Annotated in this window: 45 protein-coding genes and 1 riboswitch (1 of these 46 running past the window's edge); of the genes, 24 read left to right on the forward strand and 21 right to left on the reverse strand. The window is 63.8% G+C overall.

Annotated elements, in window-relative coordinates:
• The 4 genes from KA354_13455 to KA354_13470 form a co-directional block, all read right to left on the reverse strand.
• On the reverse strand, positions 1-995 hold a 995-nt coding region (locus KA354_13455), incomplete at its 3' end, for a tyrosine recombinase XerC (GenBank protein MBP7935647.1).
• A gap of 82 nt (positions 996-1,077) precedes the next feature.
• Positions 1,078-1,284, reverse strand: coding sequence for a hypothetical protein (locus KA354_13460; GenBank protein MBP7935648.1), 207 nt, complete (start codon positions 1,282-1,284; stop codon positions 1,078-1,080).
• Entirely contained in the window at positions 1,281-2,042 is a 762-nt protein-coding gene (locus tag KA354_13465; GenBank protein MBP7935649.1) for a hypothetical protein, read from the reverse strand. The genes KA354_13460 and KA354_13465 overlap by 4 nt, the downstream gene beginning before the upstream one ends.
• 191 nt (positions 2,043-2,233) lie before the next feature.
• A complete protein-coding gene (locus KA354_13470; protein MBP7935650.1) occupies positions 2,234-3,421 on the reverse strand; it encodes a PD40 domain-containing protein in 1,188 nt (395 codons plus the stop codon).
• A gap of 314 nt (positions 3,422-3,735) precedes the next feature.
• On the opposite strand from KA354_13470, the gene KA354_13475 reads away from it, so the two are divergent.
• From KA354_13475 to KA354_13490, 4 genes are all read left to right on the forward strand, one after another.
• A complete protein-coding gene (locus KA354_13475) occupies positions 3,736-5,640 on the forward strand; it encodes a DNA strand exchange inhibitor protein (GenBank protein MBP7935651.1) in 1,905 nt (634 codons plus the stop codon).
• A 38-nt stretch (positions 5,641-5,678) separates the two neighbouring features.
• A complete protein-coding gene (locus tag KA354_13480) occupies positions 5,679-7,346 on the forward strand; it encodes a chloride channel protein (GenBank protein MBP7935652.1) in 1,668 nt (555 codons plus the stop codon).
• Positions 7,347-7,715: 369 nt separating this feature from the next.
• The gene (locus KA354_13485) at positions 7,716-8,090 is read left to right on the forward strand and encodes a hypothetical protein (GenBank protein MBP7935653.1); all 375 of its coding nucleotides are present in this window, start codon (positions 7,716-7,718) and stop codon (positions 8,088-8,090) included.
• Between the two features lie 373 nt (positions 8,091-8,463).
• Complete coding sequence (locus KA354_13490; GenBank protein ID MBP7935654.1) at positions 8,464-9,774, forward strand: LysM peptidoglycan-binding domain-containing protein; 1,311 nt, start codon at positions 8,464-8,466, stop codon at positions 9,772-9,774.
• A 285-nt stretch (positions 9,775-10,059) separates the two neighbouring features.
• On the opposite strand, the gene KA354_13495 is transcribed toward KA354_13490, so the two are convergent.
• Positions 10,060-11,073 carry a TGS domain-containing protein gene (locus KA354_13495; GenBank protein ID MBP7935655.1) on the reverse strand — a complete coding sequence of 338 codons (1,014 nt, stop codon included), beginning with the start codon at positions 11,071-11,073 and terminating at the stop codon, positions 10,060-10,062.
• Positions 11,074-11,265: 192 nt separating this feature from the next.
• Between KA354_13495 and KA354_13500 the strand changes: the two genes are divergently transcribed.
• The 4 genes from KA354_13500 (at position 11,266) to KA354_13515 (ending at position 16,242) form a co-directional block, all read left to right on the forward strand.
• Positions 11,266-11,889, forward strand: a complete 624-nt coding sequence (locus tag KA354_13500) for a sigma-70 family RNA polymerase sigma factor (GenBank protein ID MBP7935656.1) — start codon at positions 11,266-11,268, stop codon at positions 11,887-11,889.
• The gene (locus KA354_13505; GenBank protein MBP7935657.1) at positions 11,886-12,515 is read left to right on the forward strand and encodes a hypothetical protein; all 630 of its coding nucleotides are present in this window, start codon (positions 11,886-11,888) and stop codon (positions 12,513-12,515) included. The genes KA354_13500 and KA354_13505 overlap by 4 nt, the downstream gene beginning before the upstream one ends.
• Complete coding sequence (locus KA354_13510) at positions 12,512-13,891, forward strand: hypothetical protein (protein ID MBP7935658.1); 1,380 nt, start codon at positions 12,512-12,514, stop codon at positions 13,889-13,891. Before KA354_13505 ends, KA354_13510 begins: the two co-directional genes overlap by 4 nt.
• A 143-nt stretch (positions 13,892-14,034) precedes the next feature.
• The gene (locus KA354_13515) at positions 14,035-16,242 is read left to right on the forward strand and encodes a 9-O-acetylesterase (protein ID MBP7935659.1); all 2,208 of its coding nucleotides are present in this window, start codon (positions 14,035-14,037) and stop codon (positions 16,240-16,242) included.
• 77 nt (positions 16,243-16,319) lie between these two features.
• Here the strand turns inward: KA354_13515 and KA354_13520 are convergent, their stop codons facing one another.
• The 3 genes from KA354_13520 to KA354_13530 are packed head-to-tail and all read right to left on the reverse strand — an operon-like array spanning position 16,320 to position 18,375.
• Positions 16,320-17,162 carry a hypothetical protein gene (locus KA354_13520; GenBank protein ID MBP7935660.1) on the reverse strand — a complete coding sequence of 281 codons (843 nt, stop codon included), beginning with the start codon at positions 17,160-17,162 and terminating at the stop codon, positions 16,320-16,322.
• Positions 17,159-17,791: a hypothetical protein gene (locus KA354_13525; protein MBP7935661.1), complete on the reverse strand. Its 633-nt coding sequence runs from the start codon at positions 17,789-17,791 to the stop codon at positions 17,159-17,161. Before KA354_13525 ends, KA354_13520 begins: the two co-directional genes overlap by 4 nt.
• A complete protein-coding gene (locus KA354_13530; protein MBP7935662.1) occupies positions 17,788-18,375 on the reverse strand; it encodes a sigma-70 family RNA polymerase sigma factor in 588 nt (195 codons plus the stop codon). Before KA354_13530 ends, KA354_13525 begins: the two co-directional genes overlap by 4 nt.
• A gap of 401 nt (positions 18,376-18,776) precedes the next feature.
• Here KA354_13530 and KA354_13535 point away from each other — a divergent pair, with 401 nt between their 5' ends.
• Positions 18,777-19,121 carry a hypothetical protein gene (locus tag KA354_13535; GenBank protein MBP7935663.1) on the forward strand — a complete coding sequence of 115 codons (345 nt, stop codon included), beginning with the start codon at positions 18,777-18,779 and terminating at the stop codon, positions 19,119-19,121.
• A 54-nt stretch (positions 19,122-19,175) separates the two neighbouring features.
• A complete protein-coding gene (locus KA354_13540; protein MBP7935664.1) occupies positions 19,176-19,511 on the forward strand; it encodes a hypothetical protein in 336 nt (111 codons plus the stop codon).
• A gap of 128 nt (positions 19,512-19,639) precedes the next feature.
• Here the strand turns inward: KA354_13540 and KA354_13545 are convergent, their stop codons facing one another.
• A complete protein-coding gene (locus KA354_13545) occupies positions 19,640-20,764 on the reverse strand; it encodes a prepilin-type N-terminal cleavage/methylation domain-containing protein (protein MBP7935665.1) in 1,125 nt (374 codons plus the stop codon).
• Between the two features lie 382 nt (positions 20,765-21,146).
• Here KA354_13545 and KA354_13550 point away from each other — a divergent pair, with 382 nt between their 5' ends.
• The 4 genes from KA354_13550 (at position 21,147) to KA354_13565 (ending at position 27,629) form a co-directional block, all read left to right on the forward strand.
• Positions 21,147-22,883 carry a hypothetical protein gene (locus KA354_13550; GenBank protein ID MBP7935666.1) on the forward strand — a complete coding sequence of 579 codons (1,737 nt, stop codon included), beginning with the start codon at positions 21,147-21,149 and terminating at the stop codon, positions 22,881-22,883.
• A gap of 188 nt (positions 22,884-23,071) precedes the next feature.
• Positions 23,072-24,412, forward strand: coding sequence for a hypothetical protein (locus KA354_13555; protein MBP7935667.1), 1,341 nt, complete (start codon positions 23,072-23,074; stop codon positions 24,410-24,412).
• A 300-nt stretch (positions 24,413-24,712) separates the two neighbouring features.
• Positions 24,713-26,044 carry a PQQ-like beta-propeller repeat protein gene (locus KA354_13560; GenBank protein ID MBP7935668.1) on the forward strand — a complete coding sequence of 444 codons (1,332 nt, stop codon included), beginning with the start codon at positions 24,713-24,715 and terminating at the stop codon, positions 26,042-26,044.
• A gap of 211 nt (positions 26,045-26,255) precedes the next feature.
• Positions 26,256-27,629 (forward strand): sodium:alanine symporter family protein, encoded by a 1,374-nt coding sequence (locus KA354_13565; GenBank protein ID MBP7935669.1) that lies wholly within the window; start codon positions 26,256-26,258, stop codon positions 27,627-27,629.
• Here KA354_13565 and KA354_13570 read toward each other — a convergent pair.
• From KA354_13570 to KA354_13580, 3 genes are all read right to left on the reverse strand, one after another.
• Positions 27,553-28,635 (reverse strand): hypothetical protein, encoded by a 1,083-nt coding sequence (locus tag KA354_13570; protein ID MBP7935670.1) that lies wholly within the window; start codon positions 28,633-28,635, stop codon positions 27,553-27,555. The genes KA354_13565 and KA354_13570 overlap by 77 nt on opposite strands.
• A 300-nt stretch (positions 28,636-28,935) precedes the next feature.
• Entirely contained in the window at positions 28,936-30,918 is a 1,983-nt protein-coding gene (locus KA354_13575; GenBank protein ID MBP7935671.1) for a glycogen debranching enzyme family protein, read from the reverse strand.
• A gap of 51 nt (positions 30,919-30,969) precedes the next feature.
• Entirely contained in the window at positions 30,970-31,860 is an 891-nt protein-coding gene (locus KA354_13580; protein MBP7935672.1) for a CPBP family intramembrane metalloprotease, read from the reverse strand.
• A 1,026-nt stretch (positions 31,861-32,886) separates the two neighbouring features.
• Here KA354_13580 and KA354_13585 point away from each other — a divergent pair.
• Positions 32,887-34,245, forward strand: coding sequence for a Gfo/Idh/MocA family oxidoreductase (locus KA354_13585; protein MBP7935673.1), 1,359 nt, complete (start codon positions 32,887-32,889; stop codon positions 34,243-34,245).
• 85 nt (positions 34,246-34,330) lie between these two features.
• Here KA354_13585 and KA354_13590 read toward each other — a convergent pair whose 3' ends face one another.
• A complete protein-coding gene (locus KA354_13590) occupies positions 34,331-36,898 on the reverse strand; it encodes an alpha-mannosidase (GenBank protein ID MBP7935674.1) in 2,568 nt (855 codons plus the stop codon).
• Positions 36,895-38,262, reverse strand: a complete 1,368-nt coding sequence (locus KA354_13595) for an alpha/beta fold hydrolase (GenBank protein ID MBP7935675.1) — start codon at positions 38,260-38,262, stop codon at positions 36,895-36,897. Before KA354_13595 ends, KA354_13590 begins: the two co-directional genes overlap by 4 nt.
• Positions 38,263-38,376: 114 nt before the next feature.
• Positions 38,377-38,480: riboswitch (glycine riboswitch) on the forward strand.
• A 234-nt stretch (positions 38,481-38,714) separates the two neighbouring features.
• Here KA354_13595 and KA354_13600 point away from each other — a divergent pair.
• A complete protein-coding gene (locus tag KA354_13600) occupies positions 38,715-39,668 on the forward strand; it encodes a D-2-hydroxyacid dehydrogenase (protein ID MBP7935676.1) in 954 nt (317 codons plus the stop codon).
• 304 nt (positions 39,669-39,972) lie between these two features.
• On the opposite strand, the gene KA354_13605 is transcribed toward KA354_13600, so the two are convergent.
• Positions 39,973-41,370: a ThuA domain-containing protein gene (locus KA354_13605; protein ID MBP7935677.1), complete on the reverse strand. Its 1,398-nt coding sequence runs from the start codon at positions 41,368-41,370 to the stop codon at positions 39,973-39,975.
• 163 nt (positions 41,371-41,533) lie between these two features.
• Between KA354_13605 and KA354_13610 the strand changes: the two genes are divergently transcribed.
• The 6 genes from KA354_13610 to KA354_13635 all read left to right on the forward strand — a co-directional run bounded on the left by KA354_13610 (position 41,534) and on the right by KA354_13635 (position 48,848).
• Entirely contained in the window at positions 41,534-43,162 is a 1,629-nt protein-coding gene (locus KA354_13610; GenBank protein ID MBP7935678.1) for an NADP-dependent glyceraldehyde-3-phosphate dehydrogenase, read from the forward strand.
• A gap of 43 nt (positions 43,163-43,205) precedes the next feature.
• Positions 43,206-44,531, forward strand: a complete 1,326-nt coding sequence (locus tag KA354_13615; protein ID MBP7935679.1) for a trypsin-like peptidase domain-containing protein — start codon at positions 43,206-43,208, stop codon at positions 44,529-44,531.
• 42 nt (positions 44,532-44,573) lie between these two features.
• Entirely contained in the window at positions 44,574-45,773 is a 1,200-nt protein-coding gene (locus tag KA354_13620; GenBank protein MBP7935680.1) for a glycerate kinase, read from the forward strand.
• Positions 45,774-45,831: 58 nt separating this feature from the next.
• On the forward strand, positions 45,832-46,005 hold the full coding sequence (locus KA354_13625; protein ID MBP7935681.1) for a hypothetical protein: 174 nt from the start codon (positions 45,832-45,834) through the stop codon (positions 46,003-46,005).
• Between the two features lie 90 nt (positions 46,006-46,095).
• Entirely contained in the window at positions 46,096-47,589 is a 1,494-nt protein-coding gene (locus KA354_13630; GenBank protein MBP7935682.1) for a hypothetical protein, read from the forward strand.
• A gap of 455 nt (positions 47,590-48,044) precedes the next feature.
• On the forward strand, positions 48,045-48,848 hold the full coding sequence (locus KA354_13635) for a PEP-CTERM sorting domain-containing protein (GenBank protein ID MBP7935683.1): 804 nt from the start codon (positions 48,045-48,047) through the stop codon (positions 48,846-48,848).
• Positions 48,849-49,053: 205 nt separating this feature from the next.
• Here the strand turns inward: KA354_13635 and KA354_13640 are convergent, their stop codons facing one another.
• The 6 genes from KA354_13640 to KA354_13665 all read right to left on the reverse strand — a co-directional run bounded on the left by KA354_13640 (position 49,054) and on the right by KA354_13665 (position 54,640).
• Entirely contained in the window at positions 49,054-50,181 is a 1,128-nt protein-coding gene (locus tag KA354_13640; protein MBP7935684.1) for a hypothetical protein, read from the reverse strand.
• A gap of 57 nt (positions 50,182-50,238) precedes the next feature.
• Complete coding sequence (locus KA354_13645) at positions 50,239-50,439, reverse strand: hypothetical protein (GenBank protein ID MBP7935685.1); 201 nt, start codon at positions 50,437-50,439, stop codon at positions 50,239-50,241.
• Between the two features lie 247 nt (positions 50,440-50,686).
• Positions 50,687-52,006, reverse strand: coding sequence for a UDP-glucose/GDP-mannose dehydrogenase family protein (locus KA354_13650; protein MBP7935686.1), 1,320 nt, complete (start codon positions 52,004-52,006; stop codon positions 50,687-50,689).
• Positions 52,007-52,019: 13 nt separating this feature from the next.
• Positions 52,020-52,910: a hypothetical protein gene (locus KA354_13655; protein ID MBP7935687.1), complete on the reverse strand. Its 891-nt coding sequence runs from the start codon at positions 52,908-52,910 to the stop codon at positions 52,020-52,022.
• Positions 52,911-52,923: 13 nt separating this feature from the next.
• A complete protein-coding gene (locus KA354_13660; GenBank protein MBP7935688.1) occupies positions 52,924-54,111 on the reverse strand; it encodes an undecaprenyl/decaprenyl-phosphate alpha-N-acetylglucosaminyl 1-phosphate transferase in 1,188 nt (395 codons plus the stop codon).
• 106 nt (positions 54,112-54,217) lie between these two features.
• Entirely contained in the window at positions 54,218-54,640 is a 423-nt protein-coding gene (locus KA354_13665) for a GNAT family N-acetyltransferase (protein MBP7935689.1), read from the reverse strand.
• Positions 54,641-54,944: 304 nt separating this feature from the next.
• Between KA354_13665 and KA354_13670 the strand changes: the two genes are divergently transcribed.
• Positions 54,945-56,369 (forward strand): adenosylhomocysteinase, encoded by a 1,425-nt coding sequence (locus KA354_13670; GenBank protein ID MBP7935690.1) that lies wholly within the window; start codon positions 54,945-54,947, stop codon positions 56,367-56,369.
• Between the two features lie 205 nt (positions 56,370-56,574).
• On the forward strand, positions 56,575-57,671 hold the start of the coding sequence (locus KA354_13675) for a hypothetical protein (protein ID MBP7935691.1). The gene runs 2,089 nt beyond the window's last position; only the first 1,097 of its 3,186 coding nucleotides appear in the window; it begins with the start codon at positions 56,575-56,577; its stop codon lies off the right edge, out of view.

Below are 57,671 nucleotides of genomic sequence, written 5' to 3' on the forward strand. Positions count from 1 at the left end.
TCATAGGCCTGTTTCATCCGGGCGGTGGTCACGTGGGTGTAGATCTGGGTGGTGGACAATGACTGATGCCCGAGGAGTTCCTGCACCGCCCGCAGGTCGGCCCCGCGATTGAGCATGTGGGTGGCGAAGCTGTGCCGCAGGGTGTGCGGGCTGATCGACGGGTCGAGCCCGGCTATGGCCAGGTACTTGTCGAGCTTGCGGCGGACACTGCGGGTGCTGAGCCGCTGCCCGTGCTTGTTCACGAAGACGGCTTCCTGGTTGAAGCTGGATGACCGGGGATCGGAGCGGCGAAGGTCGGTGTAGCGTCGGATCCAGGCCAGGGCGGTCGGCGCGATGGGGGTGACGCGGGCCTTCTTGCCCTTGCCCCGGATGTGCAGGGCCTCGCCCACGAAATCGACGTCCGCGATGTTCAGGTCGACCAGCTCGCTGACCCGCACGCCGGTCGAGTACATGGTCTCGAGCATGGCCCGATCACGGGCTCCCAGAAGGGTGGTCACGTCCGGCGTCTCGAGCAGCTTGCGGACCTGTTCCTCTTCCAGGAACTTGGGCAGCCGCTTGTCCTGCTTGGGTGTTCGGATGCTGGCCAGGGGGTGGCTCTGGATATAGGTCCGCTTCATACAGAACTTGTAGAAGCTGCGCAGCGTGGCCAGCTTGCGCGCGGTCGTGCTCTTGGAGTACTCACGTTCCTTGAGGAAGGCGAGAAACCTGCGCACGTCCTCGGTGTCGACGGCCACAAGCAGATCGCGCTCGTTGGTCGTCACCGTCCGCGGCCGCGGCGGGGCCACGGCTGTCGCGACACCCCCGCCGTTCCCGTTCTGGACCAGCGGATCGTAGGCACCGCTCGCGCCTCCCTCGGACCCGGCCTCGTTGCCGCGGAGGAAATCGCAGAACTGGTGCAGGTCCGCGGCGTAGCACTTGGCCGTATGAGGCGAGAAGTGCCGTTCAAACCGCAGGTAATTGAGGAACTCGTCGATCAATGTGACATTCTCATTCATGGCGCTACCAACGTAGGCGGCGAACCCAGTGTTGATGCAACCTGGCCCGTCACGGCGGCCCGCCTCCGGCGGGACAGCCGAGTTAACTGGAAACCTCCTCGAGGTCCATCTCAAGCCGGCGGCCCATCTGGTAACTCAGGACCGCTGCGTCGAACCAATCGAAATCCTGCTCGGCATCGGCCGCCATCGCGGCAAAGGTCGCGATGATGTCCGCCTCTCGACCCGCCTGGTACCGGAACACGTACCGGTGCTTTCCCTTGACCAGCGAGAGCTGCCGAACGTTATTCATTGTCCTGCCTCCGTGTCAGCCGCGACGTCCACGACGGCCGGCGTTCTCTGCCCGCTCCACATCATCTGCTGATTCAGGTCTCGGCAGACCCGCGAGCAGCAGAAGCGGAGATACCATTGCTGGCTTCGCAGATACTTCTTCCAGCCATACGGACTCTTGTTCGCGGTCCGCGAGTCCGAGTATTCCTTGACATCCTGCTGCACGTCCCCATGCTCGGCGTTGAACACCCGCTGGATCTCAGCCGAAGGCCGAGCCCCCCGGTCGGAGGGGCTGTAGTTGAACGGGCGCGCCATTCGCGAGGTCGCAACCGGATCAAGCGGTCGACCCGTCGCCTGGGGCGCGTACATCTGAGCCGCGATTCCGACCACCGGGGTGTAGGCGTCGTATTCGATGAGGGCGAAGACCAGGATCGCGTCGGCTCCGAGCCGATCGCACACCTGAAGAGCGTGTTCTGGCGACTGGATGCGATCAACGCTCTGCTCCGCAAGAACCGCCAACACCCGGTTTACGCCAATCACCCCGATCCCGGGGGATTCTGAAAGTTCACTGGCCATGATGTCGGCCACTTTGACCGGATCGAAGTCCGCGCTTCCGCTGAAGTTCAGCGCCGGCGCCACGGCGATGGTCCGATCCGGCGGGGCGGAAGACCACTCCAGGTTGTGCCGATTCCTCGATTCCGAGCAAGCGGCGGCCGCGGCCAGCGAGAGGCAGAGTATCCCACTCCACCCACCGGCCTTCCGGCTCTTCGTGGAGGTCATCCTCTCTTCCCTGAGGTGAACCCCGGTCGTGATCATCCTTGACCAACCACCATCCTTGGGGCCGCGGGCGCCTGGAACGAGCGGTTTCCAGCTCGCGCTCTGCGACCCGTAGCCCGTCCCGGCCCCACATTCGCGGACCCGAGACACCTGTAACTTCGTCTAATTCCTAAACCACCTTGAACGTCAATTTCTCAATTCTGGTCAACCCTGGCGGCCTGCCGCCCGGTTCTTTCCGTGACCGCCTTGGCCGAGAGATCTTGGTTCGTTCCCCCTTCGGCCGCCGCCGCCGAAGGCATTATCGGAGCCAGCGCCGGCCGGACCGACCAGAGGTTCTCGGCCCCGGTCTGGCGGGAGCTGAAGTACACGCGTTGATCAACGCCCCAGGTCGGGCTGAAATGCATGCCTTCGCCGTCGGTGAGCTGCAGCGGCGAAGTTCCGTCCGCCCGAATGACCCAGATATCTCCCCGGCTCAGGATTGGACGGGTGGTGTCCGGCGTCTCGCCGCCCGCGCCCGGCTTGGCCGTCCCATAGGCAATCCACTGCCCATCCGGGCTCCAACCGGGCTGGATGAGGGCCATGTCGGGGCTGGCCGCCACTTCGGTCGGGTATCGCGGCTCGCCCATCTCCAGGTCGGTTCGCCAGATACTGAACCACCGTCCGCCGCGTTCGCGGGCTCGCTGGTAGAGGATGCTGTCTCCGATCGGGCTCCATTCGGGGAACAGGCCTGTGCCGATCATCCGATTAGAGTTCGCAAGATCTAGCTGGACTGTCCAAAGCTCCCACTGATCGGCCCGAGCGTTATACGCGCAGTAGGCCAGCCGCTTGCCTTCCGGGGCAAAGGAGGGGTGAATCTCGTGCATCGGCGAGTTGGTGAGTTGCCGGGGCCGCCCGCCGTCCAGGCCGATCAGCCACAGATCCCAGTTGCCCGACCGGTTGCTGGCAAAGACCACGGACTTGCCGTCCGGGCTAAAGCAGGGTTCCACGTCCGAGGCCGGATCGGAGCACAGCTGCGTGACCGCCCGGCCGTTGATCGTCTTCAGGTAGATGTCCGGGCGCATCGAATGCCGCGTGGAGGCGAAGACCATCCACTTGCCGTCGGGAGAGACATCCACGTCGAAATCCGCTCCTTCGGTGGTGAAGGTATGCTGCTCCATGGGGGTGGCCGCCCGGGCATGGAAGGGCACCCGGGCTCGCTCGGGGAGTTCGCCGAACAAGGTCAGTTCAGGATCCCCGGCGGTGGGTAGGAGGGGTTCGATCGGTCGGATCTCGGTGGCGACCTGGTCAAGGGGCGGGGCGGGCTCCTCCCGGGAGCAGCCGTTCGGCAGCCAGACTGCTACCAGAAGGGTGGTCGTGGTCCACCATGCTCGTTGCGTGCTCATTGCCTGCCACTTCGTCCGCATACCCGGCGATCGATCACCTTACCGTCCGATAGAACAGCGCCGGATCATCTATCGGCTCTGGATCCAGGCCTCATCACTTGGGTGTCGCCCCGACGCACGTCCGCCGGGTCTGTCCGATAACAAATCTCATATCGACGATCTGGAGGGGATGGCTGAAGGTCTGAGCCCCGAATACCTGGGCTTTTTTACTTCGCGCAAGCCGCCCGGCGCCCTCGGCAAAAACTGCGCGTTTCGGATAGAATGGGGCACGATTCCTTACACTGCGGAGCCGCAGTGAGTTATGAGAGGGGCCGGTGGATTCTCACACCCTGACGGTCATCGAGTTCGATCGCGTTCGGGCCTTGCTGGCCGAACACGCCAGCTGCGCCCTCGGGCGACGGATGGCCGAGAAGGTCAGACCTGTGACTCGCCACGATTTGATCGAACAGTGGCTTGGTCAAGTGGCGGAAATGATCGAGGCCGGGGCGACGATCGAACTGCCCCCCTTCGGGGGTATCCACGATATCCGCGAGGCGGTGCGCGTGGCGGTTCCCCCGCACTGCCTCGAGCCGGACGAGTTTGCCGTCCTGGCCGAAACCCTGGATGCGACCCACGAAGTTGTTCGCTGGGCCTCCAGGCTCCGAGAAGAAGCCGTCCATCTTCGAGCCATCTGCGCACGAGTCAGTGATTTCCGCCCCCTGAGCGAAGCGATCTTGCGGGTGGTGGACAAGAGCGGGCAGATCCGAGATGACGCCAGCGCCAAGCTCAACAGGCTCCGCGTGGATATCGCCAACGCTCGAATCAAGATTGGCCATGTGATCGATCGCCTGCTGCGCGACAGGCACGCGACCCGCTGGCTGCGTTATCCTCAGGCCACGTTTCACGAGGACCGGCTTGTCCTACCCCTGTCCGCCGAGCATCGAGGACGAGTGCCGGGCATCATTCATCGCAGTTCGGATTCTGGGCAGACGCTCTTTGTCGAGCCGGCCGAGGCCGTCGAACTGAACAACCTCATTATCAGCCTCAAGAACGACGAAACCACGGAGGTCAACCGGCTTCTCTGGCATCTGACCCATCAGACTCACCTCAACCAGGCGGCGATCCTGGACACGCTCGACGCTTTGGGTGTGCTCGACCTCGTGGTGGCCAAGGTGCGATTCGCACGTGCCTATGGTCTGACCTGCCCGAGGCTTTCGACGGACCGCAAACTCCGCTTGCAGCGGGCCCGTCACCCTTTGCTGGTGGACATGCACAAGAAGGCCGGCGCCGAGGGCGAGGACGATGACGTCGTGCCGATCGATGTACGGCTCAGCGATGATTTCGACGTGCTCGTGGTGACTGGTCCCAACACGGGGGGCAAGACGGTAACACTGAAGACCGTGGCCATTGCTTGCGCCATGGCCCAAGCCGGCCTGCCCATTGCCGCCGGCGAAGGCAGCGATGTCCCTGTGTATCAGGATGTTCTGGTTGATATCGGTGATGAGCAAAGCCTACAGCAATCACTGAGTACGTTTAGCGCCCACCTGAAGCGGCTCATGGCCATGCTCCAGCGGGCCGGGGCTGATACCTTGATCCTGATCGACGAACTCGGGGCGGGCACCGATCCGGACGAAGGAGCGGCCATTGGACAGGCCATCGTTCAGGAGCTGCTCGAACGTCGCTGCCCGGCGCTGATTACGACCCATCTGGGCGTGCTGAAAAGCGTGGCCTACTCGCAGGCCAGGGCCGAGAACGCCTGTGTCGAGTTCGATATCGAGACTCTCCGGCCGACCTATCGTCTCATCATCGGTGAGCCGGGAAACAGCAACGCAATCAACATCGCCGCCCGCCTGGGTCTGCCCCGCAAGATCATCGAAGCCGCTCGGGGCTACCTCAGCGGCTCGCACGAGCAACTCAGCCGGGCGATCCGGGGTACGCTCACCTCGCGTCGTCAGGCGGAAGCCGCGCGAAGCGAGGCCGAGGCCGCCAAGCTGGCCGCCGATCAGGCCCGCCAGGCGGCCGAGAAGGAGCGAATGGCCCTGGCCGATCAGCAGCGGCAGTTCCAGAAGTGGATCGAGACGGTTTCTGCCCTGCGGCCGGGTGACCGGGTGCACGTCCAGAGGTTTGACCGCCCTGGTCAGGTCGTTAGGGTATTGCTGCATAAGCAGTTAGCGGTGGTGAACCTCGGAGCCATGGAGGTTGAGGTACCGCTGCGTGAGCTGTCGCTGCCTTCCGCGTGACCCTGCGCCAGGTCTGCGGCGAGCCGCCCGCCGTTGCTATGAGTGAACGAAGCCAAACTACGTTCTACCACGCCAGGATCCTGGTCTTGGCCCTGCTGACCGGTGTGGGCACCGGGGCTCTGGCGTTGGCCTTCCGCAGCGGGGTTCACGGTCTTCAGCTATTCAGCAACTGGCTACAGGTGGAGCTGGGCGGCTTTGCGTGGTTGACCCGGCTGACCATGCCCGCCCTGGGGGGCCTCGTCGTCGGCCTACTGCTCTACCGGTACTTGCGGGCTCGTTGCGGGCATGGCGTTCCGGTGGTGATCCACAGCGCCGCCGAGGACCGCCCGCTCGACGATCTCCGAATGGGTGCCGCGGCCGCGAGTTCCATGATTACGCTTGGCTCCGGTGGATCGGCGGGACCGGAAGGCCCGATCGTGGAGCTGGGTGCTGTAACTGGCTCGTACGCCTGGAGATGGAGTCGTTTGGAGAAGCGCGATATCCAGGTCATGATGGGCTGCGGGGCGGCCGCGGGCATGGCGGCGGTGTTCAGCGCGCCCATCGGTGGCGTCATGTTTGTACTCGAAGTTGTCCTTCGCGATTTCCGCATCAAGACATTGGCGCCGGTGATGCTCGCTAGCGTCGCGGCCAGTGTCGTGAATGAATGGGCGTTCGGTCTCGAGCCTGCCATCTACCTGCCTTCGATCCCGGTGGCCGGCCCGAGGCTGCTGCTACTGGCTCTGCCCTTGGCGGTGCTTTGTGCGGCCTTGAGTGTGCTCTATATGCGCTCATCGCAGGCCCTGTACGAGCGTGTGAATCGATGGTCGGTTCCGGTGTGGGTCAAACCGTCGCTGGGAGGCCTGGCCGTCGGGTGCATCGCCGCCTTCGTCCCGCAAGTTCAGGGTGTTGGCTACGACCACATCGAGACGCTCGTTGGCACCTCCCTGCCGCTGTTTCTGGTGGGTATCGTCGTCGTGGCCAAGCTGGCCGCCACCGTGTTGACCTTGTCGAGCGGATGCCCCGGCGGCGCGTTCGCACCTGCGCTCGTGATGGGCGCGGCCCTGGGCGCCTGTATCGGTGGAGCGATGGGCTTCGACCGAGCGGCCGCAGGTCTTTTGGGCATGGCCGGCATGATCGCGGGGACATTTCAAGCTCCGCTTTGTGCCCTGATCATCATGATGAAGCTGGGGCACTATGAGCTCGGCCTGATTGTCCCGCTGATGTGTGTGGCGGCCCTGTCCGCATGGATTGTGCAGCGGCTAGTGCCGGGGAACATGTACGACCTGAGTCTGCTGCGGCGGGGCTTGGACCTCGGGGCGGCTCGGGGGGTGAGGGTTCTTCTGGAGGGTCGCCGGGCGGCGGAGATCATGCGTCGGCCGGTAGCGACCTTCTCCTTCAACGCTTCTTTGGGATCGATGCTGGACGTCGTGTCACGCAGCGGGCAGGAGAGCTATCCCGTGGTGAGCGAGCAGGGTGATCTTCTGGGTGTGGTCAATATGCCCACCATCCGGCACGCCCTTCGGACCGGAAGTCTCGACGGTCTGGTGCTGGCCTGCGATCTCCTGTCGCCTGCCCCGCCGGTCGTACATCCGGATACCGAGCTCACGGAAGTCTGGCGATTGTTCCAGACTTGCCAGGCTACAGAGTTGCTTGTCGCCGAGCCAGGGCCGGATGGGCGCGTGGCTACCCAGCTGGTGGGGTGGATTCGCGAGGGAGACATCCTCTAAGCCCGTCGAATCATAAAATCTTAATCCTCAGTAGGTTATGATGTCCAGGCCTTCCGCTGGGGGGCGTTGATGCTTGGTACGGCGATTCGATCGTTCAGGGCACGCAGCATTGCGGTGCTTCGTCGGAAGTTTATTCATCTTCATAGGTTATGTTCGCTTGAGGCGACGTGCCTTTGAGGGTCATCGTCACCGGGCAGCCCTTCGCTACAGACGATCCGGTCGTTACAGTCGTCATACTCTGCCGGTATTTGCGTTGGTGGGGACGTAGGCGAGGTATTATAGGGCAGAGGGCCTGGTGACGGGCTGGACGGCACGATGGATGCTACGTGCGAGGCGGAGGGCGGGTATGCCCGGAGGGAGGTCTGAGGCGTGCGGACGTGGGTGCTGATTACCTCAAGCCTGGTGATGTTCGCCGTCGCCGGCTGCGGCCCTGATCGGCACGGACCGGCCGGGCGCTGTTTCCAGCGGCATTCGGTTGCCGCGGAGAAGCCGCAGGGCACCCCGGTGGCGAAGCGGGAGCGCGGCTATGCCTCCGCCCTGCTTTTCGATCGCCGGCCCGGTCTTCATTCCGGGTCGGACTTTGCCTGCCGGAGTGACTGGCCTTCGACTCCGTCCTTCTACTCTCCAGGCCAGGTGATGGTGTTCAACGAGCGATTCATCGACTACCAGGGCCGCGGTTTCGATGGATCGCAGAACACTTACCGCCGATTTGACTCGCAGCGAGTCGGCGTCGGTTTCAAGTGAGCCCGAATCCTGGCATTACCGGTTGGCGCATCGTGAGCGGACATCGAAACTCACAGCTGATTTCACTTCCGGCTGCTCCCCGTCTGGACGGGGTTTTCCTTTTTGTGGCCCTGTTTGGGTGAGCAGGGCTCGTCCCGGTTCCTGGATCGTATCGGTTGGCCGATTTCGCGTTTGGACGTTGCGACGTTTCGCCCTTTCCCTCTTGACCAGGGACGGTTTTCCGCTATATTCGAGCGTTGTTTTCCACAAGCGGAGCAGTGGCGTACTGGGCCGCAGGTTCTGGAAAGAAGCGCGATGCACGGACGCGACCTGGGTGGTCATGGTGTGGTGCACCTGCCCGGCCGCCCCCCCCCATATGTCTGAGGGATTCACAATGCGACGAGATACGACAATTGCCATCGGTGTGGCTGTCCTCTTGATTGTTCTTGGAACCAGTTATCTGGTTTGGGGCAACCGGGGCAGCTCGGCGAACAAGCCTGGGGGCGCCGCCGGCAGTGGCGACACGAGCGGAGCGACCGCCGACCAGGACAAGAACGGCAAGCCGACTCTGACCGGCGCGGCCCAGAAGACGGCCACCGGCGGAGCGCCCACGCTGGCCAAGCGTCCGGATTCGGCTGCTCCGACGGGGCCGAGGACCGGGGGCTTCGACGCGTCCTCTTCCCCGATTTCGCCGATGGTGCGAGACACGGCGCCGCTGACGCCGCGGCCCAGGCCGGCGGAAACGACGATCCCGGGAAGCGGCGCGACCGGAGCCTCGGGCTACGGCCTGACGGGCTCAACGGGCTCGACCGGCTTCGGCGGGACCGCCACCCCCCTGGCCGGGACTAGCTCACCGGGATCATCGTTCCCGGATGCCGCGAGATTACCGTTGGGCACAGGGGGCAGCTCGACCTCGTTTGGCAGATCCTCGGCCCTGACTCCTGGCCCGATGCCCAGAACCGCGACGCCGACGACCCCCTCGGTCGGGGTGTTGCCCCCCGCCCCCGGACTATCCGCGTTGCCGCCAAGCACCCGTCCGTCGGTGGGCATGACATCGCCCATCCGCGTCGGCACGGTTGATCCCTTGGCCACAACGACCAAGACCCTCGACAGATCCTTGACACCCTCGCTGACCGGCCCGGTCGATTCGACCTTCAAGCCTGCATTGACGACCACCGGCAAGACGACTACCCATGTCATCCAGTCCGGCGACACCTATTCCTCACTGGCCCTCAAGTACCTTGGTCATAGCAAGTATGCCAACCTGATTGCCAAGGCCAACCCCAACATTGATCCTCGCCGGCTGAGGCTCGGCGCCAAGCTGAATATCCCTGCGGCCCCTGAGACGGCCACAGGTGGGTCGAAGGACGTGGCCAGTTCGGCGACCGACTCCGCCTTGAAGGCCGCGACCACGACGGCCAAGCCACTTACCGCTACCACGGCCAGGAGGGTGGCAGACCCGATTCCGGCCGATCGAGCCTACAAGGTCTCGGCCAACGAGTCCTGGTCCTCTCTGGCCAGGCAGTGCTATGGAGACAGCTCCCGCTGGATCGAGTTGTACGAGCTGAACAAGGACCGCGTACCCAGAACGCGCAGTTTCGCGTTGCCGGCCGGTACGATCATCGAGCTGCCCGCAGGCGTGAAGATTAACAGGCCCGCGGACGAGAAGAAGACCGATGACAAGACGACCGTGAAATCCTCGTGATTTCGCGTTGTGCCGGTCTTTCATGACCGGCCGGACGGATCAGCCATGGCTTCCAGCGACCTCTTCGCCGGAAGCCGTGTGCGTTTTGACCGATGCGTGTTCATCGTCGCGAGGGCCTCACGACTCGCCCGGTCCTGCCCGCGAATCGACGTGGTCCGCGATCCCGAGGAATACCGAGGTTCTAACTGCGACGTGCGGGCCTCTCAACGGGCCGGGCGGTTTCCGGGTACTTGGCTTTCGAGGCTGATGTCCTCGGCGTGTGGCGTGCGGAGCTGGGAGAGCGCCTCAGGTGTGCAGTTCCACGACGTCGCGATCGTCGAGCACATGGGTGGCGTGAACCTGCTGGCCATTGAATACCTTCTCGCCCCAGATGCGGGCATGCTTGAGGTGATCGGCGATGTCCTTGTGGATCATCCGGGCCAGTTCGCCGACCGTGCTGCCGGCCGGCAGGACAAACGGTTTCTCTCTGTCGGGCGGTTTTCCCGGTAGTTTGGTGTAGACACGAATCACGCCCAGCAGACCGAACAAGTGGGCGAGCATCTCCTTGAGTCCTTCGCCGGTGAGGGCGGAGACGGGCATCATCGGTGGCGGGCCGGTGCGCAGCTCACGGAGTACCTCGAGGTTGGCGGCCGCGGCGGGCAGGTCGCATTTGTTGCACACGATCAAGGCGTGCGGACCGACAGCCAAGCCGGGTTCAGATACATCGTCCTCCCTTGCGGCGCCGGCCTCGTCGTCGCCGCTGGCCCGATCCCACTGCAGGCCGTGGGATCGGAGGATGGCGAGTAGCGTGTCGACGTCTTCGAGTACGCTGTCGGCCGCCAAGTCGACTACCAGCAGCAGGGCGTTGGTGTTGCGGATCGCCCCCAGCATTCCCGGCGGCATGTGGTCGGGCGTCAGCGGCGGCAGATCAACCAACTCGATGGGCACATCCTCGTGATGGGCCATGCCGGGTACGGGCAGGACCGTGCCAAACGGGAAGTCGGTGATCTTGACGGCGGCCTTGGTCAGGCACCCGACGATCGAGGACTTGCCGCTGTTGGGCAGACCGAGGAGCAGGGCCTGCCCGCCGCCTTGGGGCGGAATGTGGTACGGATCGACTGCGGCCCCTTTCTTCTTCGCCGGGGCCTCGCGAAGCTCGCTGATCCGCCGCTTGATATCCGCCTGTTTCTTCTCGCTGGCCTTGTGCTTGGGTATGGTCCGGAGCATTTCCTCGAGAGCGGCCAGCTTCTCCTCGGGCGTGTGTGCCTGGCGATACTTGCGGTCCGCCTCGAAGTAGTCGGGAGTCAGGTTCAAGGCCATGGCGGGGATTATACCGCGGCAGCGGGAGATCGGGAGCGGCGATCGGAGAACCGTCGGCGAGCGGCGGTCGGCTGGCAGCAGGCCACGGAGGCCGCTATTCAGCAATGACGCAGATTCGGATCCGGCCCTGGGTGAAAAAAGGCGCAACTTGCGGTAAGTCAGACGGGTCTCGATCGTCTAATATGGTCGCTGATGTCGAACATCCGGGCGATCCCAGCGGACCGCACGACCAGCCCCGCCGAGTCTGACGAGGAACGGCTCGTCGAAGGATTCGTGGCCGGGGACCGCTCGGCTTTTGACCGGCTGGTGGACCGTTATCAGGCCCGGGTGGCGGGGATGGCCTATCGGCTCCTAGGCTGGCCGGAGGACATCGACGACGTTGTGCAAGACGTGTTTGTCGCCGTTCTCAAGGGGTTGCCGAGCTTCCGCCGCGAGGCCCGGTTCTCGTCTTGGCTGACCCGGATCGTGGTCAATACCTGCCGGTCGCAAGGGCGTCGTCGCCGGCTGGTCTTGCGGTGGTTCCCGCGGCTGCAGGCGAAGGAGGCGGTCCTGGACGGGCTGAGCCACCGGACGGTGGCGGAGCAGCCGCCCTTGGCGGACCGCGAAGTGTTGGATCGCGTTCGGGCGGCTGTTCGGCAGATGCCGGAGATATATCGAGAGGTGGTCGTGTTGCGGTATCTCGAGCAGATGAGTTGCGGCGAGGTGGCGGAGGTTCTGGCGGTTTCGATCAATACGGTGGAGGCCCGGCTGCACCGGGCGAGGAAACGACTGAGGGAGTTGTTGGGTGATTTAGCGGATGATGGAGAGCGATCGTGAGCCAGGATCGGATCGAGCAGTTGTTGAGGCAAAGTGATCGGCTGGCGGGTCCGCCGCCGCTGCTCGCGGGCCGTCTGTCGGATCGGGTCCGAGCGCGGGTCAAGCGGCAGCGGTGGTGGCGAATCGCAGGCGGGTCGGTGGCGGCCGTAGCCGGAGTGGCGGCGTGTCTGGCGCTGCTGCCGACCGTGCCGTGGGGGCAACCGAGCGAGGACGGCCGCCCCATCGTCCAGGTCGACGGTCAGGGGCCGACATCGCGGAAGACCAACTTGGCTGCCGTTCAGGAACAAATCGCGGCTTTGCGTGCAGAGATCCGGCAGCTTCGCGGTGAGCTTCGGGCGGCCCTCGCGGACAACCGGATGCAGGCCGGAGCTGAGCAGGCGGCTCTTGTCGACAAGGCGGCCGACGCCCCCATGGCGGACACGCTGGCTCGGTTCGACCAGGAGCTAGAGCGGACGGCCTTCCTGATGGTCTACCAGGCGGACCGGGCGTACCGCGAGCTTAACCTGCGCGACGCCGCAGCCCGCTCGTACCGGCAGACGATCGAGCTATTTCCAGGCACGAACGCCGCGTCCGTCGCCCGGAAGCGGCTGGTGGAACTTGAGACTTCGAAAGGAGATCGACTATGAGTTCGCTGAATCGCATGACGTTCGCCATTCTCGGTGGGTTGACGATCGCGGCTGTGGCAGTGGCGGCCGAACCGACCGCGCCGCCGGCCAAGCCGAAGCTCACGCCCGGGCAGGAGGCCAGTTGCCTGGTCAAGATCACCTGCGATCCGGCGGTGTTACCGCTGACGCCCGAAGTCGTCGGAGCGCTCCTCAAGAGCAGCCCGGTGGTCAAATCCGCGCTTCGAAGTGTCTACGGTGAAGATGTGGTCGACATTGGTGACGTGATCTTCGAAACGATGGGAGGAACCGTATCAGGTGGGCAAGCCGGGGCGGGACTCGGCGGGTTCGAGGGCGGTGGCGCAATGATGGGTGGAGCTTCGCCGTACGGCCCGAGCGGCCCGAGCTATGGAGTGCCTGGGGGCGCTTCCCGTGGACGTGGGTTTGGCAGGCCGGCGGCGGCCGGTGGCATGGAGGAGATGATCGGAGCGCCGAATAGGGCGGCCGAGACGTTTGCCACCATGACGATGGACGATTCGGGCATCCACAGCGAGATCACGCTCCTGGGCACGGTGCATGTCTCCATGCCGACCGACGGGGGCGCGAATGAGGTTCTCCTGGCCATCTGTGAACGGCTGCGAGGCGCACTGACGGAGGTTCACAGGATGGAGCTCGGTCGAGCCGAGGAGACGATGAAGCTTGCGTCGAAGGAAGTCTCGATTGCCCGGGACAATCTCCGCCGCCTGCAGGAGACACGGCGTGCGCTCCTGGACAAGGCTCGCCAGGTGGAGTTGACCCGAGAAGCGGTGGTGGAAATGATCCGGCGGCTGGAGACTGAGAAGCAGGAGGTTTCCCTGAAATACGATACCACCCGGATGCGCAAAGAGGCGCTTGAGCGGCAGATCGCGGAGGTTGGCGTCAGGATCAAGGAGTTGCGGGCGGCGCCCGAGCATCCCAGCCTGGTCGCCGCTCGAGCCAAGCTGGATGCGCTTCGCCAGAAGGTTGAACACATCAAGCTACAGGTGACGAGCGGTGTGGTCCCCACCAGTGAGGCGAATAGCGCGGCAGCCGAACTGGCGGCCGCTCAAGCGGAGTTGGCGGCCAGGACCGAGGAAATGATCGCGGCCCAAGGCGGGAGCCACGTGGCCAAGCTCAACGACGAACTGGGCGAGATCTCAATCCAGATGACCGAGTGCATGGGCCGTCTCGACGTACTGGAGAAACGTTTACACGAAGCGCGGCCGCTCCTCGACGCGACCGATACCTACGAGGTGGATATTGTGCTGGAGTGGCCGCTGGCACGTCAGTCGTATGAGCGTGCCCGAGCCTTTCAGGAGAGCGTCGAACGCCGATGGCGTAGTATCCGCCCGCCGACGGTGACGGTGGTGGGCGAGAAGTAGACGCCCCGCTCCGAGGGCCAGGTTCCATTGTTGTGCCACAAGCGGTTTGAGCGGCACCGGCGAGTTCCGGCTTCATCCGTCCGGCCTCGAGGCGGGTGAGGCCGTCTTTACGGAGGTTGGCACAACTGGTTAAGATGCCGGCCATGAAAACAACACATTCCGCCCGTATCGGAAAGAGGCTCGCCGTCGCCCTCATCCTGGCCGGTCTGTCCCCCGCAGGGGCCAGAGCCGAGATCCGCCTGCCTGCGGTGTTCGGCAGTCATATGGTTCTGCAGCAGGACCTGCCGCTGACGATCTGGGGATGGGCTCAACCCGAGGAGACCGTCACCGTGCAGTTCCTCACCGAGAGCGAGCAGGTCAAGGCCAACGACCGCGGCGAGTGGCGGGTCACGCTTGCCCCGGCCGACGTCGGAGGCCCGCACACCCTGACGGTGAGCGGCTCCAGCACGGTCAAGTTCGAGGACGTCATGGTCGGCGAGGTGTGGCTGTGTTCCGGGCAATCCAACATGGAGATGGGAGTGGCCGCCTGCAAGGATGCAGAGAAGGAGATCGCCGACGCCGACCATCCGGGCATCCGCCTGCTGAAGGTGGCCAAGAAGTGGGCGCCCGTGCCGCAGCAGGACATCGGCGGTGGGTGGAAACCCTGCTCGCCCAAGTCCGTGGCCGAGGGCGGCTGGGGCGGCTTCTCGGCGGCGGCCTACTACTTTGGGCGTGAGTTGCACAGGCAACTCGATGTCCCCGTGGGTCTGATCGATTCCAGTTGGGGCGGCACGGTGATTCAAACCTGGACACCGCCCGAAGGCTTTGCGGCCGTCCCGGCGCTGAAGGCGGACTATGAACGGGTGCAACTCGGCGATCCGCGCACGCCGCTTCATCAGCAGCGGCTGGAGCAGGTTCTCGCGGAAACCCAGCAGTGGCTGGAGGCCGCCAGGAAGGCCCTGAACGACCGCGGGCTTGTTCCGCCCATGCCGACCTATCCGGGGGAGCTGCAGCCGCCGAGCGACGTCCAGCATGCGACGGCGCTCTATAACGGCATGATCCACCCGCTTTGTCCGTTCACCCTGCGCGGGGCCATCTGGTACCAGGGCGAATCCAACCTCGGCGAGGGCCGGCATTACACCGAGCGGATGAAAGCCCTGATCAGCGGCTGGCGGCAACTCTGGGGGCTGGACGAGTTGCCGTTCTACTTCGTCCAGATTGCACCATTCAACTACGGTGGCAACCCGGAGACCGAGGCCCTGTTCTGGGAAGCCCAACGGGCCGCCGCCGAGGAGATCCCGAACACCGGCATGGTCGTCATCAACGACATTTCCAACCTCCGCGACATCCATCCCAACAACAAGCAGGACGTCGGCAGACGACTTGCCCTATGGGCACTGGCCAAGACCTACGGGCGCACGAACGTGGTGTACTCCGGGCCGGTGTACAAGGCGATGAGTATCGAGGACGACAAGATCCGCGTGACGTTTGACCACGCCGGCGGCGGATTGGCCAGCCGCGACGGCCAGCCGCTGACTTGGTTTGAGATCATCGATGCCGAGGAGGGCGGCTTCGTCAAGGCCGAGGCCAAGATTGACGGGGCAAGCGTGATCGTTTCCTCGCCGGAAGTGAAGAAGCCGGTCGCGGTCCGATTCGCCTGGAGCATGCTCGCCGAACCCAACCTGATGAACGCCGAAGGCCTGCCCGCCGGGGCCTTCCGTGCCGGCAACGTGCCGGTTCGCGATCCGCTGGTGATGAACGTACCCGAGGCCAGACAATACCGATTGGTCTACGATCTCGATCTGGGCAAGCTCGGCGAGACCATCAACTACGATGCGGATCACCGTGCCGGGATCACCCGGTCCTTTGATCGAATCGCCTACTTTGTCGAGCTGACTTCCGGCGAAGATGTTAAATACCTCTACGTGTCCATGGATGCCTTCACCGACGACCTGGGCAAGATCGGCGTGCCGACGGTCGCCTCCCAGGCCAGCTTCCAGCAGAACGTGGCCAACATGAACGTCTTTTCCAACGTCCAGGGCATCGTTACCGGTACGGGCCTGGCCGATGGCAACATCGAATTCTGGCCGCACAATTATGCTGCCACCAACGCGGCCAAGGTGCCCCAGGCGTCGTCGAACGTGTACGATTTTGGTGACCAAATCGCCGACCCGGTGGCCGGCTACGGCTCGATGCAGGTCCACAACCACAAGGCGAAGCAGACACTTTTCGCGATCAACCACTGGCGGGCCGGGCAGGGCGCGGACCTCGGCATCGGCAACAGACCCAAAGACAATCCCGACTGGACGTTTTCCTCCAACGCAGGTTCATACTCCGCCAAGCGTCTCCGCGTGCTGGTGCGGTGCAAGTGAGGACAAATAAGGAAGCAGGCGACCCGCCGTTCGAAGACCGCGGATCGCCTGCCCCGGTACGGTGGCCATAGGGCCGATTATCGTTCGCGCGGCTGGGCACGCTCGGAACGCGGGCCCGCTCCGAGAGGTGCACCCGGCCCGGAGGTAAGATCTTCCTTTCGCCCCGCGCTCTCCTCAAACGTATCGGTCAGGTGCTCCAGTTCGTTTTCCACGAGCTGAGCCTTGTTGGCCTGCTGCTTCGCCAGCCGTTCTTTGGCCTTTTCGATTCGCCTCTGGAGATCGCGAATCTCCAGCTCGAGCCGGGCCTGGCGGACGTCAAACCGCTGTTCAAGTAACCGGCGGATCTTGATGCGGATGCTTTCCCTCGCCGCCTCGGACGGAGCATCCCGATACCCGCGCCGGCTCTCCATCAGTTTCATCTCGATCCGGTGTTCCTCGATGAGCTTGCCGCCCAGCTCGGGGTCGTTTTTCTGTATGCGCATGAGCCGCAGCAACGGCCAGGCGATCCGTTGCGGAACGCGGCCCGCCCTGAGCCGGTCACTCAGTTCGGGGAAGTGTTCCTTGATGAAGTCCTGCAGGCGTTCTTGCTCCTCGGCGGTCAGGAAGTCGCGATCGTCGCCGGCGTCGCCCGCACCGCCCATGTAACGCGGCCCCCGCGGTCGCTCCTCACCGGTCCCGGCAGCGGTCTGTTCCGAACGATCGCCGCGTTCACGCCAGCCTTCGCGTCGCCCGCGTGTTTCTCTCTTGCCGATGCCGTCGGGCTCAGGGTCGTCGCTACGCTTGGCCGCCGCCCGGTCGTCAGCCGACGGCGGTGTTGCCGGCTCACCCACCGAGGATTGAACCAGCCCGCCGGCAGCCCATACGCCGAGAACCGCGATCGCCAAGCCCCGTAACCAGTGCGATCCCCTCGTCGGTCTCATCCCACCGCTCCTGCTTGGGTGCTCTCCAGTCGGCCGAGAACATCGATCGGCCCGGATTCGAAGAGATCATCGATCCTCTCGCCAATATCGTCCAGCACGTCCTGGACACCGTCGTTCGCCGTTCGGGCCCGGCCGAGCCCCTCCTCCAGGCTCTCGAGATCCGTGTCGATCGCCGCGGTCAGCGGATCGCCGGCCCAGACGTTGTTTGCGGCCTCGACAAACAGGGTCAGCGGATCGATACTCAGGGTGTACGATTTGGACTCATGGTCTGCGATACTGTTCGTCGGCCGGGAGCCTGGCCAGCCCGCCTGATGCAGGCACACCATGCCGATCACGATGGTCGCGGCAGCCGCAACGGGAAGGCGGAACCGCCAGCGGCGGAAGGTGCCTGCCCAACCGCCCGATACCCGGCTCAGTTCGGCCCGTACCGCCCGGCAGACGCGCGCCCGGGTGGCCGAGTCTGGAGTGGGTGAAGCCTGGTCGTCGAACCAGGCTTCGTTCAGCTCTCGCCGGACCGCAACTCCCAAACACTCCCGGGTGCCCGGCGGCGGCAGGACATCAAGCGAGTCGGACCAAGTCGTGAGCATGGCCTCGACTTCGTTCTCGAGTTGTCTCAGGTCCGGGTTCATGACTTCCGTGCCTCTTCGTCGTTCATCAGTTCCCGCAGCCGGCTCAGCCCTCGATGGGCCCGAGCCAGCGCCGTGCCCAATGGCGTGCCCATCACATCGGCGATCTCGCGAAAACTCATCCGCGAGAAATGCCGCAGCACGATCACCTCTCGCTCGCCGGCCGACAGCCGCTCAATCGCTCCCTGGAGCCGGTCAACCTGTTCGGATCGGGGCACCAGTTCACCAGGGTCCTCGGCCGACGGGTCGGGCAAACGAGCGAGCAGCCCCGCCTCCTCATCGCCCTCATCCTGATCCAACGCCGTCGTCCGAGCCCGCCGCGCCCGCCGCACCCGATCGCGGACCAGGTTGGTGGCGATCCGGAAAAGCCAGGCGTCGAATCGCCCATCGTGCTGGTACTCGCCAATCCGCCGAACCAGCCGCACGAAAAGATCCTGAAGCAGGTCATCAGCATCATCCCGCCGCCCCGTCAGCCGGTAGAAGTACCCATACAACCGGTCGCTGTACGCCTCGATGAGCACATCAAAGGCGCCAGGATCCCGCTGCTGGGCCCGGGCGATCACCTCGGCGATTCGTTCGGCTTCCATGAGCACGACAGCTTAGGGTATGAACGCACCAGACACCAAGTCATTGCCGGACAGAAGGAAACGCGTCAAGCCGTCGTCCGTCCGAAGAGCCAGCACTGCGGTCGTTCGAGTGGAGCATTAAGCGTCACTGTTTTGCGTATGTGGGTACTTTGAATCCGCGGGTTTTGTGAACCCTGGGGCCACCTGGCTCAGCCCAAGCCGTCTTTCTGGCCCCCAAGCAGCAGCCACGAGGTGCGGTCTTTCGCCCGCGGTTCATCGGGCTGGGCCCGGTTCAGAACATGGTGTGCCACCCGGCGCCAAGTTGGGGGTATGTACAGTCGGGCTTGCCCGTGCAGTCTGGGCTGCCCACAGAGCCCTGAAGGTGGTATGCTGCGGATATGGTAGGAATGCGTTGGATATGGATGTTATTGATTTGTCTGGCCGCCGGCTTGGCCGGCTGTTGTGATCCCAGGCACAAGCAGGCGGTGGCGGAACGCGTGGACGGCATGGCCAGCACCTTGCAGGCTCTGGGCAAGCACGAGATCCACCGGGGCGAGAACCTTCGGAAGACGTCTGACTTGGCCGCCCAGGAATGTGGGGAGGACGTTGAGCGCATGTCGGAAGCGCCGGCGGCCATCAAGGAACGCATCGAGGAGGATCTTGAGCACTGGCGGGACCGGGAGCCCTATCGGCGGCGCGTGTTTCAGGAAGAGATCGAGGGCCACCCGGCAAACATCGAGCGTGATCTTCCGCACGTTCTCTACTGAGGTCGCCGACCGAGACCCGTCCGCCCGTATCCAAGCGGTCAGGAGCAGCGAATCATGATCCAGTGCCGGGATTGCGAGCATTTCGTCCGAGGCCCGGGAAGCCAAGCCGGCTTCTCGTGTGACCCCTTCTCGACCATCAAGGAACCCGAGTGCCTGGTCAAGTGGCAGCTGATCAAGCTGGACATGATGGTTCAGGCCTACCAAGCCACGGTCGAGGTTTACCGGAAGCTGGCCCCACTCCAGGAGAAGATGATTCGTCACATGGAGCGGGAGATGAAAGACATCGATGAGGCCGACAGCTGGAAGACCGATGCAGACGATGGGGATGATCCGACGGATGAGGACGACTCCAACGACGACGCCCGAGGCGGAGGTCGCGATTGGCGGTAGTTGCTCCGCGGCGGATCTCCGTACCGCACGATGATGTCGAGACAACAAAACGAGCGCCCGAGAGGACTTTCCCGGGCGCTCGTTGGCTCATTTGCCTGAACACAGGTCATGGAATTCGGCGGTCGAGCTCACGGCAGCAAAAGCGAATCCGTGTTCCAGGAGGCCCGGCCGCGAGTCAGGCCGTAGCTCGCATCGGTTGACGGCGACAGATCCGTCACCGGCGCGACACCCTTCTCATCCAGCGTGCCGTAGATGAAATCGTCATCTGCGCCGACCTTGGGGTTATTGGCCCACTTGGCGTGTCCGTCCAGGTAGGCCACGACCTGGCCCTCCGACTTGTGGTTTCGCGAGTTGACGCTGAACGCATTGCCGTTGTAGGTGCCCTTGCCCTTCCTGAGGGCGGCCATGAAATTCGCGCCACCGGTCTGATCGTTGATCGGGGGGGCAAAGCCGCCAACGCTGGTGTTCACCTTGTACTGGTATTCACCTCTTCCCCATTTTACCGGACCGCTGGAGGTGACCACGGGAGAAGCGATGAAGTTGGAGTAGGGACTGCGGTCGGCGGCAATGGCCTTGCGCGGGTCCTGGGTGCTCTTGAGCACGCTGCCATAGGTGGTCTGGTTGGCCGTATGACGCTGGGTAACCTGGAAGGAATAGCTGAAGTCGGTCATCTCGTTGGCTCCCGAAGGCGCCGTGGTCGAACCTCCCGCGTCCCACCCGGCATTCAGCTCGGTGTCAAAACCGCTGAAATCGTACATCTGGTACTGAGCACCCGTTGTGGGGTGCATCGGCAACGGTTCGCTGCCATTGGGTTTGTGTCGTAGCGTACCGGCGCTGGGGCAGGTGAACTGCTTGGGCTGCATGTAGGCCTTCTTGCCATTGATCAGGAGCAGGTAGGCTGCCCGGGTGGCGCTACGGGGTTCGTTGGCTCCGGTGCCGGACCAGCCGGTGGAGCCGGGGGCCTGATAGGCAGGGTAAGGCCGGATGTCGCCGACGATGGTGCATTTGGCCTTGGCGGCGGTGTCGACGATGCCGTTGTTCTGCGGCGTACTGGGGAGGGTGCCGGTGTACGACTCGGAATAGACCAGCGATTGCCGAGCGTAGAAGCCCAGGTTGGAGGCGCAGGCGGTTCGCCGAGCCGACTCGCGAGCCCGGTTCAACGACGGGAGCAGAATGCTGATCAGCAGGGCGATGATGGCCACCACGACCAGCAGCTCGATCAGGGTAAAGGCACGATGGTCTCGGTTTCGCATGACAAATCCTCCTCGAATGAGTCCTGGTATCCAAACGAGCGGGCTACTGTACCGCCCCGGACCAGGTTCGCCAACCCTTTTGGAGCCGACTTGGCCGAACCACAGTACGCCTGGGTGGTCAGGTCGGTTGCAGAACGACAATTCGACCTTGCATCCCGCGTGCCAGCGAGACAGGCCGGTTTCCGGGTCAGGAGCCGTCTCTGCCCTGCGGGGCAGGGCTTCGGCGTGGTTGAAACCAACCGGGGGGCGGTTGAAATGAACCAATTGACGGTCGGAGGCCTCGTGCTCCTTTCAGTCGTCTTTGACTTGCCGTCTGGACAACGCCAATAATCGGGTGGCGAGGCGTCGGTGTTGACGGCCTCGCCCGCGGCAGGGGGGACGCATGCGCCATTACGCCATCCTCGGTTCGTTCCTTCTCTGCATCCTCTTGATATGCAAGGGATTAGGTGTTTCCTGGGTCGATGGGTGGCGGCTGCCGGCAGCCGCCGCCGGAGAGGTGAACTTCGACGGCCAGGATCTGCCCGAATCTGGCGAGTTGGCCACACTCCAGGCCCGGACGGGCGGACCGGGAGCCACGGTCTTCGGGTATCTGCCCTACTGGGAGAAGACCGCCGCGCTGCGTTATGACCTGCTGACGCACGTCGCCTGCTTCTCGGTTGAAGCGAACGCGGATGGCTCGATCTCCAATTCCCACGGCTGGCCCTGGACCTCGGTCATCAGCACCGCCCATCAGAACGGGGTCAAGGTGATCCTCGTGGTCACCCAGTTTGACCCTGACACGACGCTGGCTCTGATCACCAACGCGGCGGCCAAGAGCAACTTCTTCGTCAACCTCAAGGCGCTCATGCTGGCCGGTCAGTCGGACGGCGTGAACATCGACTTTGAGGGCAGCGGCACCTACCGTTCCCACATCAATGGTTTCATGGCCGACCTGACCAGCTACCTGCACGCGGAGATTCCGGGCAGCGAGGTGACTTTCGCGGGCCCGGCGGTCAACTGGGGCGGCGGGTGGGACTTGGCCGGCTTGGCCAGCAGCTGTGATGGCATCTTCATCATGGGGTATGACTTTTACGGTTCGTGGAGTTCCACCTCCGGTCCGTGTGCGCCGCTGACCGGGGGCTCGTACAACATCACCAACACGGTGTACACCCAGTACGAAGAGGTGACCCAGAACAACCCGCAGAAACTCATCCTGGGGGTACCCTATTTCGGCAAGCACTGGACGACGGCTACGTCGGATCCTCGCTCCGCCGTGAAGGCCTACATCGGTTCGGCCTTCTACTCATCCGCTCGGGCCCAAGCAGAGACATACGGCCTGTTATGGGACGCCGCTTCGCAGACACCGTGGTACCGCTATCACGATGGAGCCGACTGGCATCAAGTGTGGTTCGACAACGCGGACAGTATTCGGCTCAAGTTCCAGTTGGCGAAGAACGCGGGGCTGCAAGGCGTGGGCATGTGGGCGCTGGGCTATGACGCCGGTCGAACCGAGTTGTGGAACGTGATCCGTGACGAGTTTGTGCTCGCCTACCGGCCGGACCTGGACGCGACCCTGATTGCCCAGTCGTTTCCCCCGACCCTGACCTGTGGTGAGACTGCCGAGGTCTGGGTTGAGTACACGAATATCGGCGGCGAAGCGTGGAGCCAGGGTTTGGTGAACCTGGGCACGTGGAGTCCACAGGATCGGGCCAGTTCGTTCTACACCGAGGGTGATTGGATTGGCCGTACGAGGCCTACCGGCATGGACACGGCCCGATGCGAGCCGGATGGCTCCTGCCGATTCACCTTCACGATCACCGCACCGAAGATGGCCGGTGTGTACAACGAGTCGTGGCGGCTGGTTCAGGAAGGAGCGGCCTGGTTCGGCGACACCGGGGCGACGTTCCAGATTACCGTGCTGCCTCTGCCGATTCCCGGCGATTTCGATGAGGACCGGGACGTGGACATGGAGGATTTCGCGTTCCTGCAGAAGTGCCTGAGCGGGTCGGGCGTCACCCCGAGCGCGGCCTGCGAGGCGGCCGACCTGAGCGGGGACGACGATGTCGATGGTCAGGACGCACTGCTGCTCAAGTCATGCATGAGCGGATCGGGCATCGAAGGCAATCCGGACTGCCTGTGATCGGCCAGTGCAGCTGGGCTATTCACCGTGATTGGGGCGCGGAGCATCGATCCCTTGGCTTGGTGGAAGTTGACTGTCGCTGAGGGTACTTTCCAGTTATCATTACTTCGCAGGAATGCGATCAGGAAACTGAGCCTGTGCCCGCGGGTCACTGCAGCCAGCACCGTTCGTTTGGGGGAAGAAGGCGTATGCGAGCCTACGGATTCCATGGCCTGAAGAACCGGCGATTGGTCAGGTTGTCGCTCTTGCTGCTTCGACAGCTGTTCGCGGGCTCGTCTCTGCTCACTTTGCTCGCCGGTACCGGCGTTGAGGCCACGGCCATACGGATCATGCCGCTGGGCGATTCCATTACCGTGGGAGTCGGCGACGATAGCAACGGGGGCTATCGCGGCCCCCTTTATCAGATGCTCATCAGCACGACGTCCGCGGTGGATTTTGTCGGCAGCCAGATCGGGGGCACGATCACGGACCGCAACCATGAAGGGCACAGCGGCTGGCGGGCTGACCAGATACGGGACAGCATTCCCGGTTGGCTAACGGCCGCGCCCCCGGACATCATTCTTCTTCACATCGGCACTAACGACATCACCCAGGGGCAACAGGCGCCCGGCACGGTGACCGAGATCGGGGAGATCCTGGATTTCGTCGACTCGTACGAGACGAACCACGGCACCCCCATTACCGTCGTCCTGGCCCGTATCATCAACCGCAGCAACTCCCTGGATGCTCTGGGCCTGGAGACCACCGCCCTCAACACCTCGATCGCGTCCATGGCTGCCGCCCGGATCGCCGCAGGTGATCGGCTGGTGGTGGTTGACCACGAATCGGCCCTTTCCTATCCCGGTGACCTGGCCGATTCTGTTCATCCCAATCCCAGCGGTTACCAGAAAATGGCAGCGGTCTGGTACGAGGGGCTACAGCCGCTGCTCAGAAACAGAGGAGAGTTCGTCAGCGACACCATCCCGAGAGCGATGGTGCCGGGCACGATCTATGAATGCAGCGTGACCATGCACAACTCCGGCCTCGAGGCCTGGCTGTGCTGGCCGGCGGGAACCATGCTGACCATAGGGCAGACTGCTGGGCCAATAGCCCACAAGCTGATTCCATACCCCTACTACGAGGTCTACACCAATCCCTGCCAGATCGACGTTGGCCGGGAATGCACTTTCCCCTTCACCGTCAGCGTGTCAGCGGATACGCCGTTCGGGGATTACGAAATCAGCTGGCAGATGAAGGACGGCAGCGAGTGGTTCGACAGTGGCGGACACAGCGCCGTCTTCCGCAAGACGGTCGCCGTCAGGCCGTATCCCTTCTACGCTGGGGATTTCGACGACGACGGGGATGTGGACCAGGAGGATTTCGGACATCTCCAGGCCTGCCTCTCGGGTTCACGTGACCCACAGAATGACCCGCGCTGCGCCGATGCCCACCTCGACAGGGATTCCGATGTGGACCAGCAGGACCTGGCTGTCTTCCGCCGATGCTCGAGCGGAGCGGCCTATCGACCCGATTCGAGCTGCATCCAGTGAGACTATCTCCAGGTTATGCATCGCCACGGTAGAGGTGGATGGTGGGCTGTGGGTCACCGGGTTCTTGGGGCGACATGCCTCGATTGGGCAGGCAGGTTTCGCCTTCTGGCTTTGTTCATGGCCCGGCTCATCCGGCTTGACCTTGGCGGGGACCGCCGGGCGGTGATCCACTCGTCGGTGTCCTTGCGGGCCTGCCGACCTTGCCGACTTGGTCCGCTTGGATTATGGTCCTTTCGGCGAACGCAGCCGTACGGCCCGTTGCGCCACGGCCCATCAGCAACGATTCGGGAGATTCCGTTCATGAGTAGAACGTCTGTATTCCTGGTGTCGTCGACGCTCCTGGCCGGTTCCGCCCTGGGGGGTGAGAACTGGCCGCAATGGCGCGGACCGAATCTGGACGGCACCAGCGACTCGACCGGTCTGCCGACGAGCTGGTCGGACACGGGGAACGTCAAGTGGAAGGCTGCGCTGCCCTCCTGGAGCGGGTCAAGCCCGATCGTGTTCGGTGATCGCGTCTTCGTCATGTCGCCGAGTTCAGCCAGGGACGGTCAGGTTGCCCCGACCCGCAGCAGCCTGGGTGTCAAGCTCGCCAAGGAAGGCAAGGATCTACTGCTCATCTGCCTGGCCCGCAAGGACGGCGCGCGGTTGTGGGAGCACCGGGTGTCGGACGACAATGCCCATGAAGCCAAACACAACATGAGTTCGCCTTCGCCGGTGGCGGACGGACGGCACGTCTGGGTGATGACGGGTACGGGCAAGGTCAAGTGTCTTGACGTCGAGGGCCGGCCGGTCTGGGATCGCGACATCCAGAAGGACTACGGCCAGTTCGGTCAGCTCTGGGGTCACGGGTCGTCACCCGTGCTCGTTGACGGACTGCTGATCATCGAGGTCCTGCACGGCAAGAAGACCCAGGCTCCTTCCTACCTGCTCGGTCTGGATGCGGCTACAGGCAAGACGGTCTACCGAGTGGAGCGCCCGACGGACGCCCCGGAGGAGTCTCAGGATGCGTACACCACGCCCACCCTGTTGAAGTACCGCGACCACGCCGAGCTGATCGTCAGCGGCGGCGCGTACATCACCGGCCACGATCCGAAGACCGGCAAGGAGATCTGGCGGTGCGGCGGGCTGAATCCCCGAAGGGAGACGGTCTGGCGAGCGGTCGGCTCACCGGTTGCGGTTGATGGCGTAGCCTACGCGGTGATTCGCAACGGGCCGATGGTTGCATGTCGAGGGGGCGGGACCGGGGACGTGACCGGCACGCACACGCTGTGGACCAGCGAGTTGGCCGCGGATGTGCCTTCCCCCGTCACCGACGGCAAGTACCTGTACATTCTCCACGACAGTGGCGTGCTCAGCTGTCTGGACGCCAAGACCGGCAAGCCCTACTACACACGGCAGCGAGTGGCCCGGGGCACGTTCAGCGCCTCGCCCCTGCTGGCCGACGGCCGGATCTACGCGACCGGCGAGGACGGCAAGACCACGATGGTATCGGCCGGGCCGGAGTTCAAGATCCTGGGCAGTCATCAACTTCCCGGCGGATACACCTTGTCATCCATCGCGGTGGGGGGAAAGGACTTGTTCATCCGAACGGCAACCACGCTGTACTGCATCGGCAAGACGGATGACAAGTAACGGATGGAGAGTAGGAGAGGCCCGGTAAGGGATCAGCAGTCAGCCATGGGGCTCTTGCCGATGAACCGGTGCTGGCCGCGGACGGCGGGAGGCTGACTGCCGAACGCCGCGTCAGTCTCGAGGGTCTTTTCCAGGTCTGTTGGTCGGGCCGCGACGGGAGCGTCGGCGACGGGAGCGATTCATGGAGCTGCTGCAATCCTGGTACCACGCGATGGGGCCTTATCTCCAGGCCATCGAGCAAGGACTCCAAGCGGCGAGCACCTTTCTGTGGGGTCCCCCGACGCTCGTGTTGCTGTTCGGTACGCATGTCTACCTGACGTTGCGGCTGGGAATCCAACGACATCTCGGCAAGGCGATTCGACTCTCGTTTCAGCGGAAGCGTGAAGGTGAGGGCGACATCAGCCATTTCGGGGCTCTGGCTACGGCGTTGGCGGCCACCATTGGCACGGGCAACATCGTCGGCGTGGCCACGGCGGTTGCGTCTGGAGGGCCGGGCGCGGTGCTGTGGATGTGGCTGACCGGCGTGTTCGGCATCGCCACCAAGTACAGCGAAGCCCTGCTGGCGGTGAAGTACCGAATCGTGACCAGCAAAGGCCAGTTCGCCGGCGGGCCGATGTACGCTCTGGAGCGGGGACTGGGTCTCAGGTGGCTGGGTATGATCTTTGCCCTGTTCACGGCCATTGCTGCGTTCGGCATTGGCAACATGGTTCAAGCCCATTCCATCGCGGACATGCTCGACCGGACGGCGGGGATCCAGCCCTGGATCACTGGCGGCGTGACGACGTTGCTCACCGCGATTGTCCTTCTCGGCGGGATCCGCTCCATTGCCCGGGTGTGTGAGGTCCTCGTGCCCTTCATGGCCGTCTTCTACGTTCTGGGCTGCCTCACCCTGCTAGTGATGTACGCCTCGACGTTGCCGGCCACGATCGTCCTGATTGTCAAGAGCGCGTTCACGGGTCATGCGGCCGTTGGGGGATTCGCCGGCGCGGCGGTCAAGGAGGCCATTCGGTATGGGGTGGCGCGGGGGCTGTTCTCTAACGAGTCCGGTTTGGGCAGTGCCCCGATCGTGGCTGCGGCCGCGCAGACCACCAACCCCGTTCGTCAGGCCCTGGTTTCCTCGACAGGTACCTTCTGGGATACCGTCGTGGTCTGCCTGTTAACCGGCCTGGTCATCGTGAACTCCGGTTTCTGGCAAGAGGGTCTGGATGGTGCGGCTCTGACCCGAGCGGCGTTCGAGTCGATTCCAAGGGTTGGTCCCTTGATGCTGGCGGTTGGCCTGTTGACCTTCGTCTACTCGACGATCCTGGGTTGGTCGTACTACGGGGAGAAGGCCTGCGAGTACCTGTTCGGCCCGCGTTCAACGCTTCCGTACCGCGTCCTATGGGTGGTCGCGGTCATGATCGGCTCGACGTTGAGGCTGAACATCGTCTGGGACTTTGCCGACATAGCGAACATTCTCATGGCCGTTCCGAACCTGGTGGCCTTGTTGCTTCTGAGCAACGTAGTTGTCAGGGAGACGCGGGCTCACCTTGACGATCAGCCGATGGTCGGCTCGCTGCGAGGCGAAGGCGGGAGAGAGGGGTAGGGCGTGACGCGCTTGGCCGGGTGGCGGCGGCGGCCTTCGCGGCTGCGACGGCCTCATCGGCGGCCTTTCGCTGGGCGGGTGTCGGGATGGCCTCAAGTTGGCTGACCATGTCCTCGTACATCTTGGCGATTGGGGCCCGCAGTTCTTCGCCTTTGCGGAATCGGGCCTCCAGGTCCTTGGTGTTGCGCAGGGCCATGAAGTCCTTCTCGTGTGTCTCCTGATAGTCGTCGCGACGATCCTCGAACTCCTCGAGGACGGATTCGGCCCTGGCCTGCTGGTCGTCATGGAGGTCGTACGCGTCGATGAACAGGTTCACATAGGCCCGCCAGGAGCTGAACGGACTGCTGGTTCTGCTCCGCAACTGGACGATGGGGGCGGGGCGTGTGGTGGAGGAACGGAGGCTGAGGGTGCGGTTCGCGACTGCGGCGGTGAGCAGTGAGCGCCGTTCCGCGGTGTTCTTCTCCTGTCGCTCCTGGGCGTCCGCGACCTGTTGTTCGGGCAGCAGGCTCTCGATCTCCTCGTTGACCACGCTGGTGTAGAGGGGGTGGCCGGTCATCAGCCGGGTGCGGCGTCGGCTCAACTCGCGGATCTGCTCAGCGACGGCCGGGGCGCTCCGGTTTCTCGACATCTGTTTGATCTGCCCGTTCAGCTTGCTGAGCTCGGCCTGGTTCTTCTTCCAGTAGGCCGGATATTCCTGCTTCAGTTGGTCCAGCCGCTTGCGGGCCACCTTCTCCTGCTCGGGAGTCAGCTGGTACTCTTTCTTCAGCCGGTTCGCGTGGCTGCGGGCCTGCAGCTCGGCGTAGGCAGCGAGTTCTGCCGGGGTGTATGTTTCCAGGCTGGGGGAGCCGCTGATGAGGCGGTCCAGGCTCCATCGCCGCAGATCCTGGCGGAGGCGGTCCTCTTCGGATTGCGCGGGTGTACTGGCCGCCTTCGGTTCGGCGGGTACTCCCACGCTGGGCAGAGAGAGCACGACCACGACGGCAAGCTGCGTTATCCGCGATCTCATGGTTGACCTCCGAGAGCTGAATGGGCGACCGGGAGCCCGATCGTTGGTACGACGCGCATTTGGCACGGGTTTCATTCTACACGCAGATCCTCAGCTGATCTAGGTCGGTCCGGGTGGTGGCCGGGCCGGGCTGTGGCCGCCGTACTCGGCGTGGATTGGGGCGCGATCGGCCGCCGCGGTGCCTTTCCGCCGCCGCCCTGGCGCGCATATGACTCCTAATCCCTCTTAATAAATCCTACATTCCCATTCCAGCGGCATACCAGGTTGGCTGGAGGTGGAGGCGAGGATGAAAGGGTGCGGTCATCCCGGCTCGGTCAGTCGCCAGGCGCGGAGCAGTTCGCTGACGCTCCAGGCCTGGGCGATGCACCCGCGTGGGGTGTGAGGCGGGTCGCCGTCGAAGATCTCGCTCACCTGGCCGATGCCGGCCTGGTCCAGATGGTCGATGAGTCCGCGGAGTGCCGCCCGCATCCTGGTCTGTTCGGAGGTGGAGAAGCCATGGACGCGGAGGTGGGCCTCGACGTAGGGGCCGATCAACCAGCCCCAGACGGTGCCCTGGTGATAGGCGCGGTCTCGTTCGAAGGGGTTGCCCTCGCACCGGCCGCGGTACGCCGGGTCCTCGGGCGAGAGGGAGCGTAGCCCGCATGGGGTGAACAGCTCCTGGTCGACGCGTTCGAGCACGGCTCGCTGCTGCTCGATGAGCAGCGGCGAGTGCGGCAGGCTGACGGCGAAGATCTGGTTGGGGCGTACTGCCGGGTCGCGGTAGCCGTCGCGGACGACGTCGTACAGGTATTGGCTGGTATTGTTCCAAAAGAGCTGACGAAACGAGCCGCGGGCATGATCGGCGATTTCGCCGAATCGCTCGGCTCGGCGCTGGGCGCTGCCCGATGACCGCTCTGCCAGGATCCGGAGGGCATGGTACCAAAGGGCATTGATTTCGACGGGTTTGCCGTGTCGGGGGGTGAAGACGGTATCGCCGTACTTAGCGTCCATCCAGGTAATCTGGGTGGTGGCGTCGCCGCAGGACAGCAGGGCGTCGGTGTCCATGCGGATGTGGAAATCGGTGCCGGCGATGAAGGCCTCGACGATTCGCTCGCAGACCGGGCCGAGGAGGTTCTTCCAGGCGGTCTTGTCGCCGCTGGCCCGACAGTAGGCGTCGGCCGCATGGATGTACCACAGGCTGGCGTCGACGCTGTTGTAGTCGCAACCGTCGCCGTAGTCGCTGAACTTATTGGGGATCAGGCCGGCCTTTTGGGCAGAGGCGAAGGTGGCGAAGACCTCCCGGGCTTCGGCGAACCGGTCGGTTTCGAGCAGCAGGCCGGGCAGGGCGATGAATGTGTCCCGGCCCCAGTCGCCGAACCAGTGGTAGCCGGCGAGGATGGTCGTGGAGAACGAACCGTCGGCGCGGCGTCGGCGGACGACGAAGGCTTTGGCGGCCTCACGAAGTCGCTCCTCGACGGACTGAGTTTGGGGTCGAGCGAGGTCGACGGAGACGGGCTCGGGGGACTTGGGTGGTGGCGGCGTGGGTTTGACGAACGGGAACTCGGCCCGGGCTCGGACGGTGATCTCGATCGTTCCGATGCCTGACGCCTGGAACCAGCCGGGGACGAAGAGGTCTTCCTGGCAGTCCTGGCCGCGATGGGCCTCTTCGCGGTAATGGAATTGTCGCCACCAGTGGGGTTCGGTCTCGAAGCGCAGCTCCCACACGCCCCGCCCGCGTTCTGCCAGGAGCAGCAATCGTGGACCGCCGGCGAAGGTGACCACAGTGCCGTTCTGGAGGGGTTCGATGGGGTAGCCGGGGTCAAATGCCCGGGTCAGGCCGTGGAAGTCGCGCATGCCGGTGAACGGCTCGACGCCCAGGGTGATGGGGGCCTGCGGCGGGCCTTCGAGGCGGTAGGCGATGGCCACTTCGTCGCATCCGTGGGGCAGGAAGATGGACTTGGTGAGTCGCAGGTGACCCCAGGAATAGGCGAAACGAACCCACGGCAGGGGGGCTGCGTTGCTCACCGCGAACTGGGTTTGCTGCTCGAAGCCACGGGGATGAAAGGCGCCGGCGAATTCGAAGCCGGGGGTCTCCCAGGTTCGTCCGCCGACGCCGACGCGTTCCAGGACGGCAGACAGGAGCGTCCATCGCTCCAGAGGGGGGCGAGCGGGAGCGATCAGCAGTCCATGGTAACGCCGTGTGGGGATCGCCACGCAGGTGCCGGAGGCGAATCCTCCGCGGTCGTTAGTGATGAGCCACTCGCGGCTGAGCTGCAGGTCCATAGGGTCAGGCGTGCTGGTCATGGGATTCGTCTTCGGTTCGAGGCAAGTACAGGACATACCCTTGTATCGGTTTCAGTCCCCCCCTGGCACAAGAATGAAGGTCGCGACCATGAGCATCTGGAAAACATGGATCAGCCAGCCCGGCCATATTGAACCGCTTCGCCAGACCAGATAGCACAGGGCGATGCCACCGGGGAAGGAACTCGCCAGCTCGGTGGGGCCGGCGCCCACGTGGATGATCCCGAACAGGAGGCCGGCGCAGGTGATGGCCAGAAGCGAAGGGCCATCCAGTCCCCACCAGGCCAAGGCTCTTCGGGTCAGTGGTTGCCCGGGGTCAGTCGGTTGGGCTAGACCGAGCCATCGCAGGGTCTTCTTGGTGCGGGAGCCTTCCACGGCGGCCAGCCTTGCGGGGGTAGGGATTCGCCAGCCCTGACAAAACGAAGCCAAACAGATGCCGGTGAGGAAGATGTGCTCCGGAACGGAAACTCCAAGCATGACAAGGAGTTGCAGTCCGGCGGGGGGTTGATGTGGGGCTACCATGGCGATTCGTTCCTGGGCGAAGAGGAAGGCGAATGGGATGGTGAGACCGGCGGACAGGACGACCATGCGCCATCCCCACCGGTTGGGCGGACGCAGCCCCATCGTGGCGGGTGAGCGTCCGGTCAGGGCGGCCAGGGAGAGCGGGAGGAGGGCGGCCATCACCAGGCCGACGACCAGCCAGAGGACGCGGTGGTGCGAGATGTACCCTCCTGGAGGAATGGTGACCTGCTGGACGTAAAGGTCCATGGCCTGGCGCATGACGGAGCCGCAGTGTTCGCGGATCCAGGATGGCCATTGCTGGCCGAAGTTCCCCCAGAAGGATGTCAGGTAGGTCGCCAGCAGGGGGAGCAGCACGGCTGCCCGAACCACCAATCTGGCCGTAAGCTGCGTGCCGGCAATGTTCTGGAGTGTTTTCGCCTTCAAGGGTCATCCTCGCGTGGTGAGAGCACTGTCCCGCAATGGTACTCGTCGGTCAAGTTCTCGCGGGCTGCCTGGAGGTCTTGGCCTCGTCCGGAAGAACACGGTGTGGCGTCTCGGACAGGGGCTTTTCGGCGGGTCAGGTGTATCGAGGACAGTTGTGATGAGGGCGAACAGTGTCGTCAGCGGTTGGTTGGCGGTGGCTCTGGCTGAGGGGATGCCGTTACTGGATGGGCTTTCGGTTTACGCGGGCGGCGGCCGCGATCCTGGTGGCCCGGCTGGGGCTCATGGCTCCGCCCCACGCGGGAGCGAGATGGAGGGCTTCTTGCGTGGGCAGTCCAGAGATGATGATGCGAAAAACAGACGGGGGCGGAGTTGGTGTAACCATTTCTGAACGCTGCGATTATGTGCAGTGAAGGGGGGGTTGAGCTGTTGAGGGCGTGTCTGTGAGATGCCCTCCGGCATCATGACACCGGCGTTCGTCCGGCCGTCTGACGCGATTCTAACCTGCTGTTTTTCAAAGGATTAGGTTCCTTGTGACGGAATTACGACACTCGTGGTCCGTCACGTGCTGGAGGAGGAGTAGCATGACCGGCAGGGGTTTCTTGCCGGGGGCAACGGGTGCGCGGTTGTCGCAGCGGGTGTGCTCCATCGCGACACGCAGTTGGTGGTGGGGTGAAGCGTCCCGAATCTGCAAAACAGTGCGGAATTATTGGGGAATTTGCACGGAAAGTCCTGCTCAGGATTTGAAGCGCACCGGTCGAAAGGTATAATTGAACGTCCGGGTTGGTTTCTTCTGTCAGCGCCTAGGAGGGAGTCGAACCCGACCCCGAATACGATCTTCCACTCGCTGCGGCACCCTTGACCGCGCCAATTAGTATGGGGTGCCGCACGCCCTTTTTTACGGACTTCACTTGATCTCCTGGGTTGGGGTGGCCGCTGGCGTCGGACGGCGTTAAGCTTTATTCTTGTCGATAGTTGCGCTATTCTCGTCTTGTCGAGGTGGTTGGGCGTTTGAGGGAGGATTCTACCATGGGGTGCAGGTTGACCAGGCGGCAGTTTTCGGTCGGCGTTGTGGCGGCGGGTGTGGGTATGGCGGCCAGAAGTGCCACGGCGAAGGTACACGGGGCCAATGAGCGAATCCGTCTTGGGGTGATTGGCTTGGGCAACCGAGGCGACCAGCTGATCGACGCCTTTCGGCCTCACAAGGATGCATGGATCGCGGCCTTGTGTGATGTGTACGCCCCGTATGTCGAGTTTGCCAAGGAGAAGGTTGGCGGCGAGCTGTTTACGACCAAGGATTACCGTGCGTTGTTGGACCGCAAGGACGTCGACGCGGTGGTTATTGCGACGCCCGACCACTGGCATGCCAAGCAGTTCGTGGATGCCTGTGCGGCGGGCAAGGATGTGTATGTCGAGAAGCCGCTGTCGCTGGTGGTGAATGAAGGGCGGAAGATGATCGAGGCGGCCAAGAGTGCGAACCGAGTGACCCAGATGGGTGTTCAGCGGAGGTCCTCTAAGGTCTGTGCCAAGATCGCGGAGCTGATTCAGGGCGGGGCGATCGGCAAGGTGACGGCCTGCCGGTGCTTTCATCTGACCAATGAGTGGCCGCACGGGATCGGCAATCCGGCGGACTGTGATCCGCCGGCGGGCCTGGACTGGGATTTGTGGCTGGGGCCGGCGAGGAAGGTGCCCTACAACCCGAACCGGTGTTTCTATCGGTTTCGCTGGTTTCGGGAGTACTCGGGCGGGCAGTTGACCAACTTTGGAACGCACTGGCTGGATGTGATTCAGCGGGCGATCGGGCAGGATTCGCCTGGGGGCGTGTTCGCGGTGGGCAGCAAGGGGACGATCAAGGACAACCGGGAGATTCCGGACACGATGGAGGTGGTGTGGAACTATCCGAATGGGACGTTGGTGTCCTTCTGCCAGTACAATGCCAACGCCTCGGAGGGGGCACCGCGTTCGGCTCATATCGAGTTTCGGGGGACGGAGGGGACGATTCTGCTGGACGGCTCGGAGTCACTGCAGCTCATTCCGGAGGCGGTGCGGACGGATGAGATCCCGGCGCTGAATCCGCGCAACCGGCAGGGGAACTCGAGGCAGGCTCGGGCCACGACCCGGCCGGCGGACAAGGCCCTGACCTTCAAGGGCCGGACGGATACGGCTGACCACACGCGGAACTTCCTGGACTGCATCAAGACGCGCAGGCCGTGCGTATGCCCGGTCGAAATCGGGCATCGTTCGACGGCGACCACGCTGCTGGCGAATCTGGCGTACGACCGCGGTCGGTACCTGACGTGGGATGGGGAGAAGGAGCAGTTCACCAACGATTCCGAGGCCAACAAGTTGCTGTCGTACGAATACCGGGCGCCGTGGAGGCTGGAATAGAGGAACAGGGGCGCCGAAGCATCGCCTCGACGAGAACGGTGTCGGGGGGGGGGCGGAGTTGACGGGTGCAGGGCGGGTACCTCTTTCACGATGTCGAAGGAACATCGGTAGTTCTTCTTCGCCTGCGGTGGTCCTGCTCCATCAGGTTCACCTCGCGCATTCTGCCGGTCTTGGGGTTCACGCGCAGGGTCTTGATTTCGAAGCCGTGGAGGATCACCTGTTGGCGAGCGCCGGCGAAGGGGATGGAGAGGGTGGTAGCGCGTTCACGTCCGGTGGGCTCGAACAGGCGGACGATGAGGTCATGGCCGCGGGCGGCTCGCTTGAAAGCGCTCAGTTGGACGATGTCGTCGTCGAGGATCGCCCCGGGCTGGGGTCGTTTACCCATGCCGGGCGGGTTGAATGACAGGGCGAAGGGGGTCTCGTTGCGGGCCAGGGCCTCGCGGTCGATGGCGGCCAGCCGCCGGGCGGCGCGGTCGCCGTTCAGCCAGAAGCGGAACAGTCGCTCGCCCTGGTCCTGACGGGGGCTATAGCGGTCCTGGGGCATGATGGTTCGCTTGAGCAGCGGGTGGCCGGAGTAAGCCGGTGAGCGCATCAGGGTGAGCCGCAGGCCGTCGGTGGGGGTGAAGTCGGAGCCGTAGACGCCGTCGTTAATGCAGGTCAGGGCCCGGTTGTCTTTTCTGGATACCACTGCCACCCATTTCTGAGCGACGGCCTCCTCGCCGTTCTTTGGGAGGGTGCCGACGCCGAAGGCGAGCTGGCCGCGGTACTCGGGCGCGGTGGCGGTAGTCGGGACCGCCAGCTTGAGCATCTTGTCCTTCTCGTTCCAGTGGACGCGGGTCTCGACCTCGATTTCCGTACCGCGTTTAGGCAGCTTGTAGCGTTGGCAGATGAACGAATCGCGGTAGCCGAAGACGGCCTCGATCACGCTGCGGACCTGGCCGTCTTCGATCACCCGCACCGAAGGCAGCTGGCCGTGGGTGACGCCGGAGAATTGGGTTCCGAGCTTGCGAGGCAGGAGCTTGAAGCGGCCGGCCAGTTTGCGGAAGCTGCGGACGGTCATGCCCCACGGGTCCTCGTTATCCTTCATGACCAGGGGCTGAAAGGCATTGCGGCCGAGGTAGTCGACGCCGTTGGCGCGGTAGCGGTCGACCAGGCCGGTGCGGGTGTTGACGATGACTTCGAGTTCCTTGGTCTTGAAGCGGATGCGGCGGTTGGATTCCCTGAGTCTGGGAGGGGGCTTGCGTGGCAGGACCTTGAATCGGCAGTCGAATCGGTTCATTTGCGAAGGGGCGAGTTCGGCATTGAAGACCATGCGTTTGCGCCAGTCGAGCGGCAGGTTGCTCAGTTCTTTCTCGGCCTGAGAGGGGACCGGCTTTCCCGCGTGATAGACGGTGGGCAGGGTGAACTCGTCCTTCCAGTTAGCGTCGGCCAGCTGGAACTCGCACTCGACGATGGTTTTCACCGGGTAGGGGTGGGGGTTGTAGACCAGGATAGGGATCTCGTTGGGTCTGGCCTTGGGCTGACCGGCGGCCAGGGCGAAGAAGGCCCGGGCCTTGACGCGTGAGAGGATCTCGAGTCCGCGGTCCATCAGGCGCAGCGATGACTCTTCGACCGGCTGGATAGATGAGCCGGGCAGGATGTCGTGGAACTCGCCGTGCATGAGGTCGCAGGCCGCGTCGTGCAGTTCGGCCGTCGGGTAGGCCATGAGTTGCTGGCTGGCGGCGGTCGCGGCCATCTTCTCGGTCGTGTAGAGTTCGTTCTCGAGCTGGCGGTGCCGCTGCTTGACTCGGACCATGGACGTGTAGCATCCGACGCCCCAGGGGTTCAGATCGCGATTGACCACCTTCAGTTTACCGCGGATCTTCCTGACCTCTTTGAAATAGGCTTCGGGGGTCGAGTGGAGGAGCTCGACGTGTCTGAGCGTGCGTTGCAGCCCGCGGATGGCTTTGAGGTCGACGCGTGAGGCACCGCCGCCGTGGTTGCCGACGCCCCAGAGCATTGCCCCGAAGTGGGGGTTGGGATGGTCCGTTTGCCAGTCGTGGATTTTCCTAGCGACCTTGGCGAGCTGCGAGCTGTACCAGCCCACGACCCGCGAGGCGAACACACGGGAGCCGTCGCAGCCCTGCCAGATGAAATCGTGGTTCGGGAGGGTCAGGTCGCGGCTGTCCGGTCGGCAGAAGAGATATGAATCGTAGCCGCTTTTGGCGAGGATCTGTACGAGGCCCTGGGTGTGGCCGAAGGGATCGAAGTTGATGGCGGTGGTTGGCTCGACGTCGAACTTGTCCCTGAAGTAGGTCTTGCCCATGAGGATTTGCCGGACGAAGGACTCGCCGGAAGGCATGTTGCAGTCGGGTTGCAGATACCAGCCGCCCATGATGTGCCATCGACCTTCGCGGACGAGCTTCTGGATGCGTTTGAACAGGGTGGGCTCATATTCCTCGACCCACTTGTAGAGAATAACCTCGTTGTGGTTGAAGACGAAGCCGGGGGACTCCTCGATGAGATCGGCCGCGGTGCGGAAGGTGGAGATTGCAGCGGCGGCGCCTTCCTGCCATTCCCATAGCCAGACGGGGTCGAGATGGGCGTTGCAGATCATATGGATTCGTCGTCGGGCCATGGTTCTCCTTTCGGTCTTCCTGGAGAGGGGAGTCATTGTGTTTCATCGTGGCCTGGAGCGTCTTTGGTCTTGCGGTCTGCGGCAACGGACTCGATCCAGGCCGCGAGGTCTGCGACGACCTGGACATCCACGTGGCCGGGCTTGCCGTATTCGGCGGGGGTGGACGGGCCGCTGCCCGGGATGAACAGGTGGTTGAGCTTGTCGTAGAGCCTGAAGGTGACATTCTCGCGAGTACCGAGGGTCTTCTTCCACAGGTCGAAATCGGTTTTGGTGACTTGGTAGTCCCGGCCGCCCTGGGCGATGAGGATGGGGGTGGTCAGCCCCGCCGCCACCTCGATGGGTTTGAGCGTGTGCATGCGGGCCAGGTAGGTGGCGGGCATGCCGACCTTCTCGGTCAGGCCGTCCGTCTTGCCCTGGCGGATGAGGGCCGTTGCTTCCCGGAGGATGCGGAGCCTCTTGTGGTCGTCGTCGGAGATGGAGCCGTCGAGGCCGGCCAGATACTCGGTCTGTTCATCGATCAGGTCGAGGATCGAGCGTGCGTTGCCGGCCAGGAGGGCGATGCCAGCCAGCTTGCTGTCTCGCCTGGCGATGAATGGTGCTGCGAAGGCGCCGAGGCTGTGGCCGGCGAGGAAAACGCGTTTGGGGTCGATGTCCGCGCGTTTCCGCAGCAGTTCGGCGGCGGCGACGGCGTCCTCGATGGTCTCGGTTTCGAGGGTCCACTCCTCCGGTTTCACCGCGGTGGGGTACTGGTGGGTGCGTTTCTGGTACCGGAGCACGGCCACGCCGCGGGAAGCCAGCCCGAGGGCGAGATCGCGGAACGGTTTGTTTGCCGCGACGGTCTCATCTTGGTCGTGTGGGCCGGAGCCGTGGACCAGCAGCACGGCGGGGTGTGGGCCGGGTCTGGTTGGCAGTGTGAGGGTGCCGGGCAGTGGGAACTGTCCTGCGGAGACGGTGATCTTCTCTTCGCGGCAGGCCTTGGGATCGGCGTAGGGGGGCGGCCGGTAGGGGGCATCGGGCTCGACGGCATCGAACCACAAGCCGGACAGGCGATCCGCGTCGTCGAGGACGATTCGCAGCGTGGCCTTGCCGCGTTCGAACCGGCAGACGAAGCGGACCACATGGGCTCCTGGGACCTTGGCGTATGTGGCCGACTCTTCGGAACGGTAGGGGCCGACTTTGGTGGTGATTCCGGTCCAGGTCTGCTCGGCCTGCTGGGGGCTGAACGCGGCCTTGACCTTCTCGTCGGCCGCGGCGACGAACTCTGTGAACTCGCCGCGAGTGAGCAGTTTCAGCAGGTCGCGGGCTCGAACGGTCTTGGCATCGGGTTCGGCCTTATTCGCGAAGCAGGGGCAGGCGCCCAGGGTGATTGCCAGCAGGAGACAGTTCTTGAGGAGTTGCATAGATGCAGCCTAGCCATGCCTGTCGATCTCGGCAAGGCTTCTCGCCGGGCGTGGTGGTGTTGCGTTGGGTTCCGCGTTGGGGTTGACTATTGTCTGGTGAAGGGCCATATTGGGTTTCGTGCCAGCGGGGAGAGCCGGGCATCCGGCGGCTGAAGGGGCAAGTGTTCAAGTTGCCGTTGAGCACGAGACTCTCGGGCAGATAAGGCGCTGGCTCCGATAGCCGATATCGGGAGCAGGGCTCCCGGAGTCCGGCGCGAACTTCTGGAGAGTCGCCGCTCGAGGTAAGGCTGCGAGCAAGGACCGGCCCCGAGCTTCCACGACAGAGGTATTCCCTCAGAGGCCAGTTGAAGACTGCGATGAGTTGCCGGCCGTGCCGCGGGTGGTGCGCGGGTTCAGGGATGGGTTCTTTCCGTCCGAGGCTTGGGTTTGGGACTTGCGAGAGGACGGTGTTCATGAAGATCGTGGTGCTGGACGGATACACGCTGAATCCTGGCGACAATCCCTGGATCGAAGTGGCGAAGCTGGGCGAGCTGGTGGTCTACGATCGCACGCCGGCGGATCAGATTCTGACCCGTTCGGGCGGGGCGGCCATTCTGCTCACCAACAAGACTCCTCTGATTGCCGAGATGATCGCCCGACTGCCGGAGCTGAGGTACATTGCGGTTTTGGCCACGGGATACAACGTGGTGGATGTGGTCGCCGCCCGGAAGCGTGGCATTCCCGTGTCGAACGTGCCGGTTTACGGCACGGACTCTGTGGCCCAGTTTGTCTTTGCTCTCCTGCTGGAGATGTGTCACAACGTGGCTCTGCATAGTCGGCTGATCCACGCGGGGGAATGGTCTCGGCGGGAGTGGTGCTTTTGGGACGCGCCGCTGATCGAGCTGGCCGGCCTGAAGATGGGTCTGATCGGCTTTGGCCGGATCGGGCGGCGGGTTGGGGAACTGGCCCACGCCTTCGGGATGGAAGTCCTGGCGTTCGACAGTTTTCGGGGAAGCGATCCGTCGTTCCGTCCGTTTTCCTGGTGTGGGCTGGAGGAGGTTTTCGCTCGGGCCGACGTGGTTTCGCTGCACTGCCCGTTGACCGTGGAGAACACGGGACTGGTAGACGCCAGGCTGCTGGGGCTGATGAAGCAGGGGGCTTTTCTGATCAATACTGCCCGTGGTCCGCTGGTTCGCGAGCAGGACCTGGCCGAGGCGTTGTGTTCGGGCAAGCTGGCGGGTGCGGCCCTTGATGTTGTCACCGAGGAGCCGATCGGCGCTGGGAGTCCGTTGCTTTTGGCTCCGCGCTGCATTCTGACTCCGCACATCGCCTGGGCGACGGCCTCGGCTCGCAAGCGGCTGACCGAGACGACCGCCAAGAACGTGGCCGCTTTTCTTCGCGGGGCGCCGATCAACGTGGTGAATTAAGGCTGATCAAGGTCGAGGGTGACGGCCGATCCGCGTGCCGACCGTCGGTTTTGGGGTGACGGATGGCTGGTGTCGGTTCCGGCTGTTTGGTGGTAGATTTGCAGGCAAGAGGCCTGTCTGTGCGACTCGCAGAGCGTCTTCAGCGGTGTGGGAGTCGAACGACTTTTGCGGTCTCGATCGAGGCAACGGTCTGGGTGTGCAAGGGTCGCGGCATCTCTTCCCTCCAGCCGGTTGTGAGGAATCCACCCATTCCGGACAACGTTGTTCGGGCTGTCTCCGAGGCCATCGAGGATGGCAAGACGGGCTACTTGGCGTTCTCCGCCGGCTGGCTCGCGCCGGCCTCGATTGGTTTGACACGGAGGTTGGTGAACTGGACGGTCATTGGTTCGTCGCGGTGGAGCTGCAGGGAGAAGATGCCGAAGCGGGGTTTGGTGGTGTCGGTTTCGGTGTAGTCGGCGGTGACCAGGCCGTTGGTCTTGATGATGATGCGCGGGCCCTGGGCGATGACCTCCATCTCGTTCCAGTCCTTGAGGTTGACCACTTTCTCGGCCTTGCCGGTCCATCCGTCGACCAGTCGTCGCCGGCCGTTCTGTTCGTGCAGGTTGCCCCAGCCGTCAGGCACGACGTCGGCCTGGTAGCCGGCGACTTCGTACTCGGGCAGTTCCTCGCTGCGGAACTGCACGCCGGTGTTGCCGCTGATGTACTTGACGCTGAAGCGGAGCACGAAGTCGATGTACTCGCCGGGGGCGATGGCGTTGGAGTTTTTGGTCAGGCCTTTGGGGTGGGAGTCGCCGATGATGATGCCGTTCTCGACCCTCCAGAGTGCCGGGTCATAGCGCCATTCGTCGAGGGCGTTGCCGTTGAACAGAGGCAGGAAGCCGTCGAGCATTTCCGCCTCGCTCACCACGGTTGGCGGCCCGAGCCGGCCGCCGGCCCAGCGGGTGCCGTTGGCCAGCAGTTTCAGGAATGCCGGCTCGGTGTGGGACTTCTCGTCGTGGCCGAACATGATCGAGAAGACGCGAGCGCCGGCGTACCGTGTTGTCCAGACCATGGGTTCCGGCTTGCTGCGTTTACCCCGAGGCTCGGCGGTCTGCACGATGACGTGGTTATCCTCGATCCACTCCTCGGCCAGGTAGGGCTCGTCGCTGATCTTGAACTCCATGGGCACGTTCCTGGCAATCGGATGGTCGCTGTCCACGACCACGGACTCGAAGGAGGTGAACGGGTCGTGTCCGCGCACGACGCAGCCGACGATCCTGCGCCATTCCGGCCAGGGCTGGAACGAGTAGAGGGCGCAGTGCATTGCCACCAGGCCCTTGCCTTGCCGGAGCGCTCCGAGGATCGCTTCGCGCTGGGCGTCCGTCAGCTTGTCGTCCTGGCAGTTGTTGAACATCATGACATCACACTTGCTCAACTCGTCGGGTGTGAGGATGCCGAGATCGCCGACCACGCGGACTTCCAAGTCGCGGTCCTTGGCGAGGTTGTCGGCCAGCTTCTTAGGCAGTGTGTCATAGTTGTGAGCCTGGCCGGCGGCGATCATCAGGACTTTGAGGGGAGGCAGGGTAGTGATCGATGGCGGTCTGGTGGTCGGCGACGGCTTCGTGGTCTGAGCCTGGGTGGGGATTGTGACCAGTCCCAGCAGGGCCGCCATGACGGTCGACACGATGGCGCTCTGGATCCAACGCGAACGCTGCCTCTTCATGTTCGTCTCCTGGCCTTGGCCGTTGGCGGGACTCGCGTCGGCCGGTTTGGTGGGGCTTCGGCCGGAGCGCCAGTCCTCGGTCTCGCTTCTCAAGTTCCTCCGGGTTACCTAGTATAATGCCATCCTGGCGCGACGACGACCCTTTGAGACAGGAGAGGTCCTCATGCCGACGACGGTTGATGCTCCGAAGCGTGTGTTTCCGGAGGTGGCGGAGATCCCCGCCGACGTTCGCATGGACTTCTACGGGGCAGCTGATCGGTACCTGGTTGGCGGTGAGGTTCGGTCGTGGTCTGGGCCGCGGCAGAGGGTGCTGTCGCCGGTTTGTGTGGCCGGTTCCAGTGGTTCTCGGCCCTTTGAGTTGGGCGAGTATCCGCTGATGACCGCTGAGGCTGCCCTCGAGGTGCTGGATGCCGCCTGCCGGGCGTACGGGCAGGGTTGCGGCCGGTGGCCGACGATGTCGGTGGCTGATCGCATCCACCATTTAGAATCCTTCATTCCCCGGATGCAGGTGGTTCGCGAGCAGGTCGTGTGCCTGCTGATGTGGGAGATTGGCAAGAGCCGGGCGGACTCGTGCAAGGAGTTTGACCGAACCGTCGATTACATTCGTGACACGATCGAGGCCCTGAAGGAGCTGGATCGCAACAGTTCACGGTTTGCGGTTGAGCAGGGCTTCGTGGCCCAGATTCGCCGCAGCCCCCTGGGCGTCGTTCTGTGCATGGGGCCGCAGAACTACCCGTTGAACGAGACCTTCACAACGCTGATTCCGGCCCTGATCATGGGCAACACGGTTATCTTCAAACCGCCCAAGTACGGCGTGCTGCTTCACGCCCCGTTACTGGAGGCGTTTGCCTGCTCGTTTCCTCCGGGTGTAGTCAACACGGTGTACGGTGATGGTCCGACGGTGGTGGGGCCGCTGATCGAGGGTGGGCGGATTGACGTGCTGGCCTTTATCGGGTCGGCCAAGGTAGCATCCCTGCTCAAGCACCAGCATCCCCGTCCGAACCGGCTGCGGTGCGTTCTGGGGCTGGATGCCAAGAATGCGGCCGTCGTGCTGCCGGATGCCGATCTCGACCTGGCGGTTTCCGAATGCGTATTGGGTGCTTTGTCGTTCAATGGGCAGCGGTGTACGGCCATCAAGATCATCTTTGTTCACCGGAGTCTGGCGGATGAGTTTGCCCAGCGGTTTGCCCGGAAGGTTGAGCAGCTGAAGGTCGGCATGCCCTGGGACGACGGCGTCCACATCACGCCGCTGGCCGAGCAGGGTCGCCCGGAGTGGTTCAAGGGGCTGGTCGATGAGGCCGTTGCCGCTGGGGCGAAGGTGGTCAACCGTGGTGGGGGGACGATCGACCAGACGCTGTTCTATCCGGCCGTGCTCTACCCGGCCGATCTCAAGACGCGGATCTGCCAGATCGAGCAGTTCGGTCCGGTCACGCCAATCGTGCCCTACGACGACGAACGGGAGGTGATTGACTGGGTGGTCGCCTGTCCGTTCGGGCAGCAGGCCGCCCTGTTCGGCAGCGATCCTCGGCGGCTCAGCCGGCTCATCGATCCACTGGTCAACCAGGTCTCGCGGGTGAACATCAACAGCCAGTGCCAGCGCGGTCCGGACAAGTTTCCGTTCGTGGGCCGGAAGGACTCGGCCGAGGGCACGCTCTCGGTCAGCGATGCGCTCCGGGTTTTTTCGATTCGCAGCCTGGTGGCCGCCAAGAGCACGGAGCCGAACCAGCGGATCGTGTCTGGGATCGTTTCGGGTCGTTGCTCGAAGTTTCTGTCGACGGATTTCATCTTCTGAGAACACGGGTGGGCGGGTATACTCGGTCGCCATGTGTACATGGATGAATATTGTCGTGGCGCGGGTCCTGGTTCTCGCTCTGCTCGGGGGGACACCGAGCGTGATCTCGTCGTCCAATCAGCCCAGCCGGCGGACGCCGATCGTCGAGGTGTTCGAGCGGGCTCGAGACAGCGTGGTCAACATCACGGCCACGCAGATCGTCGAGATCGAGCGCCGAGTGAGCCCGCTGGAGAACTTTTTCGACCTTCCCGGATTCGGCCCGCAGAAGCAGCGCTACGAACGGACGTCGCTGGGTAGCGGCTTCATTCTGCACGCAGACGGGTACGTGGTCACCAATGCCCACGTTGTCGCCCAAGCGGCCAGGCCAAAGGTCATCTTCGCGGACCGCTCGGAGCATGAGGCGGACCTGGTCAGTATCGATGAGCGGCACGACCTGGCGGTCCTCAAGATTGACGCGAGGAGGGCCTTGCGGGCGATTGTCATGGGCCGCAGCGACGACCTCATGATTGGCGAGACGGTCATAGCCATCGGCAACCCGCTGGGCTACGAGCACACTGTGACGGCCGGCATTGTGAGTGCACTGAACCGCAAGCTCACCATCGGGGAGGATGTTCTCTCGGAGCATCTGATCCAGACGGACGCGAGCATCAACCGGGGCAACTCCGGCGGGCCGCTGCTCAGCATTCTGGGTGAACTGATCGGCATCAATACCGCGATTCGGGGCGACGCCCAGAACATCGGATTCGCCATTCCGGTCGACGATTTGCGGAAGCTACTGCCGGACATGCTGTCCATCGAACGGCGCAAGCGGCTGGAGACTGGCCTGCGGCTGAGTTCTCGGGGCAGGCCCAAGGTCATCGAGGCCGTTGGGCCGGCAGCGGCCGCGGGCATTGAGCCGGGCGATGAGTTGACTGCGGTAGATGGCAAGCCGATCACCAGCGACGTGGACTTTCACGTTCACATGCTGAGTGTGAGTCGAAACAACAAGGTGGATATCAAGTTGACTCGGGGCAACAAGTCCATGTCCGCCACGCTCGTACCGAAGGCGATCCCGATTCCGGACGGCGCCGAGTTGCTGCAGCACAAGTTCGGTCTGACGGTCCGGATACTGACGCCGAAGGAAGCCAAGCAGCTGGACGTCGACGGGCGACTGCTGATCACTCGCGTCGAGCGTGACAGTCCGGCGGGTCGGGCCGGCTTCGTTCCCGGCCTGATCATCTTTCAGATCGGTAACGACTTCCCGAGCGATCTGGAAGACGTCGGCCTGCTCCTCGAACAAGTCAGGCCGGGCGAGAAGCTCCTGTTCAAGGTGTACGAGGTGCAGCAGATGTTCCTGCGGGTGCTGGCGGGGGCTCTCATTGCGAGATAAGCCCGAGGGTAGGGATTAGCGGTCAGCGATGAGCGGTTGGCCATGCGTGTTGTCATTGCTCCGGACAAGTTCAAGGAGGCTCTATCGGCCGGGGAAGTTTGTGCGGCCATTGCCCGGGGCGTACAGCGGGTGGTGCCGGATGCGGAGATTGACCTGGTGCCCATGGCCGACGGCGGCGAAGGCACGGTCGAGGCGTTGGTCGCGGCTACGGGTGGGACACGTCAGGTGGCGTCCGTGGCGGGGCCACTGGGCGATCCGGTCCAGGCGGTGTGGGGTATGCTCGGCGGACCCAGCCGGACGGTGGTCATGGAGATGGCCGCCGCGACGGGGCTGGCACTCGTGCCGCCCGGGAAGCGTGACCCGTTGCTGACCAGCACATACGGCACCGGCCAACTTGTGATGGCCGCTCTCGACGCCGGTGCCCGGCGGATCCTGATCGGGATTGGCGGGAGCGCGACCAATGACGGCGGAACCGGTGCCGCCCAGGCGATTGGCGTACGGTTTTTCGGCACCGGAATGCTGTTGTCCGCGCACGAGTGCGGTTGTGGCGACGCGGCGGAGTCCTGCGGTGCCGGCTCTGCTGCGATGGTTCTTCCTCTTCGGCTGAGCGGTGGCCGGCTGAACGAGATCACCCGCATCGACCTTGCCGCTCGCGATCCGCGAATCGCGACGACCGAGATCCTGGTTGCCTGCGATGTTGACAATCCCCTGTGTGGACCGCGCGGGGCGTCGGCCATCTATGGCCCGCAAAAGGGCGCGACGCCGGAGCAGGTGCGGATACTGGACCGCAATCTCGGTCACTTGGCGGGGCTCATCCAGCGAGACCTCGGCCTCGATGTGGCCGATCTGCCCGGTGCCGGAGCGGCCGGCGGGCTTGGGGCCGGACTGGTCGCGTTCTTCGGTGCCCGGCTGGAATCGGGCGTGCAGATCGTCATGGATGCCGTACGGTTGGCGGATCGCGTGGGCCGGGCCGATCTGGTCATCACCGGCGAGGGGCGGATCGACCGGCAATCGATGATGGGCAAGGTGATCGCCGGCGTTGGACGGACCGCGAAGGCGGCGGGGGTCCCGTGTCTCGCCCTGGTCGGCGGTGTGGGCGACGGCGCGGGCGCGGCGCTCGAGGTTTTGGAGAGCTATCACCCGATCAATCCGCCGGGCACGCCGTTGTCGGAGGCTCTTCCCCGGACGGCCGGGGCGCTGGAGCAGACGATGGTGAAAGTGATGGCCGGGCGAGTGAGATAGCCTTTATCGCCCTGCCTGGTGGGAGCTACGTGGGGAGTATTCTGACCGTCTGGAAGTGATGTCCAACCTCGACCTGATCGAGTACTGGCCAGCTGCAGGAAGCGAGTTCACGATTCGGATTCGCAGATGGGAGATCTGCATCTACAGTTGCCTCGATGAAACTGGAGACGATCGCTCCGCTCGGCTGTGGGTCGAGAAGGTCGGACCGCGTTCGGGTGGCCAGCCGAGTTGAGGCGTCGGCTGACCGACCGCGGTACGATAGCCTGCCGGAGGGCAGTGTGGGCGATCGCGGCAGGTCATCAAGATGAAGGGAGGTTTGGTCATGCAGGAGACGCACGATCACCGGGGCGATGCTCATTCGGTTACTCGTCGCCGCTTCATCCTGGGTGCTTGCGGTGCGGCCTGCGGCTGTTCCCTCGCGGGTTGTGCGAGCGCGGGATTGGCCGGGAGTGGGTGGCTGGTTTCGGCGAGCGGTTTCAAGGAGCGACGGATCAAGCCGTGTGGGCCGGGTTCCAAGTACGTTCCCAAGCTCGCGGTCGCCTTCGTTCGGCGGAAGGAGGATTACGGCATCCGCTGGCCGGGAGCCATCTATGATGGCCAGGCCGCGCTGTTGCACTACCGCGGTCAGATCGAATCGACTGCCAGGCAACTGGGCATGGCTGCCACGCTCCGGCCGGAGCCGATCTATTCGCCTGCGGAGGCGGATGGGTGGCTCGCCCAGAGCAAGGCCGCCGAGGCGGACGGGCTGCTTGTTGTTCTTCTGGACCGGCAGGCGCACGCCTGGCCGACGGCCGTGAAGGCGGCGGACACCGGCCTGCTCACGGTGGTGTTCGCACCGATTGGGGCGGCCTTCACGATCAATACCGCCCCGCTGGCCAGGCGACAGGGCTGCCACATCTGCTCGGGGGATGATTTCGCTGAGGTCGCTTATGCGATGAAGATGGTGCGGGCGGCGGCCAAGCTCCGGGAGATGCGCTACATTGTGCTGGCCGGCAGCAAGCGGCGCGATGAGGCGATGAAGCATTTTGGCACCAAGCTTCGCTATCTGCCGGCCGGCGAGTTTCTGGACGAATACAACCGCACCTTGGAGACGGACGAGGTCCGGGGTATTGCCGAGGATTATCTGGGTCATGCGACCAAGCTGGCGGGTCCGACTCGTCAGGACGTGCTCAACGGGGTCAGGAGTTATGTTGTTGCCCGCACGATCCTCGAGCGCGAGGAAGGTGACGCGATCACCATGGATTGCCTGGGAGCCCTGGGTAAGAGCAAGGTCAGCCTGCCGTGTATTGCCTGGTCGCGGATGAACGATCACGGCATCCCGGCCGCCTGCGAGGCCGATCTCGGTGCCTGCCTGACGCATGCCCTGGTGCAGCAGCTCTTTGATCGGCCGGGTTTCCAGCAGGACCCGGTGCCGGATACGGGCAGGCAGCTACTCATTGGGGCTCACTGTTCATGCCCGACGCGGATGAAGGGTTTTGACGAGCCGGCCGAGCCGTTCTACCTCTCGTTCCATCACGGCAAGCGTGACGCGGTTCCGCGAACGACGTGGAGACCGGGCGAGCGGGTGACGGTCGTGGACATTGAACCGAGCGTGGCGGGCACCGGCCCGCGGATGATCATTGGCAGTGGCGAGGTCGTCGACAACATTGCGGTCCCGCCAGCGGGCGGTTGCGTAGTCTCGGTCAGCGTCAAGCTCGATGGTTCGCCAGACTTGCTGGACTACCCAGGTTTCCACCAGCTTTTCTTTTATGGCGACTACAAGAAGCAGTTGCAGGGATTCTGCAATCTGGCGCGGGTAGCACCAGTGGTTGCGTGAAGGCCGTGGGCAGCTACAAGCTGTTGACTTTCAGCCGCGGGCCAGGCGTCGGGCTTGGACCGTATCGGGGTTCTGGGGTGGTTTCATTTTGAGGTGGTCGTGCAGGCTTGATTCGGGCATCCGTCATGATCGTCGTTCTCGCTTGCTGCCTGGGCATGTGACGTCACCGAAGTGGCGGGCATGTGCGGAGGGGCGGGGCTGTGGTGACTGCCTGTCGACGGGCGGGTTCATCGGTTTTCATCACATCGAGGCAGGGGTGGGGTTCTCCGTTGTCCGCCTGTCTTTGCTGCGGCGCGCGGTGTCCGATTCGAGGTTCTTTCCGGTGGAGGCAGGCTGGTCGATGGAGTGGTCAGGGGGGGAGGGTTTTGCTACAATGCTGTTCAGGTTTGGGGCGAGCACCTCGGCTCGTAGGTAGCCTGTACACTGCAGCCGTTTTCTGGGGAGAGGAGGATGGCATGAGGACAGGGTCTGTCGCGTTGGCGGTCGCGGTCACCGCCGTATCGGTTGCAGTGGTCCAGGCAAGTGAGTTGTATGCCGTCAGCAAGTTTGCGGGTCCGGGGCTGGTCTACCGGTTGGACCCGGTGACAGGGGCGAGCAGCCTGGTTGGTCCGACCGGCTATGATTACGCTGGCGATCTGGCCAGTGATACCCGGCCGGGCTCGTACCGTATCTGGGCGCCGGACGTCACCACGAACACGCTGCTCATCATTGACCCGATCACCGGGTCAGCCACGGCCGTCGCGCCTTTCTCCAGCAGCGATAAGATCGTTTCGCTGGCTTTCGACCCGGTTGCGGGCAAGCTCTATGGTACCAGCGCTCGCGGCTTTGGGGCGGCCGGCGATCAGCTCTACGAGATCGATCCCGACACTGGTGGGGCGGCGCTCGTTGGGGCGCTCGGCGTCAACAACGTTTACGCCCTGGCCTTCAATGCCGGCACGCTTTTCGGCGTCAGCGAGGATCGCCGGGCCCTGTATCAGATCAACACCACGACGGGGTTTGCGACCCTGTGTGCCTCTATAGCCCTCGAGCATGTCTACGACATCGCCACCCGGCCGGAAGACAACGTTACCTTTGCCGTCGATTCGGGAACCAACACGCTGTATACGCTCGACTTGAGCAGTGGGGTGGCCGTGTCCGTTGGCTCCTACGCGGTCAGCAACCTGGTCGGCCTGGCTTTCACTTCGGCGCCCGAGCCTGCCACGGTGGCCCTGCTGGTTCTGGGTGGCCTCGGCGTTCTGGGCCGTTTCCGCCGCCGGTAAGGGCCTATCCCAGTAGATTCCATAAAACCGGAGAGCTGCTTGAGTCAGCACTGGCGAGACGCTGGTTCCACGCCTCCAGAGATCGACTTCCAGTAGTCGGTGAAGGGCGGCTTGGGGCGAGCAGCGGCCGCTTGTGGTTTGGTTCGACCTGTGGGTGGCCCACCTCAAGCCTGGCGAGGGTGTTTGTCCGGGCCGGGCCAGGAGGTCAAGGCGTGGCCGGTACGATGCCCGCGCTCTCCAGCTCCCGCAGGATTGCGTTCGTGTAGGCCATCGCGCCCTTGTAGTTTGGGTGTCCCATCGAGGTGTAGTAGCACTTGGGTGATGGGCTTGCGCCGGGGTTGGACATGCAGGTATTGATCCGCGAGAGGAAGAGGGGGTCTTCCGGGATCCACTCCATTCTCATGAAGAAGAACAAGCCCAGCGGATCGAGGTTGGTCAATCCCCACAGCCAGGGATCGTCGGTGAACAAGGCGTGTTCCGGTCCGAAATTGGGATCGGCGAAGAGCGTGCGGGGGGCGGCCACCTCGGTGGTGTTGAGCCTATCGACGGCCTCGCGCAGACTGCTCCGGGCGGTCTGATTGAAGGTTTGGCAGTGGCTGGCCGCGATCGAGAGCCACTGGGACAGGCCTCTCTCGGCCGACAGGCTGGCCCAGTACAATCGCTCGTCGATTCCGGGGGGGATGTGGCTGTATTGGCTGACGATGGGGTAGTAGCCGGTGACCACGATGTGAGCCTGGGGCATGACCGTTCGGATTCTGCTCAGCAGAGTGACCATCTCGTCGCGGCAGAACCGTCGGGTCAGATCGGCCAACTCCTCGTCCGTTTTGTCCGGTGAGATGATCGTGGTCACGCCGACGTCGTTGATGCAGGCGGTGAGCAGGACGAGATCAATAAGTTCTGGCAGGGTGACCAGGTCGATCTGGCGGTGGATTGAGGTGGGGATGGCCGGCGATTCCGCGAAGCAGCCGGAGTCGCATTGTTCCTCGCCCGCGCGTCGGAGGATTGTGGCCGCGGAGGCCGCCTGGCGTTGATGGATCACAGGACGGCCGGTACGGCGCTGGATCTCGGCGGCCACCTGGTTGGCAAACTTGGTTTGTTGGGGCAGGCCGTTGCCGGCGGCGACCGACTCGCCGAGGGTGACCAGGTAGAACGGCTCTGCGTCCGGTGACACCTCTTCGATGGGTCGGAACGCGAGAACCAGGGGGAGGGCATCGGAGATCAAGGATCCGGGATTGCCGGGGAAGCAGCCCGACAGCCCGAGAGCGCAGAGGCTGGCTGTGGCCACAAGGACCGGGATCGCTTGAGCTCCGGGATGACGGCTGGCGGTCGGCACGTTCGTTTACCAGACGCAGGATGCTGACGGAGAAACGTCCTCGCCGCAGAGACACTCCTACGGGAGGCTCACATCCAGGCGGTCCGACAATCGGGCGGCGTTGAGATCGGCATTGACGCGGGCTGTGCCCGCATCGGGGAGCGATTCGCCCGGGCGCGCCTGGAGGAGGGCGAAGTCGCTGATGTCGATATCGCCGTCACGGTTAAGATCGCCAAGAAAGCCGGACGGCTTGACTTGCCGCGAGTCATGGCCTTCCATTTGCGGCCTTTGCTGAGCCAGGGGGGATACCGGCGGCGCTGTTCCCCGAGGGCTCGTTATCGGCGATTGTAGAATCCTGAGGGCTGGGAATCCACGTGGGGTCCCGGGCGACTTGGGGTTGGGGTTCGGTGTTGAGGCTGGCCGAGGCCGCGGGTGGTGGCCGCGTGTCGGTCGTTGTTGGGGGCGTGGGGTCTTTGCCGGGTGGGCATGGGCGGATCGGCGGGCGTTCGGTGTAGGGTTTGGGGCACTATCGGGTGAGGGGTGTCGCTGATCGACCGATGCCGTAGTATTCGAAGTGGTGTTTGCGCATGGTTTCCAGGGAGTACAGGTTGCGGCCGTCGAAGACAATCGGTTGGCGCATCCGGGCCCGCATCAGCTCGAAATTGGGGGATCGGAACTCGTTCCACTCGGTGAGGATGGCGAGCGCGTCGGCTCCGTCGAGGGCCTCGTAAGCCTGCTCGTGGCAGCTGACCCGGTCTGCGAAGCGTTGCCTGAGGTTGGCCAGGGCCTCGGGATCGTGGGCTCGCACGGTTGCCCCGGCCTCGAGGAGTTTCTCGATCAGGATGACCGCGGGGGCCTCGCGGATATCGTCGGTTTTGGGCTTGAAGGCGACGCCCCAGATGGCGAAGGTGAGGTTGGCGAGATCCTGGCCGAATCGAGTGATGATCTTGTTGTAGATGACGAGACGTTGGCGGACGTTGACCTGGTGTACGCTTTCCAGGAGGTCTGCGGTGACGCCGGCCCGTTTTGCGACATAGACCAGTCCCTGGACGTCCTTGGGGAAGCAGCTGCCGCCGTATCCTGCGCCGGGGTAGAGGAACTGGAAGCCGATCCGCGAATCGGATCCGATACCCCGGCGGACATCGTTGACGTCGATTCCGAGTTCGTCGCAGATATTGGCGACCTGGTTGATGAAGCTGATTCGGGTTGCGAGGGCGGCGTTGGCCGCGTACTTGGTCATTTCTGCGGCCGCCCGGCGCATGATGTGCACGGGGCGCTGGTTGCGGATGAATGGCTCGTGCAACTCGCTGATCACCGCGGCGGCCTCGGCCTTTTCCGCCCCGATGATCACCCGATCGGGTTTCTGGAAGTCCGCGACGGCGCTGCCCTCCTTGAGGAACTCGGGATTGTTGACCACCGAGACCTTGAAGGGAGCCTTGGCGTTGATTCGCTGCTCCAGCTCGTCGCCGGTGCCGACGGGGACGGTGCTCTTGATGACCACGATCTTGGGTCTGTCCAGGTGCTGGGCGATATCGTCGCCGACCGCCCGGATCGCGGTGAGGTCGGGAGAGCCATCGGTCTTGGGCGGGGTGCCCACCGCGATGAAGATCACGTCTCCGTGACGGATTGCCGCGGGCTTGTCCAAGGTGAAGCGGAGGCGACCGGCTTTCATGTTGCTGGTCAGGATTTCGCCCAGGCCGGGTTCGAAGATGACCGTCTCGCCGCGATTCAGGGCCTCGACCTTTGAAGGGTCGTTGTCCAGGCCGACGACGTCGTTGCCGGTATCGGACAAGCACACGGCGGTGACGAGACCGACATATCCTGAGCCAATCACCGTTAACTTCATGACGTTGCTCCAGCTACTTCCTGCGTATCAAGGCGACAAACCGACGATGGACGTGTTCGAGGGCTGCGGTGTCCGCGATGACCAGAAGGGTGGTGGCCAGTATGCCGCCGCAGGTGGGGATACTGCCTGCCCATCCCCGCGGCCACTCTCCCCGAGTGAGCATGACGACGGCGACGATCGCCCAGGGGACGATGGTCAGGATCCAGGCGACTTCGGCGATAGCTCCGGCCGGGGTTCCCGGTTCTTCGGCGGGTGTTGAGGGTGCGGGTGATCGTTGCTGATCCAGCAGTCTGATCTGACTCTCGAGGTCCCGGGCGACGCGGTGCACGGCGAACATATGGACGATTGGGATCAGGGAGAGGAAGGTCCAGAGGGGTGGCCCCAGGCGGACATGCTGCAGGGCCCGCTGGCCAAACGGCAGGAGCAGGATGAACACGGCTCCCAGGGCGAGATACACGGCGCCGAGGACCGGTTTCGACAGACTGACTCGCAGGAACACGCTCAGTATCGGGGTTCCGGCCATCAGGGCGAGGAGGAGCAGGGCGACCGTGCCAGGCAGGCAGGCCCTTGCCGTCAGCCACCTGCGCTCACGGTTAGAGCCGACGGTGGTGGCAGGGCTTGTTCGTGGCTCGCCCTCGCCGCCGGGGGGACTTTGGGCGTTTGCCAGCAGGCTCAGGTCGGTGACGATCTGGACTGCCCACCACAGGACCAGAATCTGATCCAGCGAGCAGATGCCGGCCAGGGCAACCAGGGTGGCCGATCGTTCGAGTTGCCGGGCGATGAACACGATCAGGGCTACGAGCAGGAGCACCATGAGGACCCGGGTGATCACCAGGAACTCGATACTCCCGTCGGGGAAGAATCGAAACCACCGTTGCCGTTCGACGAGAGGGCCGTTGCTCATCACCTTAGCCTGCTCATGAAGGACTCTTGTCGGCGCTGGAACCGCGTGTGCTGTTCTCGTTTTGCCGTCGGTTCTCGATACCGACCATGTCGAACTTCCACACCGCAGCCACGACCCCCAGACAGGCAAGGCCGTAGACCAGGATTGCATACCGGGTTCGGAGGAAGATCACCGAGATCCCGATCAGCACGAACGCCAGGGTCAGGAGATAGCTGATGACCACGACCTGCCGGACGCTCAGGCCGCGGTCGCGGAGTTGGTCGTAGAAGTGGCTGCGGTCGCCGATCATCAGCGGCTTGCCGTTTCGCCATCGCCGGGCCAGGGTCAAGAGCATATCGGCAATCGGCAGGCCGAAGACCATGAGAGCGCCGATCATCCAGAGCACGAGTTGGACTTCGGCGAACAGCAGGATGAGAACGGCGGCATTGAGTCCGAGCAGCATGGAGCCTGCGTCGCCGAGGAAGATCTTGGCCGGGTTCATGTTGAATGGCAGGAAACCGGCGGCTGCTCCCAGCATGGCCAAAGCGAGGACGATCCGTTCGTTGTTCACGTCCACGTTGGAGTACATGCGCAGGTGGATGGCCAGGATGGCGAAGCCGATCGAGATGATGCCGAGTACCCCCGCGCACAGGCCGTCGAGGCCGTCGATCAGGTTGGTTGCGTTGCAGGCTCCGACGACGATGAAGAGCACGATCGGCACCGAGTAGACCAGTTCCAGCCAGCGGTCCAGGGGCTCGTTGCGAGGGACGATCAGCCCAGTGAAGACCTGGATGATGTGGTCGCCGAGTCCGAAGAGAAGTAACCACACGGCCACAGTGATATTGCACGCCAGCTTGATTGTAGGGCGCATGAACCGAAGGTCATCGAACAGGCCGACGAGCATGGTGGCCGCCCCGGCTGCCGCGATGCCGAGGATCTGGTACTTCTGCACGGTCACGTGGGCGTCGAGCAGGGAGACGAGGATGCCCGCGAGCCAACCGGCGAAGACCGCGACGCCGCCGAGGTAGGGGATCGGCACCTTGTGTGGCTTCAGGAAGTCGTCCGGCTGGTCGACAATCCCGTTGCGAAGGGCAACATGCCGGCAGAGGGGCGTGACCAGCAGTGAGACGCCGAGCGACACCGCGACCACGGGCCAGAACTGGCCGAGGATCGCTTCCCAGGTGGTTGTTGCGGCCCCAAGAACGAAGTCGACGCTCACCATGGTCCGGATTGTCCTCGACCCGTCGCATTTCGTAAAGAGCCAGCGCCTGGGGTGCATCCTGAGCTCACTCGGGACCCTCGAGTGTCACCGTGATTCGCTCCTGGCCTCACCGCGGCCTGAGGGTGACAGCGCGGTGACCGAAGCCGTACCGGCGATAGAAAGGGAGGACCTGTGGGTTGCCCCAGACAGCGACGCGGGTCCTGGTCTGAACGTGCTCGTCATCCAGCCACCCAAGGGCTCGGCGGATCAGAGTGCCGCCGATGCCTCGGTCCGGATGTTCCGAGTGCACGCAGAGGGAGTCGATCTCGCCCGCGCCGGCGGTGTCGATGGAGCTGACGCAATAGCCGGAGTATTCGACAGCGGGTCCGCCGTCGCCCTGGGAGGGTGTCCCCCGTGCCCGATAGTTAGCCGGCGGGGTGCTGGTGTCACCTGGGTGTGGTGACCAGCGCCTGGCCAGGTCGGCTTGGAGCTTGGCCCGGGCGGCCTTGTCGATCAGCGGTTGTCTCCGAGATTTGAAGGCGAAGGTCACGAAGCTGTCGGCGAAGTACTCGGATACGGCCTGATGGTGGCGGTTGAGCTCCTCCCACAGGGGGGCGAGTGTGTCGAGCAGCTCGATACCGCCGGTGATGCAGGTGATGTCGGCCGTGATGGCCGGAGTATAGCCGCACGAGCCGATCCTGCAGCGGGTTGTCGTCGTTTTGCGGGGTGCGGTGCTGGGGTTGATGCGGCTTGAACGTTGGGCCGGTTTGCCCTATTATTCGTTTCCTTCAGGGCTTATGGTGCGCATGCCGCCGACGATTTGACGGGTGTTAATCCTTGTGGAGTAAATACTGATGGCTACTGCGGTTACGGATTTCAGAGTCAAGGACATCTCGCTGGCCGAGTGGGGTCGCAAGGAGATCGGGATCGCCGAATCGGAGATGCCCGGGCTGATGGCCATTCGGGAGGATTACGCGGCCCGCAAGCCTCTGGCCGGGGCGAAGATCACCGGTTCGCTGCACATGACCACGCAGACGGCGGTGCTGATCGAGACGCTGGTTGCGCTGGGGGCGGAGGTCCGCTGGGCGAGCTGCAACATTTTCTCGACCCAGGACCAGGCGGCGGCGGCCATCGCCAAGGTTGGCATTCCGGTATTCGCATGGCGGGGCGAGACGCTGGAGGACTACTGGGACTGTACGCTGCGGGCCCTGACCTGGCCGGATGCAGACGGGCCCACGGGGATCGTCGATGACGGCGGCGACGCGACGTTGCTCATTCACCGGGGGCACGCTTTCGAGTCGGAGCACGCCAAGACCGGCAACCTGCCGACGCCGTGCACCGACAACAAGGAGATCGAGATCATTGACAAGTTGCTGATCAAGGTTTTGCAGAAGGACCCGCAGTGCTGGCACAAGGTGGCCAGGCGGGTGATCGGGGTGAGCGAGGAGACGACGACCGGCGTACACCGGCTGTACCAGATGGCCAAGAGCGGCGAGCTGCTTTTCCCGGCGATCAACGTCAACGACTCGGTGACCAAGAGCAAGTTTGACAACCTGTACGGCTGCCGGGAGAGCCTGGTGGACGGCATCAAGCGGGCGACCGGCGTGATGGTGGCGGGCAAGAAGGTCGTGGTGCTGGGCTACGGCGATGTGGGCAAGGGCTGTGTGCAGTCGATGAAAGGGCTGGGCGCGACCGTGTTCGTTACCGAGATCGACCCGATCTGCGCGTTGCAGGCGGCCATGGAAGGTTACCAGGTGGTGACCATGGACGAGGCCTGCAAGTTCGGCGACATTTTCGTCACCGCGACCGGCAACGTCGATGTCATCACCCGGCAGCACATGGATCAGATGAAGGACGGGGCCATTGTTTGCAACATCGGGCACTTCGACAGTGAGATCCAGGTCGATTCGCTCGCGAATCTGACATGGGAGGAGATCAAGCCGCAGGTCGATCACGTCATCTGGCCGGACGGCAAGCGGATCATCGTGCTGGCCAAGGGTCGGCTGGTGAACCTGGGGTGTGCGGCCGGCCACCCGAGCTTCGTGATGAGCAACAGCTTCACCAACCAGACTATCGCCCAGCTCGAGCTGTGGGAGAACCGCGGCAACGGCAAGTACGAGCGGAAGGTCTACACCTTGCCCAAGGTGCTGGATGAGAAGGTGGCCATGTTCCACCTCAAGAAGCTTGGCGTCCACCTGACCCGGTTGACTGAGAAGCAGGCCAAGTACCTCGGCGTGCCGCAGCAGGGGCCGTTCAAGCCGGATCACTACCGGTATTGATCAGTGACTGGAAGTGTCGAGCATGGTCCTGACGGCGGCGAGTTCGCTCTCCGCCGTCAGTGTCTTCTCGGTCCAACCGAAGAACGCTCCATTCCGCCGGGATGGGGATGTGTCCTTGTCGTTCGCGGAGTCGAGGCGCGGCCCACTTCTCCAATTGACGTGGACCCCGCGGTATGATGGCGTCGGCTCACATGGAGGATGACCGATGCCGCGTGCAACGCTCCGGATGCCGCCGGCTGTTATTTCCCTTTTCGCTCTCTTAGGTGCTTCAGGGGCTGCTGGTCCGCAGGAGCCGGAGGTTCTGCAACGATGGACGTTCACCACCCCGGTTGACCTGGCCGCGTGTCAGGGCCTCCATCATCTCAAGGATCTCACCGTTGTCGACGGCCGGTTGAAGATGACGATCGCTGGTCCGGACGCGTTTTTTTCATTGCCACCCGTCGACGTGCCTTTCGACGGCCTCAGGCTTCGTGTTCGGATGCGCAGTGACCGTGACGGTTACGCCCAGGTTTACTGGCAGCTGGCCGATGCCCCAGGATTCACCGAGGCTCGTCAACTGACCGAGAACACTCCCGGCCGGCCGGCCATTCCTCCCGGGAGTCAGGACCGGGACGGCTTTTTCACCGTCGAGTTTTCTCTAGGCGGCCCGCTCGACGCCGGCAGGCGACTGACCGGCGTGCGACTCGATGTCTGCAACGACAACGTCGACGGCACCGTCGAGATCGCCGCCATTGAGCTTGTGCGCATGCCGGCCAGGTGGGCGGCCACGTGGTCCTCCGGTTCTGCCCACACCCCGGTCGGGGCCGAGGTGGAGCTGAAGGTCACTCTTCGCCAAACCAGTGGCCGGAGTGTACAGGAGGAGTGCGACTTCATCTTGGCCGAAGGCAACGCCCGGACGGCAAAGACTACCCCGGGCGCCCCGGCGGCATTGACGACCAGGCTTCATTACGACCGCCCCGGTGTGCACACAAGCTCGGTCCGAATTCTGGGATCATCCCACCGCTCGCTCACCGATCTCCAGACATCAGTGATTGTGGGGGAGGATGAGACGCTTCCCCTGGCCGGCGGCATCCGCAATGACCATGTGCGGCTCGACTTCATCTCTACTGCGGACGGCAGGGGTCTCGGCGCTGCCCGGTGGATGGTTCGTGACCATCAGGATCACTGGCGACTGGCGGGCTGGTTGCTGCCGCTCGCTGAAGTTACGGTGTGCGAGGCGGACGGCAGTATCGTTCGTCGCCGTCCGACCTTTGGTCTGGCCGATCGCACTTCGAGCAGCGCCCGGCTCAGTGGCGTGATCGC

The sequence above is a fragment of the Phycisphaerae bacterium genome, assembly GCA_018003015.1.
GTDB lineage: Bacteria > Planctomycetota > Phycisphaerae > UBA1845 > PWPN01 > JAGNEZ01.

Excerpts from the sequence above, each read along its gene's own strand:
- KA354_13460 (MBP7935648.1), bottom strand. The coding sequence starts at position 1,284 with ATGAATAACGTTCGGCAGCTCTCGCTGGTCAAGGGAAAGCACCGGTAC.
- KA354_13465 (MBP7935649.1), bottom strand. The coding sequence starts at position 2,042 with ATGACCTCCACGAAGAGCCGGAAGGCCGGTGGGTGGAGTGGGATACTC.
- KA354_13470 (MBP7935650.1), bottom strand. The coding sequence starts at position 3,421 with ATGAGCACGCAACGAGCATGGTGGACCACGACCACCCTTCTGGTAGCA.
- KA354_13480 (MBP7935652.1), top strand. The coding sequence starts at position 5,679 with ATGAGTGAACGAAGCCAAACTACGTTCTACCACGCCAGGATCCTGGTC.
- KA354_13490 (MBP7935654.1), top strand. The coding sequence starts at position 8,464 with ATGCGACGAGATACGACAATTGCCATCGGTGTGGCTGTCCTCTTGATT.
- KA354_13495 (MBP7935655.1), bottom strand. The coding sequence starts at position 11,073 with ATGGCCTTGAACCTGACTCCCGACTACTTCGAGGCGGACCGCAAGTAT.
- KA354_13500 (MBP7935656.1), top strand. The coding sequence starts at position 11,266 with ATGTCGAACATCCGGGCGATCCCAGCGGACCGCACGACCAGCCCCGCC.
- KA354_13510 (MBP7935658.1), top strand. The coding sequence starts at position 12,512 with ATGAGTTCGCTGAATCGCATGACGTTCGCCATTCTCGGTGGGTTGACG.
- KA354_13515 (MBP7935659.1), top strand. The coding sequence starts at position 14,035 with ATGAAAACAACACATTCCGCCCGTATCGGAAAGAGGCTCGCCGTCGCC.
- KA354_13520 (MBP7935660.1), bottom strand. The coding sequence starts at position 17,162 with ATGAGACCGACGAGGGGATCGCACTGGTTACGGGGCTTGGCGATCGCG.
- KA354_13525 (MBP7935661.1), bottom strand. The coding sequence starts at position 17,791 with ATGAACCCGGACCTGAGACAACTCGAGAACGAAGTCGAGGCCATGCTC.
- KA354_13530 (MBP7935662.1), bottom strand. The coding sequence starts at position 18,375 with ATGGAAGCCGAACGAATCGCCGAGGTGATCGCCCGGGCCCAGCAGCGG.
- KA354_13535 (MBP7935663.1), top strand. The coding sequence starts at position 18,777 with ATGTTATTGATTTGTCTGGCCGCCGGCTTGGCCGGCTGTTGTGATCCC.
- KA354_13540 (MBP7935664.1), top strand. The coding sequence starts at position 19,176 with ATGATCCAGTGCCGGGATTGCGAGCATTTCGTCCGAGGCCCGGGAAGC.
- KA354_13545 (MBP7935665.1), bottom strand. The coding sequence starts at position 20,764 with ATGCGAAACCGAGACCATCGTGCCTTTACCCTGATCGAGCTGCTGGTC.
- KA354_13550 (MBP7935666.1), top strand. The coding sequence starts at position 21,147 with ATGCGCCATTACGCCATCCTCGGTTCGTTCCTTCTCTGCATCCTCTTG.
- KA354_13555 (MBP7935667.1), top strand. The coding sequence starts at position 23,072 with ATGCGAGCCTACGGATTCCATGGCCTGAAGAACCGGCGATTGGTCAGG.
- KA354_13560 (MBP7935668.1), top strand. The coding sequence starts at position 24,713 with ATGAGTAGAACGTCTGTATTCCTGGTGTCGTCGACGCTCCTGGCCGGT.
- KA354_13565 (MBP7935669.1), top strand. The coding sequence starts at position 26,256 with ATGGGGCCTTATCTCCAGGCCATCGAGCAAGGACTCCAAGCGGCGAGC.
- KA354_13570 (MBP7935670.1), bottom strand. The coding sequence starts at position 28,635 with ATGAGATCGCGGATAACGCAGCTTGCCGTCGTGGTCGTGCTCTCTCTG.
- KA354_13575 (MBP7935671.1), bottom strand. The coding sequence starts at position 30,918 with ATGACCAGCACGCCTGACCCTATGGACCTGCAGCTCAGCCGCGAGTGG.
- KA354_13585 (MBP7935673.1), top strand. The coding sequence starts at position 32,887 with ATGGGGTGCAGGTTGACCAGGCGGCAGTTTTCGGTCGGCGTTGTGGCG.
- KA354_13590 (MBP7935674.1), bottom strand. The coding sequence starts at position 36,898 with ATGACTCCCCTCTCCAGGAAGACCGAAAGGAGAACCATGGCCCGACGA.
- KA354_13595 (MBP7935675.1), bottom strand. The coding sequence starts at position 38,262 with ATGCAACTCCTCAAGAACTGTCTCCTGCTGGCAATCACCCTGGGCGCC.
- KA354_13600 (MBP7935676.1), top strand. The coding sequence starts at position 38,715 with ATGAAGATCGTGGTGCTGGACGGATACACGCTGAATCCTGGCGACAAT.
- KA354_13605 (MBP7935677.1), bottom strand. The coding sequence starts at position 41,370 with ATGAAGAGGCAGCGTTCGCGTTGGATCCAGAGCGCCATCGTGTCGACC.
- KA354_13610 (MBP7935678.1), top strand. The coding sequence starts at position 41,534 with ATGCCGACGACGGTTGATGCTCCGAAGCGTGTGTTTCCGGAGGTGGCG.
- KA354_13615 (MBP7935679.1), top strand. The coding sequence starts at position 43,206 with ATGAATATTGTCGTGGCGCGGGTCCTGGTTCTCGCTCTGCTCGGGGGG.
- KA354_13620 (MBP7935680.1), top strand. The coding sequence starts at position 44,574 with ATGCGTGTTGTCATTGCTCCGGACAAGTTCAAGGAGGCTCTATCGGCC.
- KA354_13625 (MBP7935681.1), top strand. The coding sequence starts at position 45,832 with ATGTCCAACCTCGACCTGATCGAGTACTGGCCAGCTGCAGGAAGCGAG.
- KA354_13630 (MBP7935682.1), top strand. The coding sequence starts at position 46,096 with ATGCAGGAGACGCACGATCACCGGGGCGATGCTCATTCGGTTACTCGT.
- KA354_13635 (MBP7935683.1), top strand. The coding sequence starts at position 48,045 with ATGAGGACAGGGTCTGTCGCGTTGGCGGTCGCGGTCACCGCCGTATCG.
- KA354_13645 (MBP7935685.1), bottom strand. The coding sequence starts at position 50,439 with ATGGAAGGCCATGACTCGCGGCAAGTCAAGCCGTCCGGCTTTCTTGGC.
- KA354_13650 (MBP7935686.1), bottom strand. The coding sequence starts at position 52,006 with ATGAAGTTAACGGTGATTGGCTCAGGATATGTCGGTCTCGTCACCGCC.
- KA354_13655 (MBP7935687.1), bottom strand. The coding sequence starts at position 52,910 with ATGAGCAACGGCCCTCTCGTCGAACGGCAACGGTGGTTTCGATTCTTC.
- KA354_13660 (MBP7935688.1), bottom strand. The coding sequence starts at position 54,111 with ATGGTGAGCGTCGACTTCGTTCTTGGGGCCGCAACAACCACCTGGGAA.
- KA354_13670 (MBP7935690.1), top strand. The coding sequence starts at position 54,945 with ATGGCTACTGCGGTTACGGATTTCAGAGTCAAGGACATCTCGCTGGCC.